Source organism: Kribbella monticola, assembly GCF_003261635.1.
GTDB classification, from domain to species: Bacteria; Actinomycetota; Actinomycetes; order Propionibacteriales; family Kribbellaceae; genus Kribbella; species Kribbella monticola.
Window position 1 is genome coordinate 171,474 of record NZ_QFXK01000004.1, and the last position, 53,706, is coordinate 225,179.

The 53,706-nt window shown below is 66.7% G+C and carries 49 protein-coding genes and 1 pseudogene (1 of these 50 cut by a window edge); 23 read left to right on the top strand and 27 right to left on the bottom strand.

Annotated elements, in window-relative coordinates; genetic code table 11:
* The 4 genes from DIZ26_RS03170 to DIZ26_RS37325 form a co-directional block, all read left to right on the top strand.
* A protein-coding gene (locus DIZ26_RS03170; RefSeq protein ID WP_198675863.1) for a hypothetical protein crosses the window boundary here: on the top strand, window positions 1-502 show its 3' portion. 329 nt of this gene lie to the left of the window's left edge; only the last 502 of its 831 coding nucleotides appear in the window; its start codon lies off the left edge, out of view; its stop codon occupies window positions 500-502.
* A gap of 90 nt (window positions 503-592) precedes the next feature.
* Window positions 593-997, top strand: a complete 405-nt coding sequence (locus DIZ26_RS03175; RefSeq protein ID WP_112237488.1) for a hypothetical protein — start codon at window positions 593-595, stop codon at window positions 995-997.
* A 150-nt stretch (window positions 998-1,147) separates the two neighbouring features.
* The gene (locus DIZ26_RS03180) at window positions 1,148-1,507 is read left to right on the top strand and encodes a hypothetical protein (protein WP_112237490.1); all 360 of its coding nucleotides are present in this window, start codon (window positions 1,148-1,150) and stop codon (window positions 1,505-1,507) included.
* A gap of 17 nt (window positions 1,508-1,524) precedes the next feature.
* Entirely contained in the window at window positions 1,525-2,154 is a 630-nt protein-coding gene (locus tag DIZ26_RS37325) for a hypothetical protein (RefSeq protein ID WP_198675864.1), read from the top strand.
* 13 nt (window positions 2,155-2,167) lie between these two features.
* Here the strand turns inward: DIZ26_RS37325 and DIZ26_RS03185 are convergent, their stop codons facing one another.
* From DIZ26_RS03185 to DIZ26_RS03195, 3 genes are all read right to left on the bottom strand, one after another.
* A complete protein-coding gene (locus DIZ26_RS03185) occupies window positions 2,168-2,743 on the bottom strand; it encodes a flavoprotein (protein WP_112237492.1) in 576 nt (191 codons plus the stop codon).
* Between the two features lie 26 nt (window positions 2,744-2,769).
* Window positions 2,770-3,198, bottom strand: coding sequence for an MmcQ/YjbR family DNA-binding protein (locus tag DIZ26_RS03190; protein ID WP_112237494.1), 429 nt, complete (start codon window positions 3,196-3,198; stop codon window positions 2,770-2,772).
* A 77-nt stretch (window positions 3,199-3,275) separates the two neighbouring features.
* A complete protein-coding gene (locus DIZ26_RS03195; RefSeq protein WP_112237496.1) occupies window positions 3,276-4,235 on the bottom strand; it encodes a helix-turn-helix transcriptional regulator in 960 nt (319 codons plus the stop codon).
* A gap of 62 nt (window positions 4,236-4,297) precedes the next feature.
* On the opposite strand from DIZ26_RS03195, the gene DIZ26_RS03200 reads away from it, so the two are divergent.
* Window positions 4,298-5,470, top strand: coding sequence for an epoxide hydrolase family protein (locus tag DIZ26_RS03200; protein WP_112237498.1), 1,173 nt, complete (start codon window positions 4,298-4,300; stop codon window positions 5,468-5,470).
* A 126-nt stretch (window positions 5,471-5,596) separates the two neighbouring features.
* Complete coding sequence (locus tag DIZ26_RS03205) at window positions 5,597-8,698, top strand: DUF3427 domain-containing protein (RefSeq protein WP_112237499.1); 3,102 nt, start codon at window positions 5,597-5,599, stop codon at window positions 8,696-8,698.
* Window positions 8,699-8,776: 78 nt separating this feature from the next.
* Here the strand turns inward: DIZ26_RS03205 and DIZ26_RS38125 are convergent, their stop codons facing one another.
* The 3 genes and pseudogenes from DIZ26_RS38125 to DIZ26_RS03215 form a co-directional block, all read right to left on the bottom strand.
* Window positions 8,777-9,082 (bottom strand): hypothetical protein, encoded by a 306-nt coding sequence (locus DIZ26_RS38125; protein WP_232828116.1) that lies wholly within the window; start codon window positions 9,080-9,082, stop codon window positions 8,777-8,779.
* A 58-nt stretch (window positions 9,083-9,140) separates the two neighbouring features.
* A pseudogene (locus DIZ26_RS38730) lies at window positions 9,141-9,518 on the bottom strand (alpha/beta fold hydrolase); the annotation flags it as partial.
* Window positions 9,519-9,573: 55 nt separating this feature from the next.
* Window positions 9,574-10,323 carry an alpha/beta fold hydrolase gene (locus DIZ26_RS03215; RefSeq protein ID WP_157979562.1) on the bottom strand — a complete coding sequence of 250 codons (750 nt, stop codon included), beginning with the start codon at window positions 10,321-10,323 and terminating at the stop codon, window positions 9,574-9,576.
* 140 nt (window positions 10,324-10,463) lie between these two features.
* On the opposite strand from DIZ26_RS03215, the gene DIZ26_RS03220 reads away from it, so the two are divergent.
* The gene (locus tag DIZ26_RS03220) at window positions 10,464-11,435 is read left to right on the top strand and encodes an aldo/keto reductase (protein WP_112237506.1); all 972 of its coding nucleotides are present in this window, start codon (window positions 10,464-10,466) and stop codon (window positions 11,433-11,435) included.
* Between the two features lie 73 nt (window positions 11,436-11,508).
* Here DIZ26_RS03220 and DIZ26_RS03225 read toward each other — a convergent pair whose 3' ends face one another.
* Entirely contained in the window at window positions 11,509-12,390 is an 882-nt protein-coding gene (locus tag DIZ26_RS03225; protein WP_112237508.1) for a LysR family transcriptional regulator, read from the bottom strand.
* 144 nt (window positions 12,391-12,534) lie between these two features.
* On the opposite strand from DIZ26_RS03225, the gene DIZ26_RS37760 reads away from it, so the two are divergent.
* The 5 genes from DIZ26_RS37760 (at window position 12,535) to DIZ26_RS03250 (ending at window position 16,655) form a co-directional block, all read left to right on the top strand.
* On the top strand, window positions 12,535-13,446 hold the full coding sequence (locus DIZ26_RS37760; protein ID WP_198675865.1) for an SEC-C metal-binding domain-containing protein: 912 nt from the start codon (window positions 12,535-12,537) through the stop codon (window positions 13,444-13,446).
* A 59-nt stretch (window positions 13,447-13,505) separates the two neighbouring features.
* Complete coding sequence (locus DIZ26_RS03235; protein WP_112237510.1) at window positions 13,506-13,913, top strand: hypothetical protein; 408 nt, start codon at window positions 13,506-13,508, stop codon at window positions 13,911-13,913.
* A 465-nt stretch (window positions 13,914-14,378) separates the two neighbouring features.
* Window positions 14,379-15,065, top strand: a complete 687-nt coding sequence (locus tag DIZ26_RS03240; RefSeq protein WP_232828118.1) for a class I SAM-dependent methyltransferase — start codon at window positions 14,379-14,381, stop codon at window positions 15,063-15,065.
* Window positions 15,066-15,102: 37 nt separating this feature from the next.
* Window positions 15,103-15,627, top strand: a complete 525-nt coding sequence (locus DIZ26_RS03245; RefSeq protein ID WP_232828119.1) for a GNAT family N-acetyltransferase — start codon at window positions 15,103-15,105, stop codon at window positions 15,625-15,627.
* A gap of 170 nt (window positions 15,628-15,797) precedes the next feature.
* Window positions 15,798-16,655, top strand: a complete 858-nt coding sequence (locus DIZ26_RS03250; protein ID WP_232828120.1) for a L,D-transpeptidase — start codon at window positions 15,798-15,800, stop codon at window positions 16,653-16,655.
* Between the two features lie 74 nt (window positions 16,656-16,729).
* Here the strand turns inward: DIZ26_RS03250 and DIZ26_RS03255 are convergent, their stop codons facing one another.
* From DIZ26_RS03255 to DIZ26_RS03310, 12 genes are all read right to left on the bottom strand, one after another.
* Entirely contained in the window at window positions 16,730-17,056 is a 327-nt protein-coding gene (locus tag DIZ26_RS03255) for a hypothetical protein (RefSeq protein WP_112237514.1), read from the bottom strand.
* A gap of 209 nt (window positions 17,057-17,265) precedes the next feature.
* A complete protein-coding gene (locus DIZ26_RS03260) occupies window positions 17,266-18,948 on the bottom strand; it encodes a SulP family inorganic anion transporter (protein WP_112237516.1) in 1,683 nt (560 codons plus the stop codon).
* The gene (locus tag DIZ26_RS03265) at window positions 18,945-19,295 is read right to left on the bottom strand and encodes an ArsR/SmtB family transcription factor (protein WP_112237518.1); all 351 of its coding nucleotides are present in this window, start codon (window positions 19,293-19,295) and stop codon (window positions 18,945-18,947) included. The genes DIZ26_RS03260 and DIZ26_RS03265 overlap by 4 nt, the downstream gene beginning before the upstream one ends.
* Window positions 19,292-19,492: a hypothetical protein gene (locus DIZ26_RS03270; RefSeq protein ID WP_112237520.1), complete on the bottom strand. Its 201-nt coding sequence runs from the start codon at window positions 19,490-19,492 to the stop codon at window positions 19,292-19,294. Before DIZ26_RS03270 ends, DIZ26_RS03265 begins: the two co-directional genes overlap by 4 nt.
* A 97-nt stretch (window positions 19,493-19,589) precedes the next feature.
* Window positions 19,590-20,978 carry an amidase gene (locus tag DIZ26_RS03275; protein ID WP_112237522.1) on the bottom strand — a complete coding sequence of 463 codons (1,389 nt, stop codon included), beginning with the start codon at window positions 20,976-20,978 and terminating at the stop codon, window positions 19,590-19,592.
* A 35-nt stretch (window positions 20,979-21,013) separates the two neighbouring features.
* On the bottom strand, window positions 21,014-21,784 hold the full coding sequence (locus tag DIZ26_RS03280) for an SDR family NAD(P)-dependent oxidoreductase (protein ID WP_112237524.1): 771 nt from the start codon (window positions 21,782-21,784) through the stop codon (window positions 21,014-21,016).
* Complete coding sequence (locus tag DIZ26_RS03285) at window positions 21,781-23,316, bottom strand: aldehyde dehydrogenase family protein (RefSeq protein WP_112237526.1); 1,536 nt, start codon at window positions 23,314-23,316, stop codon at window positions 21,781-21,783. The genes DIZ26_RS03280 and DIZ26_RS03285 overlap by 4 nt, the downstream gene beginning before the upstream one ends.
* Window positions 23,317-23,344: 28 nt before the next feature.
* A complete protein-coding gene (locus tag DIZ26_RS03290) occupies window positions 23,345-24,181 on the bottom strand; it encodes an ATP-binding cassette domain-containing protein (RefSeq protein ID WP_112237528.1) in 837 nt (278 codons plus the stop codon).
* On the bottom strand, window positions 24,174-25,202 hold the full coding sequence (locus tag DIZ26_RS03295; protein WP_112237530.1) for an ABC transporter ATP-binding protein: 1,029 nt from the start codon (window positions 25,200-25,202) through the stop codon (window positions 24,174-24,176). The genes DIZ26_RS03290 and DIZ26_RS03295 overlap by 8 nt, the downstream gene beginning before the upstream one ends.
* Window positions 25,199-26,008, bottom strand: a complete 810-nt coding sequence (locus tag DIZ26_RS03300; protein ID WP_112237532.1) for an ABC transporter permease — start codon at window positions 26,006-26,008, stop codon at window positions 25,199-25,201. The genes DIZ26_RS03295 and DIZ26_RS03300 overlap by 4 nt, the downstream gene beginning before the upstream one ends.
* Before the next feature lie 134 nt (window positions 26,009-26,142).
* Window positions 26,143-27,093: an ABC transporter permease gene (locus tag DIZ26_RS03305; RefSeq protein ID WP_112237534.1), complete on the bottom strand. Its 951-nt coding sequence runs from the start codon at window positions 27,091-27,093 to the stop codon at window positions 26,143-26,145.
* Between the two features lies 1 nt (window position 27,094).
* Entirely contained in the window at window positions 27,095-28,606 is a 1,512-nt protein-coding gene (locus DIZ26_RS03310; RefSeq protein ID WP_112237536.1) for an ABC transporter substrate-binding protein, read from the bottom strand.
* A gap of 204 nt (window positions 28,607-28,810) precedes the next feature.
* Here DIZ26_RS03310 and DIZ26_RS03315 point away from each other — a divergent pair, with 204 nt between their 5' ends.
* Window positions 28,811-29,569: a FadR/GntR family transcriptional regulator gene (locus DIZ26_RS03315; protein WP_112237538.1), complete on the top strand. Its 759-nt coding sequence runs from the start codon at window positions 28,811-28,813 to the stop codon at window positions 29,567-29,569.
* A gap of 166 nt (window positions 29,570-29,735) precedes the next feature.
* Here DIZ26_RS03315 and DIZ26_RS03320 read toward each other — a convergent pair whose 3' ends face one another.
* From DIZ26_RS03320 to DIZ26_RS03330, 3 genes are all read right to left on the bottom strand, one after another.
* Window positions 29,736-30,233, bottom strand: coding sequence for a hypothetical protein (locus tag DIZ26_RS03320; protein ID WP_112237540.1), 498 nt, complete (start codon window positions 30,231-30,233; stop codon window positions 29,736-29,738).
* A gap of 171 nt (window positions 30,234-30,404) precedes the next feature.
* Window positions 30,405-30,902, bottom strand: a complete 498-nt coding sequence (locus tag DIZ26_RS03325) for a hypothetical protein (RefSeq protein ID WP_112237542.1) — start codon at window positions 30,900-30,902, stop codon at window positions 30,405-30,407.
* On the bottom strand, window positions 30,899-33,556 hold the full coding sequence (locus tag DIZ26_RS03330; protein WP_112237544.1) for an MXAN_6230/SCO0854 family RING domain-containing protein: 2,658 nt from the start codon (window positions 33,554-33,556) through the stop codon (window positions 30,899-30,901). Before DIZ26_RS03330 ends, DIZ26_RS03325 begins: the two co-directional genes overlap by 4 nt.
* A 453-nt stretch (window positions 33,557-34,009) precedes the next feature.
* Here DIZ26_RS03330 and DIZ26_RS03335 point away from each other — a divergent pair, with 453 nt between their 5' ends.
* The gene (locus DIZ26_RS03335) at window positions 34,010-35,236 is read left to right on the top strand and encodes an MFS transporter (RefSeq protein WP_112237546.1); all 1,227 of its coding nucleotides are present in this window, start codon (window positions 34,010-34,012) and stop codon (window positions 35,234-35,236) included.
* A 96-nt stretch (window positions 35,237-35,332) separates the two neighbouring features.
* Here DIZ26_RS03335 and DIZ26_RS03340 read toward each other — a convergent pair whose 3' ends face one another.
* Entirely contained in the window at window positions 35,333-35,506 is a 174-nt protein-coding gene (locus DIZ26_RS03340; protein WP_112237547.1) for a DEAD/DEAH box helicase, read from the bottom strand.
* A gap of 121 nt (window positions 35,507-35,627) precedes the next feature.
* Here DIZ26_RS03340 and DIZ26_RS03345 point away from each other — a divergent pair, with 121 nt between their 5' ends.
* The gene (locus tag DIZ26_RS03345) at window positions 35,628-36,956 is read left to right on the top strand and encodes a GGDEF domain-containing protein (RefSeq protein WP_112237549.1); all 1,329 of its coding nucleotides are present in this window, start codon (window positions 35,628-35,630) and stop codon (window positions 36,954-36,956) included.
* Here the strand turns inward: DIZ26_RS03345 and DIZ26_RS03350 are convergent.
* A complete protein-coding gene (locus DIZ26_RS03350) occupies window positions 36,943-37,905 on the bottom strand; it encodes a zinc-binding dehydrogenase (RefSeq protein ID WP_112237551.1) in 963 nt (320 codons plus the stop codon). The two genes, DIZ26_RS03345 and DIZ26_RS03350, sit on opposite strands and share 14 nt — an antisense overlap.
* 141 nt (window positions 37,906-38,046) lie before the next feature.
* Here DIZ26_RS03350 and DIZ26_RS03355 point away from each other — a divergent pair, with 141 nt between their 5' ends.
* Together DIZ26_RS03355 and DIZ26_RS03360 are read left to right on the top strand one after the other, a co-directional pair.
* Window positions 38,047-40,851 (top strand): DEAD/DEAH box helicase, encoded by a 2,805-nt coding sequence (locus tag DIZ26_RS03355; protein WP_232828121.1) that lies wholly within the window; start codon window positions 38,047-38,049, stop codon window positions 40,849-40,851.
* Complete coding sequence (locus DIZ26_RS03360) at window positions 40,848-42,161, top strand: SWIM zinc finger family protein (RefSeq protein WP_232828122.1); 1,314 nt, start codon at window positions 40,848-40,850, stop codon at window positions 42,159-42,161. Before DIZ26_RS03355 ends, DIZ26_RS03360 begins: the two co-directional genes overlap by 4 nt.
* A 175-nt stretch (window positions 42,162-42,336) precedes the next feature.
* On the opposite strand, the gene DIZ26_RS03370 is transcribed toward DIZ26_RS03360, so the two are convergent.
* Together DIZ26_RS03370 and DIZ26_RS03375 are read right to left on the bottom strand one after the other, a co-directional pair.
* Complete coding sequence (locus DIZ26_RS03370; protein WP_232828123.1) at window positions 42,337-43,317, bottom strand: GDSL-type esterase/lipase family protein; 981 nt, start codon at window positions 43,315-43,317, stop codon at window positions 42,337-42,339.
* A gap of 35 nt (window positions 43,318-43,352) precedes the next feature.
* Complete coding sequence (locus DIZ26_RS03375) at window positions 43,353-44,156, bottom strand: TrmH family RNA methyltransferase (protein ID WP_112237555.1); 804 nt, start codon at window positions 44,154-44,156, stop codon at window positions 43,353-43,355.
* A gap of 328 nt (window positions 44,157-44,484) precedes the next feature.
* On the opposite strand from DIZ26_RS03375, the gene DIZ26_RS03380 reads away from it, so the two are divergent.
* The 3 genes from DIZ26_RS03380 to DIZ26_RS03390 are packed head-to-tail and all read left to right on the top strand — an operon-like array spanning window position 44,485 to window position 47,040.
* Window positions 44,485-45,675 carry a hypothetical protein gene (locus tag DIZ26_RS03380; protein WP_112237557.1) on the top strand — a complete coding sequence of 397 codons (1,191 nt, stop codon included), beginning with the start codon at window positions 44,485-44,487 and terminating at the stop codon, window positions 45,673-45,675.
* Complete coding sequence (locus tag DIZ26_RS03385; RefSeq protein WP_198675866.1) at window positions 45,672-46,394, top strand: hypothetical protein; 723 nt, start codon at window positions 45,672-45,674, stop codon at window positions 46,392-46,394. Before DIZ26_RS03380 ends, DIZ26_RS03385 begins: the two co-directional genes overlap by 4 nt.
* Window positions 46,387-47,040, top strand: a complete 654-nt coding sequence (locus DIZ26_RS03390) for a hypothetical protein (protein ID WP_112237617.1) — start codon at window positions 46,387-46,389, stop codon at window positions 47,038-47,040. The genes DIZ26_RS03385 and DIZ26_RS03390 overlap by 8 nt, the downstream gene beginning before the upstream one ends.
* Before the next feature lie 548 nt (window positions 47,041-47,588).
* On the opposite strand, the gene DIZ26_RS03395 is transcribed toward DIZ26_RS03390, so the two are convergent.
* A complete protein-coding gene (locus tag DIZ26_RS03395) occupies window positions 47,589-48,578 on the bottom strand; it encodes a pectate lyase family protein (protein WP_112237559.1) in 990 nt (329 codons plus the stop codon).
* 387 nt (window positions 48,579-48,965) lie between these two features.
* Here DIZ26_RS03395 and DIZ26_RS03405 point away from each other — a divergent pair, with 387 nt between their 5' ends.
* The 3 genes from DIZ26_RS03405 to DIZ26_RS03415 all read left to right on the top strand — a co-directional run bounded on the left by DIZ26_RS03405 (window position 48,966) and on the right by DIZ26_RS03415 (window position 53,569).
* Complete coding sequence (locus DIZ26_RS03405; protein ID WP_198675867.1) at window positions 48,966-52,253, top strand: coiled-coil domain-containing protein; 3,288 nt, start codon at window positions 48,966-48,968, stop codon at window positions 52,251-52,253.
* A gap of 263 nt (window positions 52,254-52,516) precedes the next feature.
* Window positions 52,517-53,170, top strand: a complete 654-nt coding sequence (locus tag DIZ26_RS03410) for a hypothetical protein (protein ID WP_112237563.1) — start codon at window positions 52,517-52,519, stop codon at window positions 53,168-53,170.
* 27 nt (window positions 53,171-53,197) lie between these two features.
* Window positions 53,198-53,569 (top strand): nuclear transport factor 2 family protein, encoded by a 372-nt coding sequence (locus tag DIZ26_RS03415; protein WP_112237565.1) that lies wholly within the window; start codon window positions 53,198-53,200, stop codon window positions 53,567-53,569.
* The last annotated feature ends 137 nt before the right edge of the window (window positions 53,570-53,706 follow it).

The window sequence follows — 53,706 nt, forward strand, 5'->3', positions numbered from 1 at the left end:
GCACCTCGACGCGGAACAGACCGCCCTCTCCTTCACCACCGACTTCCTAGGCTTCACCGAGATCAACAAGGTCGTATCGAGCACGGTCCAGAAAAACGACGCCCGCATCGCCGTAGGACATGCCGAAGGCGTCGCCGCAGTACTCCACCTGACCCGCATCGGCCAGGGCTCCGACGCCCCCTGGGAAGTCGTCGGAACCATCGACACCACCCTCTCCCTCGACCACCCCCGCTACGGCGCCACCGTGACCTCCCCCATAACCGCAAGCGGCCTCATCACCGGCGTCGACGAATCCATCCGCCTAGAAGTCAGACAACCATCCACCCCCCACCCCCTCGGCGGATTCTGCTGCCTCCCCACCGGCGGCTCCGCCCACCCCTGGTCAACTCAAGTCACCTTCAAAGACGCCACCGACCCGGCCCTAACCCTCATCGCCTCCACCGGCGGCCACCTCCACTCCCCCGAACGCTTCGCCATCACCGCCATCCGCTCTAGCCGATAGCCGTCACCCTTCGACAGGCCTGCCGCCGGAACGTCCCGGCCTCCACTAACGTCTGTTGCCTAAAGCATCCGTCAGCCACAGGAGGCTCGCATGAGCAACGGTTCGGTGATCGCCGCAGTACTCGGCTACGACGACGTCGAGCAGATCAAAGCAGACCAAGAGAACGCAGCTTTCCGCCTCGCCTACCTCCTCGACCTACCGGCCCGCACACCGGAGTCCCTCATGGTCTTCGCCAAGATCCTGTACCTCGTCAGCGAAGAAGCCGTCGTACCGTCCGTCCGCAACATCCCAGACCTCGTCGACGAAACCGGCCGAATCGCCGGCAAGGCCGCACCTCTCGACGAGAACCTCCGCCTAGCAGCAGCCCGCGGCTTCGGCGTCGACAACGACCCCGATTCAGTAGCGGCCGTCTACAAGGTCTGCGACCGAGCAGTCCGCTTCCTCTTCAAAGCCATCACCATCTCCCGCGGCGAAACCGACCAGCCTACTGCCTGATCAGGCCGTCGCACGCTCAGTCACCTCCAACCAGCATCAACACCTGTCACCCACCCCACAGCCGCCCGCGATTCCGCACCTGTGGATAACTCACGAACCAGCCACTCCCGGCGCTCTATCCTGATCAACGTCCGACCAGAAAGGGTTGCCATGGACCACCCGGAAACAGAGCACCTACTCCCCAACGGAGACCGCGTCTGGGTCATCAAAACCTCCGAGGCAGCACGCCTCCTGCCCAATGTGCTGGAACTCTTCCGCTCCGGCAAGCCCGAACCAATGGTCTTCGGCGACGCCGGCCAGCCAGAAGCCGTCGTCATCCCGTGGCAGATGTGGCAGCGCCTCGAAGCCCTCGCTGCAGACGAAGACAGAGGCTTCGAACACCTCTATGAGACAGCGCGCGAACGCCTGGCCAACCCGCAGCCCTCCATCCCGATCGAGGAGGTGGCTGCGGAGCTCGGCTGGGATCTCGACGAGAAGATCGACGACTCCGATCTCGGGAAGCCACTGTGACCAGTTACCGACTACTGGTGGCGCCCGAGGTCAGACGACAACTGGCCGAACTGGGCCGCGCCGCGCAAAGCCAACCCCGAGGATTGCGCGATCGTGAATACCGCGCGTTGCGACTCGGCTTGCAAGCGTTGGCCAACGGGCAGGAAGCAGCTTTCGGAGGCAAGCGCCTGGGCTTCTCGGCCAAACACCACGACCTCCGCGACTGCGCGGAGATCAAGCTGCCGGTCGTCCAGGAGACCCGGAAGAATCAGGATCTCGGCCGCTCACACCGCCTGATCTACCGGGAGTTCGAGCCCGAGGACGGCGGTCCGCCGTACCGTCAGGTGATCTCATTCGAGCATCGAGGCGACGACCGCCCTTTTGAAGTCGCCGGCCAACGTCTCGGCCGCGAAATAGGATCCAGACACCAGGCGCTCGATGCTGTCTCAAACCTGCGTCCTCAGTTCGGCCCCCGAGAATCAAGCGAAGCCGCACCGATCCGCCGGCCACTCCCACCGGACATCCGAGCGGCCCTCGCCGCCGCTTCCGACGTTGCCCCTGCTCGCGGAGCCGTCAACCCACCCGGCACGGCCACCTCCCCACGAGCCCCCACCGGTCGGCACTCCCCCACAAGACCCGAGCCCGACCGCCAGCACAACGACGGGTAGGCAGGATTCCGTACTACGAACGCTCGCCGCCACCGCGTGCTGGTCCACAGACCATCAACTGCTGCGCAGCTTCAACGATCTGTGCCCAGGGCAACGGACGTCGATCTCCCTCGGAGCGGGGCTCGTGAAGGGCCCAGATGTCATTGCCGTACAGGAGTTGGACACCGGTACTCCGCAGTACCTCAAGGTGCGCTCGGCACGCAGGATGACGCGCGTGCGCAGCGTTCACTCGCGGGAACACGAGCATGGGAATCGTGTTGACGCTTTCGCAGAGGGCAGACAGCGCCTGGTTGTCGCCGATGCCGAGTGCCAGCTTGGCAACCGTGTTCGCCGACGCCGGCCCAACGACGTACGCATCAGCCCTCGGATGCGACCGCTCCTCACCAGGAAGCCGCGGCTCCGACCGCACCGGGAGCCCGGTCACCGCCTCGAGCTTGCCGATCTCACCAATGTCTTCCAACCATCGAGCAGCCGGCGTCACAGCGACCGTATGCCCCAAAGCGACGAGCGGTTCAACCAAGCCGGAGCGCAAGTGCTCGACGCCGCCCGCCCCACTCGCAACGACGCCGACCACCTTGCACTCACTCACCCGCGTGCTCCCAGTCTTCGTACGGATCAGCCGGTTTGCTCGACCAAGCTCTCCCGGAGTCGCCGGGCCAGTCCCTTCGGCGCCATGATGCAGTAGCTCTCGGCAAGCAGTTCGGCTACCTCATCCCAGTCGGTCTCGTCCTCGTCGAGCACGATCCCCACGACATCGTGGCCCCACTGTGCTTTGAAGAACGGGTGCCCCACAGTGGTCAGCGCGGCAAGCTCAGGCCCCGCCGCACGAAACGTCATCACGGTCACCGGTCCGTCATCGCCGACCGCCTCGGCGTACGACGCCGGAACCCCCGACACGATCGTCAGCACGTGCGCAAACGTCCTCTTCCGGATCCGCCACCGCGTCCCCACCCACGCATCCTCTTCATACGCATCCGGGAACCCTTCGCAGATCTCCCCCAACCGCTCCACGATCCCCACCGGCGCGTCCCTGGTCTCAGCCACCCTGACCTCCTCACCCACCCGACGCTAACGCCACCCTCCGACAGTTTCCGCAGCCGCGCCAAGTCTCGCCCAGGCAGTCAGTCAACCGACGCCGCCGCCCGGTGGAAGCGATCCCCCAGCATCCGAAGGGCATTCGCCAACTCGGGAGCATCCAGTACTACGAAGTCGACGCCCAGCATCCCGATCCAGAGCGCGAGCTGCTGCGGATCGTCCGAGCCGACCGTGATGAGACAGGTGTCGTCGTCGATCGGCTCAGGCGTGATCGGCACCGGCATCCTGGCGATCACGTACTCCGCCGACGCGTGCACCCGAATCCACGCGGAGTAGCGCCAAACCGCCGTACCGACTCTCGACCGCACATAGTCAGCCACATCCTCGAACGGCAACTCCCTCGGCGCGAACCGCGGCCCCGTCGGCGTACGAGGTTTCATCCGATCCACCCGAAACGTCCGCCAGTCGTCGCGATCGTTGTCCCAGGCAACCAGGTACCATCGCCGTCCCCAGGTGACCAGCCGATGCGGTTCCGTAGTACGGACGCTCTCCTCACTCGCGCGACTCGAGTAGCCGAACCGCAGTCGCTCGTGCGCGCGAATCGCAGCCGCAACCGCAGTCAACACCTCGCCGTCGACGGTTGGCCCGGAGCCCGGTACTGCGACAACGGCGGACTGCATCGCGTTCACCCGGTGTCGCAGTCGTGAGGGCAGCACCTGCTCGAGCTTCACGAGCGCCCCGACCGAGGCTTCCTCGATGCCCGCAACGCTCCCGCCGGCCGCAGTACGGAGTCCAACCGCAACAGCCACCGCCTCGTCGTCATCGAGCAACAACGGCGGCAGCGCAGCGCCCGCACCTAGCCGATAACCGCCGGCGACGCCCGGCTGAGCGTGGACCGGATACCCGAGTGTCCGCAGCCGCTCGATGTCGGTCCGGAGCGTCCTGGTCGAGATCCCGAGTCGCTCGGCGAGCTCAGGCCCGGCCCAGTCGCGCTGCTTCTGGAGGAGCGAGAGGAGTCTCAGGAGTCGCGCGGAGGTTTCCAGCATTTCTCGATCTTCTCAGCAATCGCGGAAGGAAGTCTTCCGCAATAGTTTCTAGCGTTGGAGCCATGAACACTTCAGCGATTCGCCCCTTCCGCATCGAGATCCCGCAGACCGACCTGGACGACCTCCGGTCCCGGCTGGCCCACACCCGCTGGCCGGAGCCGGCGCCGACGGAGGCGGCCGACTTCAGCCGCGGCGTACCGCTGTCCTATCTCCGCGAGCTGGCCCAATATTGGGGCAACGATTTCGACTGGCGCGCCCAAGAGGCCCGGCTCAACTCGTACCCTCAGTTCCTCACCGAGATCGACGGCCAGACGATCCACTTCCTCCACGTACCCTCCCCCGTACCTTCCGCGACGCCGCTGCTCATGACCCATGGCTACCCCGGATCGTTCGTGGAGTTCCTCGAACTGATCAACCCGCTCACCAACCCGGTCGCCCACGGCGGCTCAACAGCCGACGCCTTCCACCTCGTCATCCCTTCCATCACAGGCTTCGGCTTCTCGACACCGGTCTCGTCTCCCGGCTGGGAGGTCGCCCGTACTACGGAAGCCTTCGCCGTCCTCATGGACCGCCTCGGCTACACCCGCTATGGCGCCCACGGCGGCGACGTCGGCGCCGGCATCACCGGCCGACTCGCCGCGTTGTATCCCGACCGCGTCATCGGCACCCTCGTCAACAGCGACCGAGGCTCACTCGGCCTGGCCGGCGAACAGTTCCCCATCCCCGACCACCTCACCGAGGACGAACTCGCCGTCGTCAACGCCGAACGCGAGTCCTGGAAGGCCGAACGCGGCTACCTGGACCTCCAGTCCCACCGCCCCGAAACCATCGCCGCAGCCCTCACCGCCTCCCCCGTCGCCCAACTGGCCTGGATCACCGACAAGTTCCAAACCTGGACCAACCCCGCCGCCCTCACCCCCGACCAGGCAGTCCCCCGCGACCAACTCCTGACCAACATCACCCTCTACTGGTTCACCCGCACAGGCGCCACCTCCGCCCGCTTCCTCTGGGAAGCAGCCCACTCCGGCCTCTCCTGGCTAGCCCCCTCCACCGTCCCCGCAGGCTGGTCCATCTTCAACACCACCCCAGTCCTCCGCCGCTTCATGGACCCCACCCACCAATCCCCCTTCTGGTCCGACCACAAGGAAGGCGGCCACTTCGCCGCCATGGAAGCCCCAGCCTTGTTGGTCGACGACCTCCGCACGTTCTTCAAAACCCTGCAGCCTGGCGCCTGAACCCGTCATCGCCACCTCAGCCCGACCGCAGCGCCGGTCGGACTGAGGTGCTTCAGACACGCTCAGGGTGTGAGGTCCAGAGATTGTCGGGGCAATCTGGCAGGCTCTCCGCGAGGTGGTGACTGGATGAAGCCTGGAATCTATGACGCGCTCGTAACCAACGGTCTGGTTGACGTTCTTGATCAGACAGACGGACTCACGTCTCTGGTAGAAGATATTGACGATGCGGACCAGCCTGAGGTGCTTGCGCGCCACGTTCGGGACGCCGTACTGCGAACGCTCGGTGCAACCCGCGACCAAGGAGAACGGGTAGCGCTTGTCAATGATTTGCTCAGCCGTCTGCCAGCAGAGAACGACCTCCTGCCTGACGCGAAACCACAGCAGCTACTCGCGCTCTATCCTCCGGCTGGGCCTGGTGTTCATCGGCCAGGCGGTCTCCGTCCAAGCACTCCGCTATCGGACGCGGCCCTCCTGACAAATGCTCACGGCGAACCGGCACTCGGCTCCGAACTACGCGCCGAGATCGACACCTCCGATGAAGTCGACCTGCTCTGCGCTTTCGTCAAGTGGTACGGACTGCGGCTCCTCGAGCCCGAATTGTCGCGCCTGCGACAACGTGACGCTCCGCTCCGGGTGATCACCACGACCTACCTCGGAGCCACTGATCGCCACGCGCTCGACCGCCTTGTGACTGACTTCGGCGCCGAGGTGAAGATCCAGTACGACGTACTCCGCACGCGCCTGCACGCAAAGGCCTGGCTCTTTCGCCGCAACACGGGCTTCGATACTGCGTACGTCGGATCGTCCAACCTCTCGCGGGCAGCGCTTCTTGATGGGGTCGAGTGGAATGTTCGGCTCTCTCGGATCGCAACGCCGAGCCTTCTCAAGAAGTTCGCCGCGACGTTCGATACGTACTGGAATGATTCGACCTTCGAGACCTACAACCCGGAGCACGACCGCGACCGCCTTGACGACGCTCTAGCCGAGGCCGGCAACCGCAAAACGACCGACCGCGTGACGATCTCACTCGCCGGCCTAGAGGTACGACCGCGGCCTTACCAAGCCGAGATGCTCGAGACAATCGCTGTCGAGCGCGAAGTCCACGACCGCCATCGGAATCTCGTGGTGGCGGCAACAGGAACCGGCAAGACCGTCATTGCTGCGCTCGACTATCGGCGCCTCCGAGACGCCGCGATGGCCCGCGGAGAGCAAGCACCATCTCTCCTCTTCATCGCTCATCGCCGCGAGATCCTGCAGCAGTCGCTGCGCACCTATCGCGAGGTACTCAACGATGCAAACTTTGGCGAGGAGTACTTCTCAGGCGCGCGGCCAGAGCGGTGGAACCATGTCTTCGCCTCTGTACAGGCCTTGACGAATTACGACATCACCACCATGCCTGCAGAGTCCTTCGACATCCTGGTCGTCGATGAGTTCCATCACGCCGCAGCTCGGACCTATCGAAAGCTGCTTGGTCACCTTCAACCCCGAGAACTCCTGGGACTGACGGCTACACCGGAACGTACCGACGGTTTCGATCTACAGTCCTATTTTGGTGGAAGGACCGCAGTCGAGCTTCGTCTCTGGGATGCCCTCTCGGATGATCTCCTGTGCCCATTCCATTACTTCGGCATCGCGGACGGCACAAGCCTCGCCGATGTGCAGTGGAAGCGGGGAAGATATGACGAGGTACAGCTAGAAGGCTTGTACACCGGTAACGCCAGGCGTGCCGCCATCGTCTTACGCGAACTCAGGGACAAGCTCACTGATGTACGCAAGATGCGCGCACTCGGTTTCTGCGTATCAGTCGCCCACGCCGAGTACATGGCCAAGGTCTTCAACGACGCGGGCATCCCCGCTCTCGCGGTCTCCGGTCGGTCGCTAACTGTCGAGCGCGATCAGGCTCTTCGCGATCTGAAGGATCGTCGAGTAAACGCCCTCTTCGCGGCTGACTTGTTCAACGAAGGCCTCGACCTACCCGAAGTCGACACCGTCCTCTTCCTACGCCCCACCGAGAGCCCAACTGTTTTCCTCCAGCAACTTGGTCGCGGACTACGCCAAGCGACAGGAAAGCCCGTCCTCACGGCACTCGATTTCGTAGGCCATCAACGCAAGGAGTTTCGCTTCGACAAGCGTTTCAGAGCCCTCACCGGCCAAACGCGCAAGGGACTCCAACGGCAGGTGGAGAAGGGGTTCCCGCTTCTTCCGTCGGGCTGTCAGATCGTTTTGGACAAAGTCACGCAAGCAGCCGTGCTACAGAATCTGCGCGACCAACTGACCGGGAGCAAGCGCGAGATCGTTGCGGAGTTGCGTGCCCATCCACACCAGAACCTGCCGACGTTCCTGCATGAGTCCGGTATCGAGCTCAGTGATGTTCTGCGGGACAAGCGCAGCTGGACCAGCCTTCGCCGAGAGGCCGGCATACCGACTCCAAGCGGCGGAGATCACGAAGCCGCCTTGCTTCGACGAGTACGTGCCCTCGCCCATGTCGACGATCCCATCCGCATGCAGGCTTATCGAGCCCTTCTAGCGGACAAGGCGCCGTCCTATGAAGATTTGGACGCTGACCAACAACTGCACGCGCAAATGCTGTTCTTCTCACTCTGGCCAAATGGTGGCGGCTTCGACTCGTTCGGAGCGGGGCTTGCCGCGCTCAGAGCTGAACACGCCCTCCGTGATGAACTGCTCCAGGTCATCGACATCACGATGGATCGCGCCCGCCATCGGACGCTTCAACTGACCGGAAAGCTCGCCAGCGTGCCTCTTCGCATTCATGCAAGCTACCAGCGCGAGGAGATCCTGACCGCACTTCGCTACGCAGACTTGGAACGCCATCGACCGAGCACCTTCCAACAGGGCGTCGTGTACTCACCGGAGATCGATACCGATGCGTTCCTAGTGACACTTCAGAAGTCTGAGGCGGACTACTCGCCAACCACCATGTATCGCGACTACGCAATCAGCCCGACCCTGTTCCATTGGGAGACACAGAGCGCCACCTCAGTGACCTCCAAGACAGGCCAGCGCTACATTGACCACCGCCAACGCGGATCCAACATCTTGATCTTCGCTCGGGCTCACCTCGAAACTGAGATGGGCACCTCGCCATATGTCTTCCTCGGTCCAGCCGCCTACGTCAACCACACCGGCGATCGGCCGATTGCTATCACCTGGCGCTTGCAAGTCCCGATGCCCACCGATCTTTTCCAGGTCGCGTCAGTCGTCGCATGACAGCCAGCTAGATCGACTGCTGGTTCGATCACGCAATTCGAGTGGTCGCCGGCCGAGCAGGCAGATCCTCAGTCGTCTTCATCGCCGACGAGCTGATGCGATGACCTCGTCGATTGATTCGGCGACGATGGTGGGGGCTTCGGTTGGGATGTTGTGGCCGCTCTGGCGGGCGACCTTAAGGCTGGCGCCTAGGTCGGCTGCCAGTGATTGCTGGTGGTGCTGCCATCGGTCGTCGAGTTCGGCGAGCGTAAAGGGTTGCCAGGGCGTGAGGTCTGTGAGGTCGAGCCAGTGGCGGACTCGGCTGGTGATGACGACACTCGGTCGGTCGAGGGTGCGTCTGCTGCGCCTGATCTTGTCCGCGCTGGCAACCACGTCGTATGACAAGTGATCCTCCCGGCCGCCGTCGGCTACAAAGAGGACCGGTTCGTCGGTTCAGGTGGATGTCACTTGTATCGACAAGAACCAAGCCGGCGACATTCTCTGGCCATCGGTCGGCGAAGAGTAGGGCGACCAGGCCACCGAGCGAGTGGCCGACCAGGACAAACGGTCCCGCGAGGTCCGCGGTCGCGAGTAGCCGGCCCAATTCCTCTGAGGCAGCGCTCAGTGGGGGCGTCCCTGAGTCGGCCGGGGTCTCGCTGTCGCCAATTCCTGCGCGGTCGTAGATCAGGAGCGTTGTCGGGGACTTCAGCGCGGCGATGACTGCGTCCCAGGAGCCTCTGCCGGCGCCCGCACCGGAGATGAAGACGACCGTCGGGGTTCCCTCCCCCGCGATCTCAGCTGCGAGCGTGTACCCGCCGACATCGAACATTGTGGTCGCCATGGCGACGAGCCTAGGGCGACGACACGTAGTACGGCGTCAGGACCTCGGCTAGGCCTCAGTGGTTGCGGGTGGCGGTGATGAGGGTGTCGATTGCTTCGGCTACGACGGTTGGGTCGTCCTTGTGGACGTAGTGACCGCCGGCGCGGGCGATCTTGTGGGTGGCGGCTAGGTCGGTTGCGAGGGTGCGTTGGTGGCGTTGCCAGCGGTCGTCCAGTTCGGCGAGGGTGAAGGGTTGCCAGGGGTCGGGGTCCTCGATTTCGAGCCAGCCGCCGGGGCGGCTGGCGATGACGACGGTTGGTACGCCGAGGGCGCGTCTGCTGCGGGCGACTTCGTCGACGGTGGCGACCACGTCGTACGAGAGGTGGTCCTCCCTGTCTCCGTCGTCAATGACGACGTACGGGTTGTCGAGCTCGAGATCCAGGTGGATGTCGGTGGCGTCGACCAGGACGAGGCCGGCGAGATTCTCCGGCCATTGCGCGGCGTAGATCAGGCCGATCAGGCCTCCAATTGAGTGGCCGACAAGGATGAATGGGCCGGGAATGTCAACTGCGACGAGCAGGCGGCGCAGCTCGTCCGCGGCGGCGCCAAGTGGGCGCGATCCTCCAGTTTGCGGTATCTCGCTATCGCCGATCCCGGCGCGGGCGTAGGTCATCAGAGTTGTCGACGAATGCAAGGCGGAGATCGTTGCTTCCCAGGGTTCTCCCGCGTCGCCGCTGCCGGAGATGAAGACGACCGTAGGCGAGCCCTCCCCCGAGATCTCGGCTGCAAGCTTGTAGCCGCCGACGTCGAATTTGGTGGTCGCCATGGCTAGGAGCCTAGGACCTGGACGGGTCGGCGAACCGCGGCACGGCGTACGGGCTGTGCGCGGACTCAGAACGGTGAGTGATTGAACTGAGTGGATTCTTCTGTTGGACATCTCAGCTGGGGAGGGGGAGGTTGGGATGTATGGAATTCACTCATCTTGGGCGGACTGGGCTTACTGTTAGTCGGATTTGTTTGGGGACGATGAACTTTGGGCCGCATACGAGCGAGGACGACTCGCACGCGATCATGGATGCGGCGCTTGAGAAGGGGATCAACTTCTTCGACACGGCCAATGTGTATGGGCGGAGTGTGGGGAAGGGTGCGACGGAGGAGATCGTCGGGCGGTGGTTCGCGAAGGACCCTAAGAACCGTGAGAAGACGGTGCTTGCCACCAAGCTGTACGGCGACATGGACGAGTGGCCGAACGAGGGCAAGCTCTCCGCGCTCAACATTCGTCGCGCGCTCGACGCGAGTCTGAAGCGGCTGCAGACGGACTACATCGACCTGTACCAGTTCCACCACATCGACCGCGCGACGCCGTGGGAGGAGATCTGGCAGGCGATGGAGGTCGCCGTACAGCAGGGCAAGATCCTGTACGCCGGCAGCAGCAACTTCGCCGGCTGGCACATCGCTCAGGCGCAGGCGGCTGCCGAGAAGCGGAACTTCACCGGCCTCGTCAGCGAGCAGTCGATCTACAACCTGATCGTGCGCGACGTGGAGCGCGAGGTGCTGCCTGCTGCGCAGGAGTACGGGCTCGGCGTCATCCCCTGGTCGCCGCTGCAAGGCGGTCTCCTGGGTGGCGTGATCCGCAAGGAGAACGAGGGCGTACGCCGTACCGAGGGTCGCGCCAAGGAAGCTCTGGAGAAGCTGCGCCCCCAGATCGAGCAGTACGAGGCGCTGGCCGACGAGCTCGGACACGAGCCTGGCGACGTGGCGCTCGCTTGGCTCCTGCACCAGCCCGCCGTCACCGGCCCGATCGTCGGCCCGCGGACTATGGAGCAGCTCGAGTCCGCAGTACGCGCTGTCGACGTCAAGCTAGACGACAAGACCCTCACCCAACTCGACGAGATCTTCCCGGGCTACAAGGCCGCCCCCGAGGACTACGCCTGGTGAGACCGCTGCGCTGAGTTCCGCACATCGCCCGTACGCCGAACGCTCGGCGTACGGGCGATTCGTGCGAGGGGTGTCAGGTGAGCGTTGTGGGGAGCATGCCGATGAGGGCGTCGGCGGCTAGGGAGGCTGCGGAGCCGGTGGGGATGGCGACTGAGACCTGCCAGGGGTCGGCGGAGTTGGGGGCCAGGGGGACGGTGATGTGGTCGCCTCGTTTGGCTGCGATGCGTTCTGGGACCAGGGCTACGCCGAGGTTGTGGCTGACCAGTGCCAGGAGGGTGTGGACGTCGTTGACCTCGATGGTGATCGGGTGGGCGACGCCGGCGCGAGCGAAGGCGTGGTCGGAGATGGCTCGGGCGCCCCAAGTGGGGTCGAAGTCCACGAACGACTCCCCTGCCAGGTCTGGGAGTGAGACCGAGGACGCGTTGGCCAGGCGGTGTTCGGCGGAGCAGACCATGACCATGGATTCGGTGGAGACCGGACGGAGGTCGAGGCCTGGGATGGGGTGGCCGGCTGTCGCAACGAAGGCGACGTCGAGGCGGCCGGAGGCTAGTTCGTCGAGCATGGGGGTGGAGCCGCCCTGGCGTACTTCGATCTCGACGCCTGGGTAGGCCGAGCGGAACTTGGCGAGGAGGGCTGGTACGTCGACTACGCCGAGGCACTGTTCCAGGCCTACTGAGAGGTGCCCGCGAAGGAGGCCCTGTACTGCGGCGACAGCGTCCTTTGCTGCTTCGGCGGCCGCTAGGGTGCGGCGGCCTTCACAGAGGAGAGCCCGGCCGGCCTCGGTGAGTTCGACGCTGCGGGTGTTGCGGACGAAGAGCGAGGTGTGGAGTTCGCGTTCGAGGGCGCGGATCGACGCGGACAGGCCGGACTGCGAGATCGACATCGCCTCGGCCGCCCGGGTGAAGTGCTTCTGCTCGGCGACGGCGACGAAGTGTTCGAGATGCCTCAGCTCCATAACTCAGAAGTATAGGTGGTCAGTCAGCTGGGACTCTTCGGTCTTGGATGTCACTGACAGCGATCAACCGGCACCTGGCTACGCGTTGTCCACAGCTTCAGGAAGGCCCGTTCGCAGCGGCCGAAGGCTCATATCTTCTCCGGCATGAAGGATTCCGTGGCGGAGAAGATCCGCGCTCTTGCAGACCAGTACATCCAGGGCGACGTGCGCACAGATTGGCCGGACGAGGAGCTGGCAGAGCTACTTGACGCCGCCCAGACACATTTGACCGAGAACAGGCCGGATCAGGCGATCTGCATCTGGAAGCAACTTGTCCGCGCAGGCGGGGAGGAAGGTGATTGGGGACATCTCGAGTACGCCGACTATCTGCTGAGGCTGGGCCAGGAAGAGGAAGCGGTCACCGAACTCGCGGCCCTGATGGCGGGGAGGCGGGTGGCCGGACTTCCGTGGCTTCTGGCGGCCGAGTTGCTCGAGGATCGCGGCATGCTGGAAGAGGCACTCTTCTGGTATTCGGCGGGGGCTGGATGCCAGCCTGCCGGACTCGCTGCAGCTGTTCAGTTGAGGCAGCTGAGAGAGGGGCGACGCAGGCTCAGGTGGGCCCTCGAGATCCCACTCGATGACGACGATCTGCTGGCCGAAATGAGCCGCGGCGAGCTGGACGACAAGGTGTTCGACCTCCTCGATCTGCTGGCTTATCCGCAGGTGAGGGACGGACGGCTGCAGTTCTGGGACCGCGCAGAGGTCGAAGAGGGGTTGCGCGGCGCCGATCCGCCCATCCCGAGAGAGACCGCGAACGCCTACTACTGGTACGTCGAGCTTGTCCTGCGAGCCTGCAGCGGTGGTCGCCCCACCGTGGTGCCCCGCCGCCCGAACACGCTGATGCCAGTACTGGCGGTTGCCCTCGCAGCGAGGTCAAGGCGCGAGATCCCGTCCATGACAGGTCGGCATGGCGATGAAGGTGCGGTCGAGTGGCCGCCTGGGCGGAATCAGGCATGTTGGTGTGGGTCAGGGACCAAGTACAAGAGGTGCTGCGGCGCATATCTTGGCGTGGCCTGACATGAACCCGAGAGCAAGGGATGCACGAGCGGGTGACCTGGGATCGGTAGGGTGGGGCTATGGCTGATGAGTTTCGGGTTGAGGTTGAGCTGAACGATGGCGAGCACGGGTTGTCGTTCTGGGAGCGGTTGCGGGCGCTTGATCTTGACGACGATGCTCGCAAGCGGCTGGGTGGCAACGTGACGGTGACTCGGGACGGGTCGCGGTTGATGATCTACGCGAACTCCGAGGACGACGCGCTCGAAGCCGAGAGTGCTGTGCGCGAGGTTGTTTCAGCGGATCACTTGAGCGCGGACTACACGTTGACGCGCTGGAGCCACGCGAAGCAGGAGTGGGTTGACCCGAGCACGGCGCCGGACGAGGCGGATGCGGCCGAGCCGAGCTACGAAGGCGTCGAGACACCGGACCCGCGGTACGTCGTACTGCAGGCCTACAAGCCGGAGTTCCTGCGCGACCTCGGTCTCTGATCGGTCGATACGACGAGGCCGGCCGGTTGGTCAGCTATCGCGACGCCTACCCCTCGGCGCCCTCGTCGTCCTGAACGCGGTGAGGACGATCACGCTGACGCCCGGGTTGGCCGGTGCAGGCGGCGGCCTCGGGAATCGTCGCGCACGCTCGGATAGTCGGAGCGCCGTAGTACTGCGGAACCGCTACGTCGCGAGACCGACTTGCGCGACGTTCGTTGACGTCGCTTGTTTCGGGTTGGCGCATTCGTCCCGGGTTGACGCGTTCGTCCCGGGTTGACGCATTCGTCCCGGGTTGACGCATTCGTCCCGGGTTGACGCATTCGTGCCGGGTTGGCGCATTGGTCCCGGTGTGGGATTTATTCGGGCGTTGCAGTCGTTGGCATCTTCACGAGGACGCCTGCGGTGTAGGCGATGAGTCGACGATCGGGTGGAGGTCGGGCTGTGGGCGAGGCGAGGTACGACGGCGTGGCTTCGGAGTATGACGCGTGGGTCGGCGCGGGGTCGATGCTTGCCGACGGCACCTTCGAGGAGCTGGTCGGCGAGGTCGAGGGTCAGAAGGTCTGTGCTGTTGCGTGCGGGCAGGGGCGAGAGGCTCGGTATCTGGCGTCCCGCGGGGCGGCGGTGACTGGGGTCGAGCTGTCCGAGGAGCTTGTCGCGCTCGCGAAGCAGTACGAGGACGCGGATCAGCTCGGGATCTCTTATTTGCAAGGCGATGCGCACACTCTGGAAGGGCTCGACAGCGAGTCGTTCGACGGTGTCGTTTGCTATATGGCATTGATGGATATTCCGGATCTCGATCGGGCCGTGCAATCCGCTGCCCGAGTACTACGGCCGGGCGGCTGGTTCGTCTTCGTGATCACGCATCCGTGCTTCAAGGCGCCGGCTACCGGCGATCTGGTGGACCATACGAACCAGAGTGTGCGGCGAACCGTCGGGCGGTACTTCGAAGAGGGCTACTGGGATGGCCCGGGTCTCCACAACGATGCGTTGCCCGTCGGCGCTTATCACCGGACATTGAGCACGTACGTCGCCGCTCTCACCCGCGCAGGGCTGGTGATCGACGAATTGCGTGAGCCGCAGCAATTCGACCGGCAGCCGGTTTGGCAAGAGGTCCCTCAACTCCTCTACGTCCGCTGCCATCGGGGCAACTAAGCCGACCTGTGAACCCGGTGGGAGGCAGGCTGATCACGTGGACGAGTTGAGACTGCGGCCGGTGCAGGAAAAGGATCTGGAGTACTTCGCGCAGTTTGCGGTGGAGCGCGACGAGGTGGGAATCAGCTGGCAGGGATTCCGGGATGCGCTCGCGCCGACCAGGAGATTCCATCAGGACGGGTATCTGGGGCCGGAGACCAGCCGCCTGATTGTGGAGAGCGGGGGTGAGACGGCTGGGTTCGTGAGTTGGTTCAGCGGGTCGTTCGACGACAAGACGAAGTACTGGGAGATCGGGGCCGCATTGCGGCCGCAGTACCGGGGGCATGGGATCGGGTGGCGGGCGCAGGCGATGTTGACCGACTATCTGTTCGAGCACACGCCGGTGGAGCGGATTCAGGCGGCGACCCAGCCCGAGAACGTGGCTGAGCAGAAGTCCTTGCTGAAGGCAGGTTTCCAGTTCGAAGGCGTGATCCGGGCGTGCGAGTTCCGCGCGGGTCAGTATCGCGATGCGTATCTCTACAGCCGGCTTCGTAGCGATCCTGCTGTCGCCGTCGATGGATGACCGATCACAACGGTTCGGTGACAGGTAGCGAATTTCCCGCTGCTGAGCACCCCACGGGGTAATAGCCTCGGCGGTCGCGGCGTACGGCGGGTCTTCGGCTCGACACGCTGCGCTTCTGCGACTCTGGGGATTGAAGGAGAGGGGAATCCGTGTCTCGTCGACGTGGTCTCGTGGCTGGAACCGTCTTGCTGGCTGCTGCCCTGACCGGGTGCAGCGATGTGGCAGCCGACTCCGGTACGCCGTCGTCGCCCAGTACGACGGCGACAACGAGCAGCACGCCGCCGCCCAGCGCGACACCGACGGCGCCGACCGCGACCCCAACGATGACCCCGACCACGACCCCTACGACGACGCCGAGCACGACCGCGACGCCGCCGAGCGCGAAGCCGACCCCGACTCCGACAACCAAGCCGACGGCGGGGAAGCCGACCAAACCGCCGAAGCCTCCGGTCAAGCCGGCATCGCAGGCCCTGCTGGTCGAACGCAAGCTAGACTCCTGGGGCTACCCGGTCGGCGACGTCGACGGCGACATCACCAAGCGCGCCCGGCAAGCGCTCTGCGCGTACCGCGAGACTGCCGGCCTCCCGATCAGCCGCGGCCCGCTCACCGCGGGAGACATCAAGTCGGTGCTCTCGGCAACCGCCAAGCCGGTGCCGACGAAATCGACCGGCATCTACGTCAACAAGACCTGCCAGGTGCTTTACCAGGTCGTCAAGAACACCTACCGCCGGATCGTCTGGGTCTCCACCGGCGGACCGGGGTACGAGACTCCGAACCGCACCGGCAAGGTCTGGCGCAAGTGGGCCGGCCCGCACGAGAGCAGCCTGTACGACGACGCGTACATGTATGACTCGATCTACTTCCTCAAGGACCGCCCCGGCATCGCGCTGCACGGATCGCGCGTCAACTCGCTCATCAAGACCTACCCAGCGAGCCACCGCTGCGTCCGCGTGATGCGCCCGCAAATCCACGAGATCTTCGCCGAAACCCCGATCGGCACCAAGGTCCAGGTCTACGGCGAGTACTAACTCGTACTGCGATCAGTCGCTCTCACCCGAGGCGGGTCGCCGGTCGAGCCTGTACGACGCTCAACCTGCCTGCGTCAGACCGAGCACCACACGTCGCTGGCCTTCATCCAGGACCGGTCGGTTCGCCCCCACAGGATTCCGAGGTACTCATCGCCCTGCCTCCTGATCACGTTGAACTTCTGGCCCGCATCCACGAAGTGGATGACGAGGTGGTCCTCGCTCCAGAAACGACTGTGGTTGTAGGCGACCGTGCAGGTCTCTGTGGGGCTGTAGGTCCCACTCGCGGCCGGCGCCGCGGATGCGCTCAAGGTCGACAACACAGCGGCTAGTACCACAGCACCTGTGCCGAGGGTCACCTTGGCCGACGAACTGTGCTGCTGGATGGCTGAAAGCAAAGACATGGTGCTCCCTCGGAATGCGATTCCGCGCTCTCACGGACTAGACCGGATCTTTGACAGAGCCTTCCATCGTGGAAGGGATGGCAGCAATCTCTTCGAACATCGTCGAAGCCGAGCCACGAACGCCGGCATCGGTTGACACCCCCCACTCGCGGCATGTCAGGGCGTCGGCCGGGGGTGTCCGGGAGGTAGCAGGGTGGTGAGGGCTGCGGCTAGGGCGAGGGCTGGTCGAGGAGGATGCCGGTGTCGTGGAGGTGTGTTCGGGCGGCTGCGATCGCTTCCGGCGTGGTGGCGAAGACTCGGTCGGACTGCCGTAGGCGGTCGATGACGTCGAGCGCGTCCAACGGTCGGTGGTGTCCGGGTCTGATCCCTGAAATCAGGACGATCATGCCGCGATGCTGGAGTTTCTCGATCGCGTCTTTGAGGACCAGCGCGCCGCTGGCGTCGATCGCGGTCACGGCCGACATCCGCAGGATCACCACCGACATGTGGGCGACCTCGGACAGTTCGAGCAGGAATCGATGAGCAGCGAACAGCAGCGGCCCGTCGATGCGATAGGCAACGATGTGTTCGTCCAGCAACGCGCGTTCCTCTTGCGTATGGTCGCCCGGCAGGTCCGGATGCAGCGGCATCTGTCGCACACTGGCGCTTCGCGCAACCGCTCGCAAGGCCAGCGCCCCGGCGACGATCAGCCCGAGAAGAACCGCTTTCACCAGGTCCAACGCCAAGGTCGCGATCGCGGTCAACGCCAGGACCACCGCATCCGAACGGGTCGCCCGAGCCATCGCCCGGACCGAACCGACTTCGACCATCCGTACTGCGGTCGCCAGCAGCACCCCGGCCAGCGCCGCCAGCGGGATGCGGCCCACCAGAGGTGCTGCTGTGTAGACGATGGCGGCCAGCACCGCGGCGTGGACGAGGGCGGCCAGTCTTGATCCAGCACCGGTTCTGACGTTGACCGCAGTACGGGCAATCGCGCCGGTCGCCGGTACGCCGCCGAACAGCGGCGTCACCAAGTTGGCGAGACCCTGCCCGAACAATTCGCGGTCCGGGTCGTGCTTGTGGCTGACTCCCATGCCGTCCGCGACAGCCGCGGACAGGAGGGACTCAAGAGCCGCGAGCGCAGCGATCGCTACGGCCGGTCCCGCCAGGGTCGACAGGGTCGACAGGTCTAGGAACCCCAGCGAAGGCGCGGACAGACCGGACGGCAAGGTGCCGATGCGTGCGGCGTTCAGTCCGGTTGCCTCGACCAGAACAGTCCCGGCGACGACGGCCAACAACGAGAACGGCAGACTGGGTCGCCAGCGACCGCCGATAAGGATCAGCGCGGCGACTCCGACGGTGATCGCGACGGCAGTCCAGTTCGGTTGCTGAACGAACTCCCCCACTGACCGCGCAGCCAGTACTACGACCTGATCGCTGTCGGGCTTCTCGACTCCCAAGGCCGCGGGAAGTTGCTGCAGGCCAATGACACAAGCGATTCCGAGCGTGAAGCCTTCGACGACGGATGCCGGGACAAAAGCCATGTACTGACCGGCTCGGGCAACGGCCAGGCCGATCAGGATGAGGCCGGCCATCAGGCCCACCGTCAGTACGCCGTTCGCTCCGTGCGCGTGCATGATCGGGACGAGTACGACGGTCATCGCGCCGGTTGGCCCGGATACCTGCAGATTGGAACCGCCGAACGCTGCCGCGAGCGCGCCCGCGATGACGGCAGTGGTCAGACCGGCGGCGGCTCCGAGGCCGGACGAGATCCCGAATCCGAGCGCGAGCGGCAGGGCGACGACGGCCACGGTCAGACCGGCGATCAGGTCGCGACGAGGTTGGCGGCCCATCGCCAGGAGATCGGCACGACCGGGAAGGAGCACGAGCACCCTGCTGCGGAGCGCTCTCATCCGAGGCTGGACTCGTGCTCGCGAAGCTCGGTGAGGAGGTCGTTCTGGCCGGCGATCAGGTCGGTGAGGATCCGGCGAGCGACTCTGAGCAACTCCGCGACGTCGCTGCTGGCGATCTCGTAGATGACGGTGGAGCTCTCGCGCCGAGAGACCACGATCCCGTAGCGCCGGAGTACGGCGAGTTGTTGCGAGAGGCTGGAGGGTTCGATGGCGAGGTCGGCGAGGAGTTCGCGGACTGGGCGTGGCGAGTCCTGGAGGAGTTCGAGCACCCGGATGCGTACGGGGTGGCCGAGCATCCGGAAGAACTCCGCCTTGGCCTGGTAGAGCGGAACCGCCTTACCGGTCATCCTTTGGTCGACTGTCGATCGGCGGGTGCGGGCTCGATCGTGACGTCGTTCTCCGCCGCCATCCGGAGCAGACTGTTCAGCTCGCCGCTGCGTACGTCGATCGCGTAGAAATCGCTCTCGCTCTCAGCCACCGACAACGCCTGCCGCGCCTCCTGCACGCGCCGCCGCAGATCCGTGGCGAACTCACCAACATCCATCCCGATCTCCTCTCCCCAACAAGATCACTATGTGCCGAATTGCAAACTTTTGCAACTCATCAACTCGCCAAGGCGCCGTTCGAGCTGGATCAGCGGGTCAGGGCGTCGGCCAGGAGCGGGTGGCGGGGAGCATCGAGGTGAGGTCGGCGGCCAAGTGGAGGGCTTTGTGGTCGGCGAAGCGGGGGGCGGTTATCTGGAGGCCGATGGGGAGGCCGGTGGAGGAGTAGCCGCAGTTGGTTGTGGTGGCGGGGTGGCCGGACATGTTGTACGGGACGGTGAAGGCGATGTGCTCGAAGGGCTTGAGAGGGTCGTCGGTCGGGTAGGCCAGTTCGGCGGGGAAGGCGGTGATGGGGGCGACCGGGGAGATGAGGAAGTCGTACGACGCGAAGGCGGCGTCGACCGCGACCGCCATGGCGCCCATCTGGCTGAACCCGTGGAAGACCTCGAAGCCGGTCAGGCCGTCGGCGGTCGAGACCCAGCGGCGGATCTCGGGAAGCACCTTCGCACGCCGGTCGTCGGGCAGCGCTTGGAGATCGGCGGCCGAACGGACCCGCCAGAACCGGTCCAGGCCGTCCAGCATGTCGCGGGTGATGATCGGGGCGATCGGTTCGACGACAGCCCCGGCCTTTTCGAGTGCGGCCGCTGCGGCGGACACGGCCGCGTGGACTTCCGGGTCGACGGGTAGGCCGACTCCCGCGTCCAGAAGGAGGCCGATCCGCAGTCCGTCGACGGAGAACTCGGAGAGATCGTCGTACGAGTCGGCTAGGAGCGGGAGCGAGGTGTGGTCGCGGCGGTCCGGGCCGGTCATCACGGACAGCGCGAGCGCGGCGTCGGCCGCAGTACGGGTGAGTGGGCCGATTGCCCTTCCTGGGTAGGGGTTTCCGACGGCGATTCGGCCGTGGGTCGGTTTGAGGCCGACGAGGCCGCACCAGCCGGCGGGGAGGCGGATGGAGCCGCCGATGTCAGTACCGACGTGGATCGGGCCGTAGCCGGCGGCGGCTGCTGCGGCGGCGCCTGCGCTGGAGCCGCCTGGTGTGAGTGCGAGGTTCCAAGGATTGCGGGTCAGGGGGTGGAAGGTGGAGACGCCGGAGGAGAGCATTCCGTACTCCGGCATGGTGGTCTTGCTGAAGATCACTGCGCCCGCTGCGCGGAGACGGGCTGCGGCTGGCGCATCTTCGGCTGCGGGGATGAGTTCGGTCGCGGCGGTTCCCTGCGGTACCGGCGTACCGCGGGTCGCGATGTTCTCCTTGATCGTGACCGGTACGCCGTCAAGCGGGCCGGCTTCGCCGTGGCGCCATCGGTACTCCGACTCGCGGGCGGCGGCTCGCGCTCCTTCGGGGTCGAGGGCGTAGGTCGCGAACAACTTCGGCTCGAGCGCGTCGACTCGGGCGAGCACGTCCTCGATCACGTCTACCGGCGACAGGGAGCCCTGCTGGTACCGCGAGATGAGTTCGACGGCGGTCAGGTCGGCCAGGTTGTCGGTCATCGGACTCCAGACGGTCGGATTGCGTTCAGGCGACGTCAGTTGGGTGGGTTGAAGCGGCCGTCTATTGCGGTCCAGCCGCCGTCTACGTGGAGGACGCTGCCGGTGACGAAGGAGGATGCATCTGAGGCGAGGTAGACGACGGCGCCGGCCAGTTCGTCGGGTGTGGCCCATCTCGAGAGAGCGCTCTTCGCTGCGTACGCGTCGTACCAGGCCTTGTTTTCCTTGATTTGTGCGGTGAGCGGGGTCTCGACAACGCCAGGCGCGATCGCGTTGACGCGTACGCCGGACGGGCCGAGCTCGGCGGCCGCCGTACGGAGCAGTTGGACCAGGCCGGCTTTGGTTGCCGCATACACCGATTGACCCGGCTCGACCGTGGTTGCGCGGATGGAGCTGAAGCCGATGATGCTGCCGCTGCCGCGCGCTTCCATCGGCCCTCCGAAGGCACGGATCAGGTCGAAAGAGGCGCGGAGATTGAGGCCTACGACTCGGTCGAATTCCTCGCTGGTGTAGTCGAGGATGCGCTTGCGCACGTTGGTCGCGGCGGTGAACACCAGTACGTCGACATCGCCCAGTTCCTCGGCCGCGGTAGCGACGGCTCGTTGATCGAGGACGTCCAGCTCGTACGCCGTCAAGTGGTTGCCTTGGGCCACCGTTTCTTCAGCGGCCGGGAGCTCGCGGTCCGCGCAGGTGACGCGAGCGCCGTGGGCTGCCAGCGCGAGAGCGCTTTCCCGGCCGATCCCGCTGCCGGCACCGACGACCACCGCGTGCTTCCCGTCGAGGCGGAAGAGGTTGGTGTAGTCGGTCATCGGTCACCTCGCCGGGTGGTCGGGCGGATGATCGCCATCCGGGTCGTGGTCAGCTCGTCGATGGCGAACCGAGGGCCCTCTCTCCCCGCGCCGGAGTCCTTCACGCCGCCGTACGGCATCACGTCGGATCGGAAGCCGGGGACTTCGTTGATGACCACTCCCCCGACGTCGAGCTGGTCGATCGCCGAGAAAGCGCTCTCTAGTGAGGCTGTGAACACGCTCGCGTGCAGGCCGTAGCGCGACTCGTTGACCGTCCGGAAGGCAGTCTCGATATCCGGCACCGAACGAATCGCGATGACGGGTCCGAAGATCTCTTCGTCCCACGCGAGTTGGCCGTACGGGACGTCGAGTAGCACGGTCGGCCCTAGTACGTCGTACTGCGTGGTTGAGGTCGGCGGGTAGGCGAGGGTGGCGCCGGCGGTGAGGGCGTTGTCGATCCAAGTGCGGACGCGGTCGGTGGAGCGGGAATCGATGAGGGCGGAGACGTGTGTCCGCTCGTCCCGAGGGTCGCCTACCACTACCGATTCCAGACGGTGGTGGAGTTTTTCGAGCAGGGGGCCGCGGATGGATTCAACGGCTATGACTCGTTGGACTGAGATGCAGGCCTGGCCGGAGGCGTAGTAGCCGCCTCGGATGATCGCGTCGGCCGCGGCGTCCAGGTCTGCGTCTTCGGCGACGACCAGGGCGGAGTTCGACCCTAGTTCCAGAAGGACCTTGGTCGGAGCGGCGGCTTTGGCGATTTGATGGCCGACTGCGGCTGAGCCGGTGAAGGAGACCGCGCCGATTCGCGGGTCGGTGGTGAGGATGGCGCCTACGTCCGCTCCCCCGGTGACCAGTTGAACGGCCTCGGCGGGTGCGCCTGCCGCGGTAAGTGCCTCGCGGACCAGGTGGACGAGCCAGAGAGTCGCCAAGGGGGTCTGCGGAGCGGGCTTGACGATGATCGGGCAGCCGGCTGCCAGGGCCGGCGCGATTTTGTGGGACGCGAGCAGGAGCGGGTAGTTGAAGCCGGTGATGCCGATGACTACGCCGATGGGCTTGCGTACCCAGAAGCCGAGGAGACCGTCGCCGCTCGGCAGGAGGTCGAGCGGGACGGTCTCGCCGTGGAGGCGGGCTACTTCTTCGGCTGCGGTCTGCAGGGTGAGGAGGGTGCGATCGAGTTCGATTCGGCAATCGACCAAGGGCTTACCGGTTTCGAGGACGAGGAGGTCGATGAACTCCGAGCGTCGCTCAGAAACGGCAGAGAGCGCTCCCTGGAGAGCTGCGCGGCGTACGTGGGAAGGGAGCCGGCCGACCTGGTCGCGAGCTGCGACCGCGTGATCGAGTGCTTGGCGGGCGAGGTCGACGGTGCCGACGGGCGCCTCGGAGACGAGCGATCCGTCGTACGGGAAGTGGATCGGCTCGGTGGTCGGGGCGGAGATCCAGCCGGCGCCGATCGGGAGGCCTTCGGGGTATTCGCTCACGCGGCTTTCGGAGTACGCGCTCACGCGGCCATCGAGGTTCTCGTTCACGCGGCTTTCGGGGTTCTCGCTCATGCGAATCGCCCGCCAGGGTTGTCGGGGGTCATGTGGAAAGGACTCCCTTCACCAGGTCGGTGGTGGTGGCGCCGGAGAGCGCTCTCTGGAGAGTCGGGATGGCGGAGACGAGGCGGCGCGTGTACGGATGGGTGGGCGCCGCGTAGACGTCCGCGGTGGGGCCGGTCTCGACGATCTGGCCGGCGTTCATGACGGCGACACGGCTGCAGACGTGTTTGACGACCGAGAGGTCGTGCGAGACGAAGATCAAGGTCAGGTTGAGTTCGTCGACGAGGTCGGAGATCAGGTTGAGGACCTGCGCTCGAACGGAGACGTCGAGAGCGCTCACTGGTTCATCGGCGATGAGGATTCTGGGGCGCGGTGCGAGGGCGCGGGCGATGGAGATGCGCTGGCGTTGGCCGCCGGAGAACTGGTGGGGGTAGCGGTCGCCTGCGTCTGCTGAGAGGCCGACCGCGTCGAGCAACTCGCGAACGCGCTCTCCCGAGGCTGGATGCCCTTGTACTACGAGCGGTTCGGCGATGATGTCGCGGACCCGCATGCGCGGGTCGAGGGAACTCATCGGGTCTTGGAAGACGAGTTGGAGGTTCTCGCGGAGGAAGCGCAGGCGGCGCTCGGGCAGCCGGGTGATGTCGGTGCCTTCGACAACTACCTGGCCGGAGGTGGCGCGGTCGAGGGCGGCGATGATCCGGAGGAGAGTGGACTTGCCGCACCCCGATTCGCCGACGATGCCGAAGCGTTCGCCCTCTTGAACTTCGAGGCTGACACCGCGGAGAGCGTGAACCGGCGGAGACGCACGAAGGAGCGAAGTACGCGGGCGCGGATAGTCGCGCACGAGGTCGGTCACTTGAATAGCAGGCTCAGTCATCAGCAACCTCCCTCGAGCTTCTTCTGGTTTCTAGCGCCACAAGATCCGGTGCTGGGTGGTGGCAGGCGAAGCCGCTGGATGCGGAACCTGTCCAGGGTGGGGTGGTGGTGCAGATGTCGGTGGCGTGAGCGCAGCGGGTGCGGAAGACGCAGCCCGTGGGGAAGTTGCCGGCGGCGGGGACGTTGCCGGGGATGGTGGGGAGGCGATGGGCTGCGGAGTCGAGGTCCGAGGCGGCCAGGAGGCCTTCGGTGTAGCGATGACGTGGGTTGGTGAAGACCTCGTGGACCGGACCGGATTCGACCACCCGGCCGCCGTACATCACCAAGACCCGCTGGCAGATGGTGGCGACGACGGCGAGGTCGTGGGTGATGAAGAGAAGCGCGGACTCGCGGGCGGCGACACCTTGGAGGATCAGGTCGAGCACCATCGCCTGGACCGTGACGTCCAAGGCGGTAGTGGGTTCGTCGCAGATCAGAAGAGCGGGGTCGTTGGCCAGGGCAATCGCCACGACAACTCGCTGGCGCTGGCCGCCGGACAGTTGGTGCGGGTAGGCGCGGGCGACGCCGGGGAGCTGGACCCGGTCGAGGAGAGCTGTGGCCGCTGTTCGGGCTGCGCGCCGATTCGGGACCGTCCGGTGGATCAGCATTGCTTCGGCGATCTGGTCGCCGACGCGCATCGTCGGGTTGAGAGCGGTCATCGGTTCCTGGAACACCATGGCCAGATCGCGGCCCCGGATGCGTGCGAGTTGACGCTCGTCGGCACCGATCAGGTCGTGGTCGATACCGGCGAGCCGCACCGATCCCTTCGCGTGCACGTCTTCCGGCAGCAATCCCAGCACAGAGAGCGCTGTCAGAGATTTCCCGGAGCCCGACTCTCCGATCAGACCGACCCGCTCCCCCGGGCCGACCGTCAGGTCCACATCCTCGACGAGCACCTTGTCCCGCACAGACACGGTCAGACCGCGCACAGCCAGTACGTCGCTCTGCTCGGCGACCTCAGGTTCTTCGACGAGCGCGCTCATCGGCGGTCCTCCAGCTTCGGATCGAAGCGGTCTCTCAGACCGTCGCCGAGGAGGTTGAAGCCGAGTACTGCGATCGCGATCGCGACGCCGGGGAAGACCGCGAGACGCGGAGCGCTGAACAGGAACTCCTGGCTCTCCTGCAGCATGCGACCCCACGAAGGCGTCGGCGGTGGCGTGCCGTATCCCAGGAAAGAGAGCGCTGCCTCGGCGAGAACGGCGATCGCGAAAGACACCGATGCCTGGACCGTGATCAGACTCGTCACGTTCGGCAGCACGTGGCGCAACGCGATCGGGAACGGCCTCCGCCCGGCCGCGCGGGCAGCCAGTACGTACTCCGTCCGCATCACCTGCAGAGCACCACTGCGAATCACGCGGGCAAAAGACGGAACCGTTGCGATGCCGATGGCAACCATCGCCGTCAGAGTGCTTGCACCGAAGACCGCGCCGAACATGATTGCCAACAGCAACGCGGGGAACGCGAGCAGCAGATCGTTCGCCCGCATGATCAGTTCGCTCGACCACCGCCGGGTCATCGCCGCCAAGATGCCGAGCGGTACGCCGATCACCGCAGCGACTCCGACCGCGACCAGCCCGACGAACAACGTCGTACGGGAGCCGACCATGATTTGGCTCAGCAGGTCGCGGCCGAACTTGTCCGTGCCGAACCAGTGCGACCACGACGGCTTCGCCAACCGAACCGCCGGGTCGACAAGCGTCGCGTCGTACGGGGTCCAGACGAAGGAGACCAACGCGGTCAGCACGATGACGAGGACGATGATGCCGCCGACGACGAGACTCGGATTCAACCGACGCCCCGCAGTACGCCGGACTGCCGGTCCATCGAGACGACCCGCCGGATCGCTCGCTGGAACGCCGAGAGCGCTCTCCGCACCACGGCTCACCGAGCCGCCTTCGTCGTTCACGGATCCTCCGACGCCGCTCATCGTTGACCTACCCGGAGCCGCGGGTCGAGGGCGACGTACAGGACGTCGACGAGGAAGTTGACCACGAGGACGGCGACGACGAGCAGCATCACGACGTCCTGGACCAGAAGGAGATCGCGGTTCGAGACTCCGTCGAGCAACAGACTGCCGAGGCCGGGGATCACGAACACCCGCTCGACCACGACCGCCCCGATCAGCAACGTCGCGAGTTGCAGACCGAGAACCGTTACCACCGGTACGGCCGCGTTCCGCAGACCGTGCCGCCAGAGCGCGGGAAACGGCCTGAGTCCCTTGGCACGCGCGGTCCGCAGGTAGTCCTCACGGAGTACGTCGAGAACGGCGCTCCGGACGTAGCGCGTGAGCACCGCGCCCTGCACCAACCCGAGCGACAACGCGGGCAAGATCAACTGGCGAAGGAACATCCCCGGATCCGAAGCCGGCGGCGTCCAGCCGTTCGCCGGGAGCCAGCCGAGCTTCACCGCGAACAGCATGATCAGCAGGATCCCGGCGAGAAATGCCGGTACCGCGACGCCGAGCTGAGAGATCGCAGAGAGCGCTAACCCGGAGATCTTGCGGTGCCGCGCGGCCATCACCGTACCGGCCGGAACCGCGACCACCAGGGCGACGATCATCCCGACCACCACGAGCCACAACGTCACCTGCAGCCGGTCGAAGATTTGGGGGCCGATGGCAACCTTCGACACGTACGACGTACCGAAGTCCGCGTGCAGCAGGCCGCCGAGCCAATCGAAGTACTGCGTGGCCAGCGACCGGTCGAGACCGAACTGCTCCCGCAACTGGGCGACGGCCTCGTCGGACGCGTTGACTCCGAGCGCAACGCGCGCCGGATCACCCGGGAGCACCGCCATGAACCCGAAGACCAGGACCGAGCTCACCGCAAGGCTGACCAGCAGCACTGCGGTGCGCTCGACCAGGCGGAGGACCATCTCAGGAACGCGCCAGCTTGGACAGGTCGAACGACTCGGTGATCGCGTTCGCCGGCAGACCGGTGATGTTCTTGTCCGCGACCACCAGGTTCGGCAGCAGGAAGAGCCAGTCGGCGGCCGCCTCTTCGGAGATCCGGCGCGCGGCCTTCTTCATGTCCGTGACCTGCGTCGCCTCGTCACCCGCGTCCGCCGCGGCGAGGTCCTGCTGCAGCGTCGGGTCGTCGTACCGGGTGTAGTACTTCGGGCTGAACACCGCACCGAGGTCTCGCGGCTCGACGTGCGCGATGATCGACATGTCGTAGTCCGCGTTCTTGAACACGGTCGTGAGCCACGCGGCCGGGAACTCGAGCTGGTCGATCTGCACCTTGAGCCCCACCTGCTCCAGCTGGCTCTTCACCACCTGCCCGCAGGAAGTTGCATAGGGCAACGTCGGCAGCCGGAGCCGCAGCGTCTTGCCGGTCGCGCCGGCGGCCGCGAGCAGCGACTTCGCCTTGTCCTTCGAGTACGGCGCGACCTGAGTGAGGTCCTCGTACCACGGGTCGGTCGGCGGCACCATGCTGCCGATCAGCTTGCCGCGACCGGCGAAACACGTGTCCAGCAAGGCTTTGTGGTCGATCGCCGACCGGATCGCCTGCCGCACCCGGACGTCCTTGAAGACCGGGCGCGAGTTGTTGAACGACAGGACGACCTCGCCGTTCGTCGTCCCCTCGATCACCTGGTACTTCGTGTTGCTCGTGAACTGGCTGAGTGCCTCCGGCGCCTGCACGGTTCCGATCACGTTGATCGTGCCGGTGAGCAACGCGTTGTTCAGCGCGGTCGGATCCTTGAAGTACTTCAAGGTGACCTGGTTGAAGAACGGCTTGGTCCCCCAGTACGCATCGTTGCGCTGCAACACGATCGAGTCGCCGCGCTTCCACGAACCGAACTTGTACGGGCCGGTGCCGACCGGATCGGTCGCGAGCTTGTCGACGCCGGTCTGGGAGAACATCGCTCCGATCCGGGTGGTCATCCGGAACAGCCAGTCGTTGCTCGGCTTGCTCAACGTCACTTGAAGCTGTTTCGGCGACACTGCCTTGGCGTCCTGGACGACGTCCATCGCCGCCTTGAGCGAGGTCGTCCAGGCCGTCTTGACCCGGTTGATGCTGAACACCGCGTCGGCCGCAGTGAACGCAGCCCCGTTCGTGAACTTCGCGTTGTCGACGAGCTCGAACGTATAGGTCTTGCGATCAGCCGACACCGTCCACGACTTCGCGAGGTCCGGCACGATCTTGCCCGACTCGTCCTGCTTGACGAGTCCCTCGTACACGTTGGTGAGCAGCGCCTGCGGGATCGCGGCGCCGTCGGTGGTGGTGAAGTCGAGGCTGGCCGGCTCGGCGACGAGCCCGATCGCCAGCGACTGGTTCGCGCCGGTGCTGGGCCCCGACGAGGTGCCCGAACCGGCCGAGCACGCCGCGACGAGCAGCAGTGCGGCTGATCCGGCGAGCGCGACCGCCCGGGTGAGGTACGTGTTCACGCGAAGTCCTCCAGTGCGCCGTCTGTTCCGTCCGCCCGATCATGCCTTGCCCACCCGGCCCATCGCCCGGCGCCTCGCCCTAGTCGACTGGGCGAGCCGGACGACGTACGCCGTACTGGTCGGACCAGTGGACCAGGTTGTAATAGAGCACTAGGTTTGTCCCAACTCAGACAGCTGTCAAGCGATCGATCGAGGTGATGCCGGATGGCGAAGGCGCAGTTCCAGCCGGTGCAACCCGTGCGCGCGTACGAGCGGATCGTCGAGCAGATCGAGGAGGCGCTCGCGCGTGGCGAGCTCTCCCCCGGCCAGCGGTTGCCGAGTGAGCGTGAACTCGTTGCCCAGTTCGCGGTCAGCCGGTCGACCGTGCGGGAGGCGCTTCGGGTGCTTGCGAGCAACGGGGTCGTGCGGTCGCGGCCCGGTGATCCGAACGGGCCGGAGATCCTGCCGTACTCGTTGGGGGCGTTGCGGAAGCAGATGACCCGGCTGGCGCGGGTCGACGAGTTGAGTCTTGGGGAGCTGATCGGGTTCCGGATGATCATGGACGGAGCGGCGATCCAGCTTGCGTCGCGGTTGCGGACCGACGAGCAGCTCGCCGAGATGGAGGAGACGCTGGTCGCGATGCGGGCCGCGATCGACGTCGACTTCGAGGCGTTCAGCGAGGCGGATGTGGCGTTCCACGAGGCGGTCGCGCGGGTCAGCCGGAATTCGCTGATCCAGATGTGCAACGAGGTCGTCCGCGGCGTCGTACTCGGGCTGATCGCCGACAAGATCGCCCACGCCGCGAACAGCCGGGCGCTGATGCTCGAATCACTCCAGCACCACACCGAGGTGGTCGAGGCAATCCGAGCCGGCGACGGCCACGCCGCCGCCCGAATCGCCCGCCAGAACCTCTACGACTACTACGCCACCTACGTCCCCACCCCCGAACGCCCCCACCTACGAGCCCTCATCGACGACGCCTGATCCATACCCGTACTGCGTCCGCCCACAGCCGGCGGCGTGCATCTTCCACCCCCGGGCCGACCGCGGACTGCTAGGGCGAGAACGGGTCGCGGCTGAGCGCCCGGCAGGGGGCAGGTAGCGGCTCGCGCTCGGCGAGGGCGGGCGGCGGCGGGTCGGCGTACGAGGGTCAGGTGTCGTGTTCGACGACTCGGACTCTTGGGACGTCGAGGGTCTTTTTGGCCTTGGTTGTCCAGTCGGAGCAGAGGAAGCGCGCGGCTGTTTCGGGCCAGGCGACTACGACGACCTCTTGGCTGTTCGTGCTGGTGACCAGGGTTTTCAGGGCTAGGAGGACGTCGCCGTGGGTGATGGAGACGTTCACCCGGCAGTCGTTGAGCCCGCGGAGTCTTCGCGCACTGTGCTCGATCACCGAGGCCAGGTCGAAGTCGGGGTCTGCGAGGGCCGTCGCGGTCGTCGTACGAGCCGGGCTCGCCGCGGCCAGCCCCGCGATGTCCGCGAAACTCGACCCCAGCAGAGCCATCGGACCGCCGATTCCCTCGGTCGGATGACTCGAGATCAACAGGTGGTAGTCCACCACTTCGTCGCGCCTTGCATGCAGGGCGGCCACGCGGCGTGCGTCGCCCTCACTCATCTCCCGCTCGATGAGCACCACCACGTCATACGTCATCGTGGCTCCCTTCGCGTCACTTCCTTTGTACTCCGCCCCTCCCCCGAACACCCGCCAAAACCGCCGCTCCGTAACCCGAATGTCAAACTCCCCGCCCGCCACACTCAGCTGGCCCACAGAAACGCCGCGCCCACACACGATCAGTGGAAGGCGCCGAACTGGAGGGACGAGTCAGCGCCGGGACGCCAGCTGCGTGCTGAGCCAACCGGCGAGCATCGCTTGAGAGACCGGATAGGTGTCCTCGAGCACGATTGTCGACAGCGGCTGCGAGCGGTCCGGCGCGATCGGCTGCCGTGCGGTCGAGTGGATGACGAGGTCGTCGTCCTCGTCGCGGTCGATCCGGTCGATCTCGTGCCAGCGCAGTCGGCGGTCGCGCAGTTCGATGCCCTCATTGTCGACGAGGAGGTTGTCCCTGCCTCGGAGAAGGTTCTTGACGGACTGGACCAGCAGTGGGAGAGCTGCCGCTGCTGCCACCACTTCGGCGTAGTCCATGAAACCCCACGCATCATGCCCACGAAACTGGCTGACAGTGCGGCTTCCACTGGTGACGAGCAGCAAGGTGGCGGCACCCATCGGCAGCAGAGTCGCGCTTCGTTTCGGGCGGAGGACGACTCGGCCCGAACGGCGTAGTTCGGTGCTCCAACTGCTCAGCACTGGATCCTGGCTCATGGTTCTCGTTGGTTGTGGGGGGTGGTTAGGGCTGGGTGGGCTCGGGGGTCGGGGGTGAGGGTGGTTAGGAGGTGGGGGGCGTCGGTGAGGTGGACGCTGCCGGGGTCGAGGAGGTGGGGGTGGAGGGCGTAGACCTCGGCGCCGGACTTGGGGTCGATGTCGCCGGTGATGACGGCGACGAAGTCGGCGCGGGTGGCGGCGTCGAGGTCCCAGTAGCGGGTTGGTTCGAGGCGGGCGGTGAGGCGGCGGGCGAAGGTGGCGAGGTCTTCCGACTCGCCCCGCAGGTAGCCGACGACCGAACCGTCGGCGCAGCGGACCACGACTTCCGTACTGCGTGCAGCGGCGTGCCAGCAGCACACCTCCCACAGGCTGACGCGATCGCCGGCACCGTGAACCTCCTCCAGCGTCGCCGCCATCAACGCGACCTGCCCCGCGTTGCGCACCAGGCTGTTGCCGTACCCGGCGGCGCTCAGATTCACGTCGTACCACCGGAGCTGCCGCTGACGGAGATCAATCCCGAACGGCAGCAGAGTCCTCGCCGGCCCTGCCAAGTCATACCGCTCCTCGACCGCAGCCGGGTCGAACAGTTCCACCGGATCGCGCAGCAACCCGACGAACCCACGCTCCAGCGCATTGAACGGCACGCCGTTGAAGCTGAAAACCACGGGCAGCACATACCGCGCGCCAACGCGACGCAGTGCGATCAGATCAAGATCCACGTACTCCGTGGCGCCGCGCGGGCCGGGTGCCGCGGTCAGGTTGCCGGAGTGCACCATCGCGTCCTGGTCGAACCGCAGCCGGGTCGGATCGCACAATCCCACGAACGCCCACTGGTCGTCGAACACGGCAACGGCAAGATCGAGATCGACCCGCTGCCCCGCCGGCTCGACCCAATGCAGGAACAGCCTGAGCAACTCGCCGTCCGGGATCGGCTGCACACTCCCCCGCGTCATCCGGCGCAGCGTCGAGGACGAACTCCGCTCCGAACCAGGCGCCACCAACTGCGCCAACTCCTCGTCCAGGAAAGCCCGCCGGATACTCGGCAAACCAGTTGCCCTACGCAACATTTCTCCGACGAGTACGCCGGCCAGCGCGGCGGCCAGGTCGGCAGGGAGTGGTTCGCGTTCGTCGACGGCGGTCCAGAGGCGCGTCGTGCCGCCGCGAGGGAAGAACAGACGTAGGTCGCCCGGCGGCGTACGGACTTGGCCGAGCGCGGTTGTCAGTACTACTGGCGATACGTCCGAGACGGCAGTAGTCAGCGCGTCGACCAACGTGCCGTGCGCATCGGCCGGCAAAGCGCGAGCGAGGTGGACGAGTCGGCGTACCAACTCTCCTGGGCGGTCTCGCAACAGGTTCAAGGCATGATCTGGGCGACCGTCGGCGAAGGCGCCTTCGAGCCGGCTGGCGAAGGTCTTCCACACAAAGCGTCCGTCTTCCACCCGCACCTGCGGATGCCGCACCGCCTCACCGAACACGGCCCGCCCCGCAGCACTCCCCGAATCCAGCCACCGCCCGCGCGACGACGGCGCCAGTGGGGTCCTGCGGAGGATGGCGAAGGCGAGGGCTGCGGCGGGGTAGGCGGTGGCGTGTTCGAAGGGGTGGAGGTTTTCGGCGATGCGCTTCCACGCGCGGGGGTGGCGGTACAGGTCTTCGACGAGGTTCTCGAAAGGGACGCGGTTCAGGCGCGCGAGGATGGTGCGCCGGGTGACGCGCGGAGCCGACAGACGGCGTACCGGAGGGGTGCGCAGGCTCGGGTCGCCGTCCATCAGGACGTAGAGCAGGCGCAGTACGTCGGTGGCTGTCTCGGCCAGTACATCGAGAAGCTCAGGGTGCTCGGTGACCAACGCGGCCAACGCGACCGCCCGCGTCTCGCGAACAGGGATGTCCTCAGGTAACCACGCCGGGTCGACCAGCAGTGCTCCAAGGTCCGCGCGATCCACGACGGACAACGGAGCCCGCCGAGAGAGCAACTCGACCGCTGTACTCCGGGCAGCCTCAGCAGGCGCCAACGTCAGCAACTGCAGCCGTACGCCGGACGGCCGCTCACTGTCGCCCGACAAGCCGACCCTGCCGGCACCCAGCTCCGAGCCGGTCGGCTCCCCCGAGGAACCGTCATCCCGAGACGGTTGGAGGAAAGGGTCGTGAGGATCCAGCGGACGCAGGCAGATCGGACAGGCGCTGAAATCGCTGCCGTCCCAGCACGAACTGCAGACGAGGTGGGCGCACGGCGATACCGAATGGACCGTTCGCAGCTCACCGCACAGAACGCAGGGTTGGTGCGGCTCTTGCAGCAGCCGGGCAAAGACGCGGTTGATGTAGAAGGTCTCCGTGTTGCCCGGCACGCTCTCCGGGAAGCCGCGGAACAGCGGCACCAGGTCGGCGTTCTTTCCTGACTCGGTGTCGAGCAACTCCAGCAGCGCCCGGCCGAAGCCGGTCAAGGCGAGTGGGCTGAGACCTGCGCAGTACCGGTGGAGAGTGGCCGACAGGACGAAGCCGCGTTGGATCAGGTCGGCCTGGAGCGCGACCAGTCCGGCCTGGGTCGTCAATGGATGCCGCAGCCACTGCCAGGCGGATCGGCGTACGGGTGGGGTGAGGCGGGCGGCGTCGACCAGTCGTTTGCGGCGTAGCAGCACCGCGGCGAGCGCGTCTGGCATCGAATCCTCCCCCGGTCGGACTGAGCTGCCAGGGGCGGAGAGCGGACGCGCTACATGCCTGGTGAAGGAGAAGGAAGCACGTCCAGGAGCCGCCCCTGGCAAAGAGAACGCTATCGGCCGCCACCGACAGTTTCCGATCGCGACTGTCGCGGCGAGATCCAGGGCCTGCAGAAGTCGGCCCGGAAACAGAGAGGTCCGGTACCAGGGTCGGGGCCGCCCCGCCCAGACCCCGATACCAGACACCTCAAGAGTAGAGGGGGTGGACAAGTCTTCAAGCACCGGGTCCCCCGAATGGCACTGATGCGCCGAGAGCAAACCTTTGAAAGGTCAGACCAGTCAACGGACTGGAGCAGACCAGTCACGCAGAGGTGTGAGCAATGTCGCGCCGCAGGGAAACCCTCGCCGTCACCCGCAGCAGGTGTAAGCGCACGGATTGTGGCTAAGGTCCTCTCCATGGTCGGTGGGGTGATCGAGCGTGCGCGCTGGCGGGACGTGTTCGGGCATGCGGAGTTCCGGGCGCTGTTTCTTGCCGGCGTGCTGTCGACGGCAGGTGATCAGCTGGCTCGTGTAGCCCTGTCGGTACTGGTGTTCGAGCGCACGGACTCGGCCGGACTCACCGCACTCACCTATGCCTTGACCTATGTCCCGGACCTGCTGTTCGGACCACTGCTGGCCGGGTTCGCCGACCGGTATCCGCGCCGCCGCGTGATGATCGTCACCGACCTTGCGCGCGCAGTACTGGTGGCCGCGATGGCTATCCACGCTCTACCTCTGATCGTGGTCATCGCTCTCCTACTCGGGCTGCAGGCGTTCGGCTCGCCGTTCTACGCCGCGAGGGCCGCAACGCTGCCAGTGGTACTAACTGGCGACCACTACGTTCTGGGCAAAGCCGCGAACGACATGGTTGTGCAGTTCAGCCAAGTGCTGGGGTTCGGCAGCGGTGGCGTCGTAGTGGTCGCAGTGGGCACATCGGGCGGCCTCTTGGCCGACTCCGCGACCTTCCTGCTCTCCGCTCTCCTGATAACCGTCGGCGTCCACGCACGACCCGCGCCGGCGCACCAAGACGACGGCCCCAAACCCAACTACTTCAAAGAACTGGCAGCAGGCACTTCCCTTGTACTACGTACGCCGCGCCTGCGCTCGCTGGTCGCCCTGGCCACCATCGCGGGGTTCTACGTCACTGTAGAAGGCCTAGCCGTCCCCTACGCGAACGAGATCGGCGACGGGGCAAAGGGAGCGGGTCTCCTCCTTGCGGCCAGCCCTGCCGGGGCCGTCCTCGGCATGTGGCTGATCACACTGTGGCCACCAGAGCGACGGATGCGCCTACTGGGTCCACTAGCGGTCGCAGCGTGCGTCCCGCTGGTGTTCTGCGCCCTGCGCCCAGGACTGATCCCGACGCTGGCGCTGTGGGCGCTGTCGGGCTTGGCCTCGGCCTATCACCTGCCGACCAGCGCAGCGTTCGTGCAGGCCGTGCCGGACAACCGGCGCGGCCAGGCCTTCGGCGTCGCCAGCACGGCGCTCAAGAGCAGCCAGGGCATCGGCATCCTGGTCGCCGGAGCGATCGCGGAGCAGTCCAGGCCGTCCCTTGCTCTTGCCGTCGTCGGCGCGGCCGGCGTCGTGGCGGCCCTGGCGGCGGGCGCTGCCTGGACACGCGCCCGCCGGACCGGGACCGAGCCGTGAATTAGGCTTCGGAATTGACTACCGGGAGTGGCCGGAAAAGCCGGCCGGACGGCTTCGTAAAATGTGGGTAAAGAAATTGCGCTATTCAGCGGGGGGTCACCATTCATTACCGCCGGTGAACCACTCGTTGCCACCTTGGCCGGACCCCGTGAACCACTCGTTGCCACCGCCGGCGAACCACTCGTTCCCGCCCTGGAACCACTCGTTCCCGCCGGTGAACCACTCGTTGCCGCCGTGGAACCACTCGTTGCCGGTGCTCGTCTTGGACATGGTGCTGGATCCTCTCGTTTCACCCCGTGGATGGGAATACCCGCGCTGCGGGGATGACCTCGAGTGAACGGGCAGTTACTATTCTCGAATAACCGCTCAGGTCTAACTGTGTGAGGCCACCATGATTCTGATCGGTCGGAGCAAGTGGGTGCCACCCCGCCAATGGAAGCTCTGGTCGTTGCCGGCTCCGGCACTGGGCTATGTGCTCGGTGTCGATGCTGTCGCGCTCACCATCACCGCCTTGGCTGTCGCATCCACGGTCTCCGGCGACCACGCCGGAGTCCGGCCGTCCGAATGGGCTGCCTTCGCCGTGCTCGCGGTCGCGTCGGTCCTTCATCTGGAGTCTGCCCGCGGAATCGAGCGCCGACGCGAGATGGCGGCGAACACCTCGCCGTACACGAATCTCAAGAGCCTCTGGGTCTTCGCCGGGCTGCTGCTGCTTCCGCTGTCGCTCGTGGTCGCCCTGGTCGTCGTCTCGTACAGCTACTCCTGGATCCGCGTCTACGGGCGGACGATTGCCCACCGCAAGATCTTCTCGGCCTCCACCTTCGTGCTGGCCAGCGCAGGGGCAAGCGCCGTACTCCGTGCCGGTGGCCTCCTGTTCGAACCGCGCGTCCCGACCGGACTGTGGAGTCTCACCGTCGTCGTCGCCGCGATGATCACCTGGTGGCTGGTGAACTTCGCCCTGGTGATCGGGGCGATCCTGCTGTCCGCGCCGGACGCCTCCGCCCGGGGCGCCTTGGGCGACCTGTCCGACCAGCTCGTCGTCGTGGCCGGCCTCGGACTCGGTGTCGCCGTGGGAGCCCTGCAGGCGTCGTACCCGTGGGTGGTACCGATCCTGATGGTGACGGTGCTCGCTCTGCACCGCGACCTGCTGCTGCCGCAGTTCCAGCGCGCTGCGGGGACCGACGTGAAGACCGGCCTTGCCACCCCGTCGTACTGGGCCAATGCCGTGCCGGCCGAGCTGGCTCGCGCCGAGTCGCTCCGGAGCACTGTGGGGCTGCTGATGCTCGACCTGGACCGGTTCAAGGAAATCAACGACACCTATGGCCACCCGGCCGGCGACCGCGCGCTGCGTGCGGTCGGCGAGAGCGTGCGCGCCGAAGTACGGCAGGGTGATCTCGTTGCACGCGTGGGTGGTGACGAGCTTGCCGTGCTGCTGCCGGGTGCGTCCGAGGGCGAGGTACTGGAAGTCGCTGAGCGGATCCGGGAGCGCCTGACCACGCTTACCGTGTCGGTGGACACCGCGACCGACGCGACGGCGACCATCACCGGGGTTCCGGCGTCGTTCGGTGCCGCTGTCTACCCGGATGTCGCGGGCACGATGGACCAGCTCGTGATGGCGGCCGACAACGCGCTGCTGACCGCGAAGCGGGCCGGGCGGAACAAGATCGTCTCCGCTCGCCCGAACCCGCCCGCGGTCCCCGAGAACTCGATCACCGAATCCTGAGCAACGCCTTCCCCAGCACGGCGCGGTCCTCGATCGCCCGGTGGGCGTCGCCGAGCTGATCGATGGCGAAGACGCGATCGATCACCGGCACCAGGTCGCCGGCGGCAGCTCTCGTGATGACGTCGGCGCTGGAAACCGGACCACCGTCGGCCTGGACATCCATGATCCCTCGCACGGTGATCCCCCGTCGCGTCGCTTCGGCCTCGTCGTACGCCGCGAAACTTCCGCTCGGCGTACCGTGCGCCGAGAACCAGCCGCCGTCCTGCACCGTGTCGAACGCGGCCGTGCCGTAGGCGCCGCCGGCACCGTCGAAGACGACATCGATCCCATTGGTTGCCTCGAGCACCGACTTCTCCCAGGCCGGTGTCGTGTAGTCGACCACGATGTCGGCTCCCTGGGCCTTGGCGAGGTCGAGCTTGGCCTGACCGCGGGCAGCCGCGACGACGTGAGCTCCGGCCTTGTGGGCCACCTGGATCAGCAGCAGTCCCATCCCGCCGGCCGCCGCTGTGATCAGCACCTTCTTGCCGGCCAACTCCGGCGCAGACCTTTCCAGCATGAGCGTGGTGAGCCCGTCGTTGAGCACGGCCACCGCGGTTTCCACGGAAAGCTGCGGCGGGAGTTCCGCCAGCGAATCAACCGGTACGGCGACGCGCTCGGCGTGCGCCCCGAAGCCGGAGATCCGGCCGACGACGGTTTTGTCGATCCACCCCTCGTCGACACCTGGACCGACCGAGTGGACCCGGCCGCCCAGCGAACTACCCGGCACGTACGGCGGCGTCACGTCGAAGTACCCACCGAGATTGCCCTTTCGGATCGCGGTCTCGACCCAGATCACGTCGGTCACCTCGACGTCGATCACGACCTCTCCCTCGCCCGCGGCCGGCTCGGGCCACTCGCGGACCTCGATCACCTCGGGTCCGCCGAACCGCGTCGCCACTGCTGCCCTCATCCGTGTCCACTCCTCATCGTTGCGTTGCCGTCCCCTGAAAGCCTGCAACCTCAACTTTGGTTCGGGTCAAGCCGCTCGGTGGCAGCGTGCCTGTGGATGAAGCTCAGCAAGCTGTCGGTAGGAGTGGGTACTGTGCGGTGGGTGGTTGAGCTTGTGTTTCTCGCGGAGGAACCGCCTCGGGTGGGGCGGTTGGCTGCGTATGGGGACCTGGCTGCGGCGGGGTTGCCGGCGGACGGGCAGGTGGAGCTGATTCAGCTGCGCGGGGACCGGCCTCGGCGGGTGAAGGTGGCGGCTCGGCTGTTCTCGGTTCAGGAAGCGCTGGAACTCTTGACGCGGGCTGCCGGGGAGGGCGATTCGGCCAGTCACCGGGCCTGGCGAGCGGCTGCCCTGGCTGGGATCGGGTTGATCGCGCGCGGGCGGTTGGTGCCGGACAAGGGAACGACCGGGATCGGTGCGTGGCGGGTCGGGCCGTTGGATCCGGCCGATCGTGGCTGGCTCAAGAACCTTGCCGCAGCGATGCCCGCCGAGGCATTCGCAGTACCGGTGGAAGGGTCGCGGCCGCTGCGGCTGGCGGATCCGGAGCAGTTGGTTCGCGCGTTCTGGGATGCCTTGGCGGATGCGCTGGTCCGTACTCCGGCGGCAGGGGTGTCCGTGCGGGAAGGTGCCCGGCCGTTCGCTGCGGTCGAGCCGCTGGAGCTCACCGGGCCGACCGAGTGGCTCGATGAGACGGCGTTGAGCGAAGAGGCCGGCGCTCGGTTGGTGCTGCGGATCGAGCCGCCTGAGGACGACGCCGAGTTCACCGCGGTTCTGCAGTTGCGAAGCGGCGTGGATCCGAGCCTGCTGGTGGATGTGGCCGATGTGTGGAACGCGCCGGCCGCAGTACTGGCTGCACTTGGAGAGCGAGCGGAAACCGATCTGCTGCTGGCCTTGCGACGCGGCGCGCGGGTCTGGCCGCCACTCGGCGCGGCCTTGAAGCATGCGGCGCCCGAGTCCGTGGGGATCGACGACGAGGCGCTGGACGAACTGGCGAGCGACAGCGCCGCGTTGGACGGTGCCGGGATCGAGGTGTTGTGGCCGGCCGAATTGTTCGCTGGTGAGCTGGCGGTTCGCGGTGCTGTCGCCACTCCGACGCCGGGCGCGGTGACCGGTCCGGACTTCAGCCTCAACGATCTGCTGGCGTTCAAATGGCGGCCGACTCTGGACGGGCAGGAGCTGACCGAGGCCGAGGTCGCCGCGTTGGCCGAGGCGAAGCGGCCGATGATCCGGATGCGCGGGCGGTGGGTGCGGATCGACCAGGAGCTCGCTCGCAAGCTGCGGCGCGGTGGATCGCGGAAGTTGACCGGGGCCGAGGCGCTCGCGGCTGCGTTGACGGGGACGATCGAGGTCGACGGCGAACTGGTCGCCTTCGACGCCGGTGGTTCGCTGAACACGATGGTGGAGAAGCTCCGAACCGCCCGTGAGCCGGAGCCGCTGGACGAACCGATCGGGCTGCGAGCGACGCTGCGCGACTACCAGAAGCGAGGTGTCGCCTGGATGGCACACCTGGCCGACCTCGGCTTCGGTGGCTGCCTCGCGGACGACATGGGTCTCGGCAAGACGATTCAGGTGATCGCGCTGCACCTGCAGCTGAGCAAGCGAGGACGCGGACCGACGCTGGTGGTCTGCCCATCGACGCTGCTGGGGACATGGGAACGCGAGCTGGGAAAGTTCGCCCCAGAGGTGCCCACCCGGCGGTACCACGGCGCCGGGCGCAACCTCAGCGAGCTGGCGGCCGACGAAGTGGTGCTGACGACATACGGCGTGGTGCGGCAGGATCACCGGGTGCTCGGCGAGATCTTCTGGGGGCTCGCGGTCGCCGATGAGGCGCAGCATGCCAAGAACCCCTTGTCCAGAACGGCTCGTGCACTCCGGACGTTGCCTGCAGCAACGAGACTTGCATTGACCGGGACGCCGGTGGAGAACCGGTTGTCGGAGTTGTGGTCCATCCTCGACTGGGCCGCGCCGGGACTGCTCGGCACCCTGGACCGGTTCCGCCACGACATCGCCGTACCGGTCGAGCGGTACCACGACGAGGAGGCGACCGCCCGGCTCGCGCGAGTCACCCGGCCTTTCCTGTTGCGGCGGAAGAAGACCGATCCCGGGATCGCGCCCGAGCTGCCGCCGAAGACCGAGCACGATGTCGTAGTCCCGTTGACCGCCGAGCAGGCCACGCTCTACCAGGCCGTCGCGAAGGAGACGCTGGCCAAGATCGAGGAGGCGGAGGGGATCGCGCGCCGCGGCCTGGTGCTGAGCCTGCTGACCCAGCTCAAACAGGTCTGCAACCATCCGGCGCAGTTCCTGCACGAGCCCGGTCCGCTCCCCCGCCGGTCCGGCAAGCTCGCCGCCCTCGACGAACTGCTCGACGTCATCCTGGCCGAGGGCGAGTCGGTGCTGATCTTCAGCCAGTACGTCGAGATGTGCCGGCTGATCGAGTCGCACCTCGCGGCCCGGCAGGTCCGGACGCTCTTCCTGCACGGCGGAATCGGGGTGCGGAAACGCGAGCAACTGGTGGAGCAGTTCCAGTCGGGTGAGGCGCAGGTGTTCCTGCTGTCGCTGAAGGCCGGCGGCGTCGGCCTGACGCTGACCAAGGCGACCCACGTCGTGCACTACGACCGCTGGTGGAACCCGGCCGTCGAGGACCAAGCGACCGACCGTGCCTACCGGATCGGACAGGACCGGCCGGTTCAGGTGCATCGGCTGATCACCGAGAACACCCTCGAGGACCGCATTTCCACGGTCATCGCGGCCAAGCGTGACCTCGCCGACGCGGTCGTCGGTTCGGGCGAGGCATGGCTGAGTGAACTGTCCGACACCGAACTGACCGAGTTGGTCGAGCTGTCGACGACCCCGGCCAAGTCAGGTGCGGCGAGCGCCTACAACCCTTCTGCTGTTGGGAAAACGGCATGAACGACCGTACGCCGTGGCAAGGCTGGCGCCGTTCCTCGGAGGAGAACGCGGGGCTCCCCGCCGCCAAGGGTCCCGGCAGCCGTCGGCCATTCGGGCTGACCTGGTGGGGCAAGGCCTGGGTGGACGCGCTCGTGCATCGCGCCCGGCTGGACCCAGGTCGCTTGAGTCGCGGCCGGTCCTATGCGCGACGCGGCAGCGTGCTCGAGTTGACCGTTGATCCAGGCGTGGTGAGCGCGACGGTCCAGGGCAGCCGCACCACGCCGTACGAAGTGAACGTGCGGATCCGGGCGTTCACCGATGACGAGTGGGAAGCGGTGCTGGACGTGGTGTCCGCGCAGATCGGCCGGGTCGCGGCGTTGCTCGATGGCGAGTTGCCTCCCGAGGTCGTGGACGATGCGCAGGCGGCGGGGCTGGAGTTGCTGCCGGATGCGGGTGAGGTGAAGACCGCTTGCAACTGCCCAGACTTCGCCGTTCCCTGCAAGCATTCGGCGGCCGTCTGCTTCTTGATCGCCGACGCACTCGACGAGGATCCGTTCGTCCTGTTGCTGCTGCGCGGACGCAAACGGGACGAGCTGATGGCGGCTCTACGGGAGCGCCGCTCTGCCGGAGGCGAGCAATTTGCGGTGAAACGCCGGCCTGTCGGCGTACCGGCGCGGGCTGCATTTGCGAAGGCGGTTGGTCCAGTGCCGTTGCCGCCGAAGCCGCTGGCGCAACCGGGGGTTCCGTCGGCCGTGCTGATGCTGGAGCCGCCGCGACAGTCCGGGATCGACGCACAGGAGCTGGTGATGCTGGCGACGGATGCGGCGCGGCGGGCTTGGGAGCTGGCGTCGGGCGACGGCGACGGTGGATTCGGGCTGAGCTGGGAGGAGGATCTGGCGCGCCGGGCGGCTGATTTGCTGGGGACCGCGGGGCTTGCGGATCTCGCGCATCGCGCCGGCGTACCGGCTCGGGTGCTGACCAGTTGGGCGATCGCTTGGCGCGAAGGCGGAGCGGGCGGCTTCGCCGTCGCCGAGTCGACACCGTCGGCGTCAACGTCATCGGCGCCGACGTCATCGGCGCCGACGCCTTCGGCTGAGGACGCTTCGGCGTCGGTGCCTTCGGCTGAGGGCACGGTCGATCCGGCTGCGATGGCGGAGGGTCGCGAGGCGTTGGGCGCGAACGCAGTCGTCGAAGGCAATCGAGTGACAGCCGACCGGAGGCAACTCCGGCTCGGGACGGACGGCCTGTGGTACCTGTTCGGCGAGCAGTTCAACGACTGGGTACTCCGTGGCCCGGGCGCCGCCGATCCGCACGACCTGGTCGGTCGGTGAGCGACGACGACCTCGACCTCGCACGCAGCATGAACCCGAGCCGCGCCCCGCGCCCGACGCTGACCCGAGCCGCGCCCCGCGCCCGACGCTGACCCGAGCCGCGCCCCGCGCCCGACGCTGACCCGAGCCGCGCCCCGCGCCCCGCGCCCCGCATGAAACTGGGCCGCGCCCCGGGTCAGGGTCGGGTGAGGTCCGTATGGGTTTCCAGGGCCTCGATCAGGCGGGCGGCGAGTTTGGCGTGTCCGGCGACGGAAGGATGCAGGCCGTCGGTGCAGTCGTCCGGCGTGATCCAGCCGTCGGTGCCGACGTAGACGATGTCGTCGTCGCCGGACAGCTTCACCGCGGTCTCGATCGCCTCCGCGTGCCTGCCACTGAAGGGGCTGAGGGCAACGAGTTTGGCCGACCCGTACGCCGAGCGCACGCGGGCGAGGTATTCGCCGTACTGGTCAGCCGTCAGCGTCTCGTCGTTCACGCCCAGATTGAGCACGACCACCTGCGGCTGCTCGATCCGCTCGGCCGGCGAGCCCGCGAAATTCCAGCCGAACGACTCCAGCCCGTTCGGCACCTCCCCGTTGCCGACGCGAGCGATGCCCTGGCTGCCGAAACCGACCTGGTACGCCGTTGCGCCGAACGCCCGCGCGGTCAGATACGCGTACGACTTGCTGCCGTCGGCGCCGGCGGACTCCGGATCGGCACTGAGCGCACGGACGCCCTGAGTGATCGAGTCGCCGTAGAACTCCAGCCGCGGTCCGGCCGGGCGACCGATCAGCCGCAGCCGGCTGTTGACGTCGAGCACCAGGCCGGCGAACACGACCGCGCACTCGAACGGCGGATTCCAGCGATTGACGAACTCGTTGACGTCCTTCACCACGACCTCGACGGTGTGCCGCCCGGTCTCGGCAGTCAGCTCGATCACCGGCCGCTCGATCAGGTGCAGTTCCGGCTCGGCGTCGTCGAGCGAAATCCACAGATGCGGTGCGACGGTCAGACCATCGGTGTCGAAGAGCAGCTGCACCCGCTCGCCGGCGAAGGAGAAGCTGATCCGCGATCCGGAATTGACAGTGATCGCGAGCCCGGGCTGCTGCGCCCATTGCCCCTCGAGGACGATCCGTGGGTCGCTGGGGGCGACTACCTCACCCGGTTCGAAGTCGTTCACGGGACACCATTCTGCCGGGCTCGCGAAACCAGGCATCACCACCCGTCCTTGTGCGCCCGCGCCTCGAACAGCAGGATCCCCGCGGAGAGCGCGACATTGAGTGAGTCGGCCTGACCGAGCATCGGTATCGAAACCGCCCCGAAGCCCTGCTCGTGCCAATGCCTGGACAGCCCACCACCTTCCGAGCCGACCACGAACGCCGTCGGCTTCCCCCTGTACTGCGGTACGCGGTAGCTCCCCGTCGCGCTCGGATCGGCCAGGTGAACCTCGACTCCACGCTCTCGAAGCCACGTCGCTGCGGCGGGAATGTCGTCGAACTCGAGTACGGGCGTACTCAGCACGAGACCGCGACTGGCGGCGTACACGCCCGGATGACTGCGTCGCGCCCGCCTGCTGGTGAGAACGAGGCAGTCGGCGCGGGCGGCGTCGACGGTACGAATCAGGGTGCCGAGATTGCCGGCGTACTCGACACCGTCTGCGACCAGGACCAGCGACGACTCGTCGAAGCGGAAATCCGTCGGTTGCCAGACCGGGAGGCGGGCGATCGAGATGAGGCCGTCCGACTTGTTCTTGCGGGTGACTCGGGCGTAGAGCTTCGGGGAGATACGGAAGACCTCGGCGGCCCGCGTCGCTACTTGTTCTGCGATGCCTGTCTCGGCTGCTTCAGGGCAGTAGAAGAAGGCGTCGATGGCGGTTGGGGTGGTGAGGAGCTGCGTGTGCTCCCAGCTGCCCTCGACCAGGATGCGGCCGGGAACGGAATCCTTGCGGACGGCGAGCAGCTCGCGGTACTGCGGGTGCTGAGCGCCGATCGGCAAGGCGTCGAGACGTGACGGTGCCATGCTGTGACTCCGGTGAATGAGAACAGCAAGCTGTCCGGGGGCGACCGCCTCGCAATGAGGGTCGCCCGCACCGGGCACAGCTGCTGGGGGTCGGCTAGAGCGTTTGGGGACGCACTAGCCGAGCAGTCTCATCATGCTTCGGATGGTAGAGAGTGGTTCACGTGGCGTCATCTGATTTTGGGCTGGGCGGGAGTTGTCCACAGGCGGCCGAGCGCCGGTTTCCGATCTGTCCGCCCGGGTCGATAAAGTCCGGGTCTGGTCATCGGTCTGGTTGACGGGCTTCATCGGCCCGGGTGACAGACCGGTCGACCGCACGGGAGGAGTGACGATGGACGCGACTTTGCTGGATGCGGAGGCCGAAGCGGCCGTACTGCGCGTCTATCGGCAGGTGTTCGCCGTGCTCGCTCGCGAGGCCGGCGCGATGATCGTGGATCCCGAGCTGCTGGACGTCGACCAGGCGATCCTGGACGCGTTCGCCGAAGCCGGCAGCGACGGGCTGACCGTCGAGCAGGCGTCACTGGCCTGCCGGGGCTATCCCCACGACGTGATCGTGCGGCGCTTCGAGGTGCTCCGGCAGTACGGCGCGATCACCAAACTGGTCGACCGGCCGAACGAGCTGCGCCACCGCGCCGCCTTCGCGCCGTACGTGATGCTGATGTTCCTCAAGCGGATGTCCGTGCAGGGTGGGCAGGCCGAGCTGCACCAACTGCTCACGCTCGAAGCGCACAGCGTGAGCGATCCGCGTGCGACGGAGGACCAGGGGCAGGCGTCGATCGAGCGCCTGACAAAGGTGTTCCGCCTGTTGGGGAACGAGCTCGCCATCCTCGTCTCGACCAGCACGACCGCCCAGCTGCGGGAGAACGCACAGCTCGCCTGGGGCAACGAGCGGCTGATCGAGCAGGCCGAGAAGGTGCACCGGATAGTCCTCGAACGCTGGCCCACACTCCACCGCGCCTGCACGCAACTCCGGATGTCCCTCGCCGCGTACGCCGATGCGGTGCAGCTGGCCGCGGGCCGCCTCGTCGAACGAGCCGGTACTACGCGCGCGCTCGGGCTGCTCCCGATCGAGACCTGGCTGACCTTTACGCGGAGCAGTGAGACCGACGCGCTCGCCGGCGTACTGGACGGGTTGCTCTTCGACGCCGCCGCGCCGGACTTCTCCCCCGAGACGATGCTGGAGGCGGTCGAGTCAGGACGTCGTACCGGCAGCGCCCGGATGGCGCCACCTCGGCCGTCGGCGGAGACGGACGCACCGGAGTCGGCGGCCGCGACGGATCGGGAGGATCTCCGCGCGGAGGCCGAGCGGATCCTGGCCGGGCGATCGAGCGTTTCGATCATCGACGTGGTCGACGATGCGGGCGACTGGATCACTGCGCGGCGGGTGCTGGCGGAGCTGACGGCGGCACATCTGCACGACGAACTGGATTACGAGCTGGTCTGGGCGGACGGGATGCGGATCGATCCGACGGCCGGGACGCCGTGGGCGACTGAGGGCACGTTCCGGCGGGTGACGCGATGACTGCCGACGCCGTTGTCGAAGGTGGGCGTAGCTACAACGCCTTGTGGTGGGCCAAGGTGCAGTCGGCCGGGCCGTTGCAGGTTTCGCCGGATACGCCTGCCGTTGCTGGGTTGACGCGAGCGGCCGAGCCGGACGGTTCGAGCGTCTGGATGTTGCCGACGCTTCCGCAGGGCGCGGGACACGCAGTACTGGAGGAACTCGGTACTCCGCCCGTCGCCGTCGAGCAACCGAACGAGACAGCGCGGGTGCTGGCGATCTGCGTGACCTGCTGCTGGCCGGACCGCAGCGGTCCAGCTTGGCCAGGCGTCGTCGGCACGCTCACCCAGATCAAAGCCGTGTACGCCGGAATGCGCGGGCGGCCCGAGCAGTCGAGCGATCTCACCCTGATCATCGGCAGCCTCAGGCGTCTCCACGCCACACATTGGCTGCTGTGGAACGAGAAGGACGGCGAGGTTCGCCTCGGCCCGCGCGTCGTGAGCTGGGGACCTCCACAACTGGCTGGTCTCCGCGAGCTCTGCCGAGTCCTGCCCGATCCACCACCAGCCGTCCTCAGCCCGGCCCGCAATCCCGAGCCTGACCCCGACCCCCTGCCGTCCGATGCCGACGCCATCGCCACTGCCACCGCCACGGACCTTACCGATGCCACCGCCACCGCCACCGCCACCGCCACGGACCTTGCCGATGCGGAAGCCTCTGCCGTGGAGGTTGAGGATGTCTGAGCAGCATGCTCTCTTCGACTCTCTGCTGCAGGATCTGAGCGACCGTTCTCGGGACGAAGTGCTGGCCGCCTTCAGTGCTGTGCAGTACGCGGCCAACCCGGTGGCAGAGGTTCAGCTCGCCGGGTTGCGCGACGTGACACTTCGCCGCCAAGTCCAGAAGATGCTCAAGCTGATCGGCCGTACGCTCGTGCAGGTCGACGGCACCCACTGGACCGCCGGCTACGCGGACGATGTTGCAGAAACCCTTACAGCGCAGGGCTGGCAGCCGCTGTCCGTCGTCGATCGCGCCGTACTCGTACTTGTCCTCGTGCATTCGGTGGCAATCCCCCGCAGCGAAGGCATCCTCACGGGCGACAGCTGGAAGTCGGCCCGCCCGACGACAGTCGACGAACTCCGCACCACCAAGATCAGCAGCGAAGAGCGCCGACTTTCTCTCCAACGACTCCGCGCCGCCGGCCTGATCCAGCTCTCCGGCGACCACTCCGGCGGCCCCAGCTACATCCCCGGCCCCCAACTCCAACGCCTCACCCCAGCCGCCCGACGCCGCCTCCAGGACCAACTGATCCTCGCCGCCGCCCCCGCCAGCCCCATAGCCGAAGCCATCCGAGCCCGAGCCCCCCTCCCCACGAACAACTCCCCCACCTAACCACCCCCTCCAAAACCGCGCCCCACGCGGTCACCCGGCTCACCCGGTCCCCGGGGGTCACGCGGTCACGCCGTCACGCGGCTCACCCGGCTCACCCGGCTCACCCCGTCACGCGGTTCCCGCGGGTCACCCGGCTCACCCGGCTCACCCGGCTCACCCGGCTCACCCCGTCACGCGGTTCCCGCGGGTCACGCGGTCACCCGGCTCACGCGGCTCACCCCGTCACGCGGTTCCCGCGGGTCACCCGGCTCACCCGGCTCACCCGGTCCCCGGGGGTCACGCGGTCACCCGGCCCACCCGGTCCCCGCGGCTCACCCGGTCCCCGCGGCTCACCCGGTCACCCGGCCCACCCGGTCACCCGGCCCACCTCGTCACCCGGCCCACCCGGCCCACCCGGTCACGCGGCCCACCCCGTCACGCGGGCACGCGGGTCAGATGCCGAGCGCAGTGCCCCGGGGCGGTGGGGCACTGCGCTGGAGTACGTAGTACTGCGGGGGCACGTGGTGGGGGCGTCCACGTGCACCGGAAGTGCTCAGGTTGCAGGTCGGTCAGATCTTGCCGGTGCCGGCGTAGGCGGTGACGATCGACTTGATGTCGGCGGCTGCGTCGAGCGTGTAGCTGTACGGGATGGCTGCGACGCTGCCGGGGTTGCGCGAGACCGGCGTACCGGATCCGGTCAGGTAGTTGCCGTCGAGCTTGAGATTGCCTGCGGGCGAGTCGCCGGTCTGAGCCACCGTCGGCTTGCTGACATTCTCGAAGTAGTTGCGCTGGACGAAGACGCCCGCGTTGACAGTGGAGGCGACCCCGTAGCCGCTGTTGCCGCGGTAGTAGTTGTTGTAGACGTGCACCGGGTTCGCGAACCGCACCCGCGGGTGGCGCTGCGTGGATCCGTCGAAGAAGTTGTGGTGGTAGGTGACCCGCAACTTGCCGATGTCCTCGGCGCCGTTGTCGTCGGAGTGGCCGAGCAGGAACGACTTGTCGTGATTGAACACCCGGTTCCACGACACGGTGACGTAGTCCGACGCCCGCTTGATGTCGACCGCGCCGTCATACCCGTTGCTGAAGTTGTTGTGGTCGATCCAGACGTGGGTCGAGTACTGCACGTTGATCGCGTCGTCGGTCCAGTTCTTGAAGTTGATGTTGCGGATGATGACGTTGCTGACGCTGGCAATGTTGAAACCACCGGTGGTGATCGTCGCGCCGCTCCCGACGCCGATGATCGTCTTGTTGGCAGCGACCTTCGTCATCCCGCTCGGCAGCGCGATCGTGCCGGACACTTTGATGACGCGTGCGCCGTTGGCCTGGATGTTGCTGATCAGCGCGGACTGGGTGGTCACGGTGACGGGCGAGGCACTCCCGCCGCCGGTCGTCCCGCCGCCCTGAGTCGCCCAGCCCTGAAGCGCGAACGTGTACGCCGAAGCCTCCGGTACGAACGCGACGGAACTGCTGGCGAGCAACGCCGCGCCGGCGGCCAGGATGGCGGCGGCGCGGAGAATCCGCCGGCGCGGTGGAGCAGTCGTTGGGGCGGAACCGGTCATGACGAACCTCCAGGAAAGTAGGAGTCCACGGCCGTCGCAAACCCGCGTCCGGGCTCGGCATTCGTGGATGGGCGGGGCGCGGTCGGAGCAGTCCATCCGCGCTGGAGAGCGCTTTCCTGGGCGAGACCGTAGTCAGTTGCTCGACCCGTCGTCAACACTGTGTGACGAATCGACTACATATTCGACAATCTTCGACGGTTCCACTGCATGCTGAACCGGTTCGCAGACCGCTTGACGCCACGCAGTACGACAAGCTCCAACACCACGGAGAGCTGTCGATGCGGGGTTGGGTGGGAATGGTCGATAAAGTCCTTCTTCTGATCAGGGTGAAGGCGGGGGAACGACGCCTGCGCCGGGTAGGAACGCAGACCAGACGCAAGGAGCAGCATGAGCAGTCCTGTTGAGGACGGACCGTTCGACATCCTCGGCTCGAAAGTGCTGCTCGGCGTACAGGTGGTCGACCTGTCCCGACTGTCGACCCACCCGATCCCGATGGTCGGGCAGGGCCTCGTCACGGTTGCCGGTCAGGGCCCCGTCGACTCGAACGGCGCCGGTAAGTCCTCCTGGATCGCGGCGCTGTCGCTGCTCCACGCCGACGACCAATGGCGGCTCACGAGCGGCGCTCCGGGCGCGGCCGAGCTGCTGTTCACCGCCGAAGCGGCCGGCCAGGAAGGCAATTGGTCGAACGTCGACCGCGGGTACATCATCGGCGTCTTCTCCGACCCGGAGCTGACCGAGCTGGTGGAGATCGAGGCGGCCGCGATCACCGTGTGGATCCGGATCAACCGCAAGGCGTCGTACCTCGATCTGCGCTGGAAGAACGGCCTGCACGTGCCGTTCGGCGCGACCGAGGCCGAGCGTGCGGCGGGCGCGGACGCCCTTTGGGCCGCTCTCCCCCACTCCAACGGCCGCACAGATTTCCACGCGAACAAGCTCTCCACCGTCCTGTACGGCGGGCAGGTGCGCTGCGTTTCCTTCCTGTCGACCTCGGTCCGGTCATCTCCGACGGCCAACCTGCTGGCTGAGCCGCTGAACGAGCTCGGTCCTGCCCGGATCTTCAACGCGATCGCCACCCTGACCGGCCTCGACCACGAGCTCGAGCAGGAACAAGCACACCGGTCCGCCGAGCACACCCAGCGGGAGGCGACCAAGCAGGCGACGGCCGACCTGCAGCGCTGGGAGCAGGAGATGGCCACGGTCGAGGCGGGCATCCTGCAGCGTGCGGCGGCCCGTTCGGCGCTCGCCGACGCGCGCGAATCCTGGAAGGCGCGGTGCGCTCGCCACCTGGTCGACGGAGACGCCCGCAACGCCGAGATCCTGCACGAACTCGCCGAACTAGACCAGCGTGTGGCCGAGCAGGAGGCCCGGCGCGAGACGGTCGACACCGAGATCGATGCTTTCGGCAATGAAGAGACGCTGCTGCGTGATGCCCAGCTGACCCGGCAGGAGCGGGACAAGCTCGACGCCCGCGACCGCGAGCTGGACCTCGCCCAGCGGTCCGTGCGCGAGCAACTCGAACGGCTCGGCCAGGAGCACCGCCGGTTGCTCGACGCCGGTAGGTCCGCGGACGGACGTGACCTGGATGCCGCCGCCGCTGAGCAGGAAGAGGCTCGGCAGGCTCTTGAAGAGCAGATCGGCCGGGATCACGCGGCTCGGACGTTCGTCGACCAGGCGACCGCCTTGTTGCGCGAGGCGGAGAGCGGCCAGACCGTGTCCGCGCCGCAGCAGCAGGTGCTGGAGAACGCCGGAATCGCGTGCGGCGCCCTGACCGACATCACCGAATTGGGTGAGAACGACCGTACCGAATGGGAGCCCCGGCTCGCGCCGTACCGGGAGGCTGTCGTCGTCGACGCCGAGGACGCCACGCTGGCTGCCGCGGCGCTAGCGGACGCCGGCTATCCAGGCTTCCTGCTGGTGCTGGCGAACCGGCCCGGTACCGCCTTCAAGGGCGGACCGACGTCGGCTGACAAGCGATTCAAGCTCGACGCGTTCTTCGTGGCGCTGGCGTCGCGCGCCGCGAAGGAGGTCATCGACGAGGCGGCTGGTGTGGTCGCCGTCGGACAGTTCGAGGAGCCGATCACCGGCCGAACCGCACGGATCGAGGCCGCTCGACGCCGGCTCGACGCCGCGGTCGAGGCTCGCTCCGCAGCAGCGGCCGCTCTGGAGCAAGCACGGTCCCGGGTAGAACAGGCCGAGCGCCGTACTGCGGCCGCCCGGGCGCTGGGAGCCGCTGCCGACGTACAGGAGCAGATTCTCGCGCTCCGCGAGGCGAACGACCGCCACGAGAACGACCGGGACGCGCTGGCCCCATCGCTCCAGGCGGCCAAGGAGGCTGCCGAGGCGGCTGCCGGTCAGCAATTGGTCCGGGACGAGCGCCTGAAGAACCTCGAGGCCACTCGCCGCGACCACGACCGGATCCTCGACGACCTCGCCGGGCGTCGGCTGGTACTGCTGGACGAGCAGACCTCGCTCGATCTGGTCGCCCGGACTACTGCTTGGGGAGCCTCGGCCGCCGAGGCGAACGAGTTCCTGCTGGCTCTGCCGTCGGATGCCCAGCGCCGAACGACGGCCGACTGGAACCACCAGACCTGCACCCAACTCGACGACGTCGTACGCCGGTGCTTCCCGAACGCCCGTTCGCGCGAGGAGATCCCTTCGGAGCTGTGGGAAATCCTGAACGGTCAGGATGGTTGGTCCAACGGCACTCTCGGTGCGCGCGTCGCCCTGGTGCCCGCGTTGCAGCGGACGCTGGCGAGCCATCTCGCGCAGCACGAGACGTTCGACAGCCTCCAGCAACAGCAGATCGCCAGCCAGCGCGCCGAGCGCAACGCCGCCCTCGAACGCGCCCGCGAGGGTCTGGGTGAAGCCGAAAGTACCGCTCGCGCTCACCGCGCCTCCCTTGCCGACGGCATCAAGTCGCGGCTCCGGCTGGTGTCGGCGGAATTCGACCGCCTCGACCAGCAGTACGGCGGCTACGGGGCGAAGCTCGAGTATCCGGAGCCCGACCCGCCGGCCGAACCGGACAAGCCGTGGAAGTGGACCGTCACGCCCAAGTGGCGGCGATCCGAGGGCGGGCCGTTCTCGGCGTTCAACGTCAAGGGCAACACCGCGCAGATGGACGAGAAGGCCGTCAAGCTCGTCTGCGCCGCCGCCCTCGCGGGCGGAAGCGACCGGCCGCTGCTCCTCATCCTCGACGAACTGGGCCGCAACCTCGGCTCCCAGCACCGACGCGAAGCGGTCGCACTCTTCGAGCAGATCGGCCGTGACCGCAACATCACGGTCATCGGCGCCCTGCAGGACGACATGGAACGGTACGCCCTGGCGTCGTCCCGCCTCTACGTGAAGCTCCGCCGCTCCTCGGACACGATGGCGTACAACCAGGCGCCGGTCGTGAAGGGCAACGAGGAGTACGCCGCCCGCGTGGAACTCCTGCGCACCTGGCTCGACTCCTACCGAGGCCCCACGCCGACTCTGGACCTGACCCCCGACCAACTCCCCACAGAGCCCGCTTCAAACCCCACCCCCGCAGCTGACACCACCTCCGCGTCGAGTGACAGCGACGCGCCGACATCCGCGTCCGCGGTAGGTGCTGCTGTTCAGCCTGCATCGAAGGGACCTCAGCCTCGGAGAACCCGCTCGAAGGCGACTCCCAAGGTTGAGGACGCGACTGATTGAAGCGGGAGTGTTGGCGTCGCGCGGAGGTGCTGTGGGGTTCGTCGTACCGCGGTTACGGGGAGTTCGCAGATTGGGTGGGAGGCTGCGGAAAGGGGACCCCGTTGGTAAGGGTGGCCTGGCTATCGTTCACACTGGGGTGGTGACGTGTCAGCTGTTCCGCTCGGTTCGTTCACGCCGCGTAGGCGGAGCTCTGGCCAATCCTTCGCAGGTCGGCGTACCGTCTGCCGAACGGGTCCAGCCGACAACTGAGCGGAGGGCGTGAGATGGCATCTTGGCTGCTACGCGCCCAATGGACGCACCGTGACGAAACCATCGAGCACCGGGCACTCCGCGTCGGGCGCACGCTGACCGCCGTCGCGGTCGCCTTCCCGGACGTGCACCTGTGGACCCAGGACGAGCGTTGGGGGTACCACGTCCTCGAGGCGGACGCCGCGACTCCGCTGCAGGAGATGGTCGAGGCAACCACGAAGGTCCTCTCCAACGGATCCAGTACGACGCGGCTGCACCTTCAGAGCACAGGCGAGTTGCCTTGGCTGTTCGACCTCTCCATGGGCGGAACGCTGACGACGGCATCCGACCAGCTCACGCTCCATTGGAGCGACGACGACGCACTGATTCAGTCAGAACGCTTCGCGCAGGTACTCCGGGCCGTGGTGACGATCTGGGAACCCGAGTGGGCCAGCATCGCCGACACCGAGCTCGCAGCAGCCGCCGGCGTCTTCCGTCGCGGCATTCCGATGATCGGCTGGCTCACCTACGTCCGCGGTATGGTCGCCGGCGCCTACGGGATCGACATCGATCTCACTCCGTTCGAGCGAGGCACTCTCCTCCAGGCGCCCGTCGCACCAGCAGATCTCACCCCCGTCCACATCTGCGCTGCCGCGGCTCTGGTCGGCATAGCCCCAGAAGCCCACTGACGCCGCTCGGACGATGCTGAGGAAGTCATGACTGTCGACTCCGAGGTTCTCGCCGTTTCGGCCGCTTGGGACGCCGTTCTCGTACGCAACGATGCCGAAGAGATCGCCGGCTTCATGGCTGACGATTGGGCCTATATCGGGTCGGCCGGGGCGACGGCGAAGGCAGACATCATCGACTGGATCGCTTCGGGGAAGCTGGCTCACCATACGATGGAGATCGTCGGAGCCGCACGCGTCACCGTGCACGGAGAAACTGCTGTGATCACCGCACGCAAACAGAGCACGGGCAGCTGGGACGGCGTCTCTTACGCAGCGGACGAATGGATCAGCGAGGTCTTCGTCCTACAGGCCGGCCGGTGGCGCTGCATTCTCAGCCACAAATGCCCGGCTGAGATCTGAAAACAACGGGTCTGGAGACGCGGAGATGCCTGGAGACGTGGCGATGCATACAGGTCTGGAAACACATTAAGGGCCACCCGTGTGGGTGGCCCTTAACAGTGTGAATGTCCGGCGACGTCCTACTCTCCCACGACCTC

Bases quoted from the DNA above. Each gene is read 5' to 3' on its own strand.
- DIZ26_RS03235 (WP_112237510.1), top strand. From the start codon at position 13,506: ATGGCTGATGAGTTTCGGGTTGAGGTTGAGCTGAACGATGGCGAGCAC.
- DIZ26_RS03180 (WP_112237490.1), top strand. From the start codon at position 1,148: ATGGACCACCCGGAAACAGAGCACCTACTCCCCAACGGAGACCGCGTC.
- DIZ26_RS03405 (WP_198675867.1), top strand. From the start codon at position 48,966: ATGAGCAGTCCTGTTGAGGACGGACCGTTCGACATCCTCGGCTCGAAA.
- DIZ26_RS03200 (WP_112237498.1), top strand. From the start codon at position 4,298: ATGAACACTTCAGCGATTCGCCCCTTCCGCATCGAGATCCCGCAGACC.
- DIZ26_RS03410 (WP_112237563.1), top strand. From the start codon at position 52,517: ATGGCATCTTGGCTGCTACGCGCCCAATGGACGCACCGTGACGAAACC.
- DIZ26_RS03330 (WP_112237544.1), bottom strand. From the start codon at position 33,556: ATGCCAGACGCGCTCGCCGCGGTGCTGCTACGCCGCAAACGACTGGTC.
- DIZ26_RS03345 (WP_112237549.1), top strand. From the start codon at position 35,628: ATGATTCTGATCGGTCGGAGCAAGTGGGTGCCACCCCGCCAATGGAAG.
- DIZ26_RS03255 (WP_112237514.1), bottom strand. From the start codon at position 17,056: ATGTCTTTGCTTTCAGCCATCCAGCAGCACAGTTCGTCGGCCAAGGTG.
- DIZ26_RS03175 (WP_112237488.1), top strand. From the start codon at position 593: ATGAGCAACGGTTCGGTGATCGCCGCAGTACTCGGCTACGACGACGTC.
- DIZ26_RS37760 (WP_198675865.1), top strand. From the start codon at position 12,535: ATGAAGGATTCCGTGGCGGAGAAGATCCGCGCTCTTGCAGACCAGTAC.
- DIZ26_RS03215 (WP_157979562.1), bottom strand. From the start codon at position 10,323: ATGGCGACCACCAAATTCGACGTCGGCGGCTACAAGCTTGCAGCCGAG.
- DIZ26_RS03415 (WP_112237565.1), top strand. From the start codon at position 53,198: ATGACTGTCGACTCCGAGGTTCTCGCCGTTTCGGCCGCTTGGGACGCC.
- DIZ26_RS03260 (WP_112237516.1), bottom strand. From the start codon at position 18,948: ATGAGAGCGCTCCGCAGCAGGGTGCTCGTGCTCCTTCCCGGTCGTGCC.
- DIZ26_RS03395 (WP_112237559.1), bottom strand. From the start codon at position 48,578: ATGACCGGTTCCGCCCCAACGACTGCTCCACCGCGCCGGCGGATTCTC.
- DIZ26_RS03360 (WP_232828122.1), top strand. From the start codon at position 40,848: ATGAACGACCGTACGCCGTGGCAAGGCTGGCGCCGTTCCTCGGAGGAG.
- DIZ26_RS03390 (WP_112237617.1), top strand. From the start codon at position 46,387: ATGTCTGAGCAGCATGCTCTCTTCGACTCTCTGCTGCAGGATCTGAGC.
- DIZ26_RS03350 (WP_112237551.1), bottom strand. From the start codon at position 37,905: ATGAGGGCAGCAGTGGCGACGCGGTTCGGCGGACCCGAGGTGATCGAG.
- DIZ26_RS03285 (WP_112237526.1), bottom strand. From the start codon at position 23,316: ATGAGCGAGAACCCCGAAAGCCGCGTGAACGAGAACCTCGATGGCCGC.
- DIZ26_RS03385 (WP_198675866.1), top strand. From the start codon at position 45,672: ATGACTGCCGACGCCGTTGTCGAAGGTGGGCGTAGCTACAACGCCTTG.
- DIZ26_RS03375 (WP_112237555.1), bottom strand. From the start codon at position 44,156: ATGGCACCGTCACGTCTCGACGCCTTGCCGATCGGCGCTCAGCACCCG.
- DIZ26_RS03305 (WP_112237534.1), bottom strand. From the start codon at position 27,093: ATGGTCCTCCGCCTGGTCGAGCGCACCGCAGTGCTGCTGGTCAGCCTT.
- DIZ26_RS03220 (WP_112237506.1), top strand. From the start codon at position 10,464: ATGGAATTCACTCATCTTGGGCGGACTGGGCTTACTGTTAGTCGGATT.
- DIZ26_RS03290 (WP_112237528.1), bottom strand. From the start codon at position 24,181: ATGACTGAGCCTGCTATTCAAGTGACCGACCTCGTGCGCGACTATCCG.
- DIZ26_RS03325 (WP_112237542.1), bottom strand. From the start codon at position 30,902: ATGAGCCAGGATCCAGTGCTGAGCAGTTGGAGCACCGAACTACGCCGT.
- DIZ26_RS03270 (WP_112237520.1), bottom strand. From the start codon at position 19,492: ATGGATGTTGGTGAGTTCGCCACGGATCTGCGGCGGCGCGTGCAGGAG.
- DIZ26_RS03335 (WP_112237546.1), top strand. From the start codon at position 34,010: ATGGTCGGTGGGGTGATCGAGCGTGCGCGCTGGCGGGACGTGTTCGGG.
- DIZ26_RS03295 (WP_112237530.1), bottom strand. From the start codon at position 25,202: ATGAGCGCGCTCGTCGAAGAACCTGAGGTCGCCGAGCAGAGCGACGTA.
- DIZ26_RS03315 (WP_112237538.1), top strand. From the start codon at position 28,811: ATGGCGAAGGCGCAGTTCCAGCCGGTGCAACCCGTGCGCGCGTACGAG.
- DIZ26_RS03380 (WP_112237557.1), top strand. From the start codon at position 44,485: ATGGACGCGACTTTGCTGGATGCGGAGGCCGAAGCGGCCGTACTGCGC.
- DIZ26_RS03225 (WP_112237508.1), bottom strand. From the start codon at position 12,390: ATGGAGCTGAGGCATCTCGAACACTTCGTCGCCGTCGCCGAGCAGAAG.
- DIZ26_RS03320 (WP_112237540.1), bottom strand. From the start codon at position 30,233: ATGACGTATGACGTGGTGGTGCTCATCGAGCGGGAGATGAGTGAGGGC.
- DIZ26_RS03280 (WP_112237524.1), bottom strand. From the start codon at position 21,784: ATGACCGACTACACCAACCTCTTCCGCCTCGACGGGAAGCACGCGGTG.
- DIZ26_RS03195 (WP_112237496.1), bottom strand. From the start codon at position 4,235: ATGCTGGAAACCTCCGCGCGACTCCTGAGACTCCTCTCGCTCCTCCAG.
- DIZ26_RS03340 (WP_112237547.1), bottom strand. From the start codon at position 35,506: ATGTCCAAGACGAGCACCGGCAACGAGTGGTTCCACGGCGGCAACGAG.
- DIZ26_RS03275 (WP_112237522.1), bottom strand. From the start codon at position 20,978: ATGACCGACAACCTGGCCGACCTGACCGCCGTCGAACTCATCTCGCGG.
- DIZ26_RS03265 (WP_112237518.1), bottom strand. From the start codon at position 19,295: ATGACCGGTAAGGCGGTTCCGCTCTACCAGGCCAAGGCGGAGTTCTTC.
- DIZ26_RS03205 (WP_112237499.1), top strand. From the start codon at position 5,597: ATGAAGCCTGGAATCTATGACGCGCTCGTAACCAACGGTCTGGTTGAC.